57 protein-coding genes, 1 tRNA gene and 1 pseudogene (1 of these 59 cut by a window edge) are annotated in these 55,315 nt (G+C 74.9%); 28 read left to right on the top strand and 31 right to left on the bottom strand.

What is annotated here, in order from left to right:
• Window positions 1-451, bottom strand: the 5' portion of a protein-coding gene (locus ACFO3M_RS02700) for a MarR family winged helix-turn-helix transcriptional regulator (RefSeq protein ID WP_387986018.1). Its footprint begins 56 nt before the window's first position; the window shows 451 of its 507 coding nt (coding positions 1-451); the start codon lies at window positions 449-451; its stop codon lies beyond the left edge, outside the window.
• Between the two features lie 90 nt (window positions 452-541).
• On the opposite strand from ACFO3M_RS02700, the gene ACFO3M_RS02695 reads away from it, so the two are divergent.
• The 5 genes from ACFO3M_RS02695 (at window position 542) to ACFO3M_RS02675 (ending at window position 5,504) form a co-directional block, all read left to right on the top strand.
• Complete coding sequence (locus tag ACFO3M_RS02695; RefSeq protein WP_387986016.1) at window positions 542-1,105, top strand: YceI family protein; 564 nt, start codon at window positions 542-544, stop codon at window positions 1,103-1,105.
• A 176-nt stretch (window positions 1,106-1,281) separates the two neighbouring features.
• Window positions 1,282-1,635: a hypothetical protein gene (locus ACFO3M_RS02690; RefSeq protein WP_387986013.1), complete on the top strand. Its 354-nt coding sequence runs from the start codon at window positions 1,282-1,284 to the stop codon at window positions 1,633-1,635.
• A gap of 107 nt (window positions 1,636-1,742) precedes the next feature.
• A complete protein-coding gene (typA, locus tag ACFO3M_RS02685; RefSeq protein ID WP_387986011.1) occupies window positions 1,743-3,632 on the top strand; it encodes a translational GTPase TypA in 1,890 nt (629 codons plus the stop codon).
• Between the two features lie 204 nt (window positions 3,633-3,836).
• On the top strand, window positions 3,837-4,388 hold the full coding sequence (locus tag ACFO3M_RS02680; RefSeq protein ID WP_387986009.1) for a DUF5994 family protein: 552 nt from the start codon (window positions 3,837-3,839) through the stop codon (window positions 4,386-4,388).
• A 138-nt stretch (window positions 4,389-4,526) separates the two neighbouring features.
• Window positions 4,527-5,504, top strand: coding sequence for an NAD-dependent epimerase/dehydratase family protein (locus ACFO3M_RS02675; RefSeq protein ID WP_387986006.1), 978 nt, complete (start codon window positions 4,527-4,529; stop codon window positions 5,502-5,504).
• A gap of 57 nt (window positions 5,505-5,561) precedes the next feature.
• Here the strand turns inward: ACFO3M_RS02675 and ACFO3M_RS02670 are convergent, their stop codons facing one another.
• The 4 genes from ACFO3M_RS02670 to ACFO3M_RS02655 form a co-directional block, all read right to left on the bottom strand.
• The gene (locus ACFO3M_RS02670; protein WP_387986004.1) at window positions 5,562-6,566 is read right to left on the bottom strand and encodes a sulfite exporter TauE/SafE family protein; all 1,005 of its coding nucleotides are present in this window, start codon (window positions 6,564-6,566) and stop codon (window positions 5,562-5,564) included.
• Window positions 6,567-6,868: 302 nt separating this feature from the next.
• The gene (locus tag ACFO3M_RS02665; protein WP_387986002.1) at window positions 6,869-7,870 is read right to left on the bottom strand and encodes an inorganic phosphate transporter; all 1,002 of its coding nucleotides are present in this window, start codon (window positions 7,868-7,870) and stop codon (window positions 6,869-6,871) included.
• Between the two features lie 6 nt (window positions 7,871-7,876).
• Window positions 7,877-8,494: a DUF47 domain-containing protein gene (locus tag ACFO3M_RS02660; RefSeq protein ID WP_387985999.1), complete on the bottom strand. Its 618-nt coding sequence runs from the start codon at window positions 8,492-8,494 to the stop codon at window positions 7,877-7,879.
• A 107-nt stretch (window positions 8,495-8,601) separates the two neighbouring features.
• On the bottom strand, window positions 8,602-9,159 hold the full coding sequence (locus ACFO3M_RS02655; protein WP_387985996.1) for a sigma-70 family RNA polymerase sigma factor: 558 nt from the start codon (window positions 9,157-9,159) through the stop codon (window positions 8,602-8,604).
• Window positions 9,160-9,227: 68 nt separating this feature from the next.
• Between ACFO3M_RS02655 and ACFO3M_RS02650 the strand changes: the two genes are divergently transcribed.
• Genes ACFO3M_RS02650 through ACFO3M_RS02630 form a run of 5 tightly spaced genes read left to right on the top strand, consistent with a single transcriptional unit; the run spans window position 9,228 to window position 14,214 of the window.
• Entirely contained in the window at window positions 9,228-9,872 is a 645-nt protein-coding gene (locus ACFO3M_RS02650; RefSeq protein WP_387985993.1) for a zf-HC2 domain-containing protein, read from the top strand.
• Window positions 9,869-11,674 (top strand): copper resistance CopC/CopD family protein, encoded by a 1,806-nt coding sequence (locus tag ACFO3M_RS02645; RefSeq protein ID WP_387985991.1) that lies wholly within the window; start codon window positions 9,869-9,871, stop codon window positions 11,672-11,674. The genes ACFO3M_RS02650 and ACFO3M_RS02645 overlap by 4 nt, the downstream gene beginning before the upstream one ends.
• A gap of 31 nt (window positions 11,675-11,705) precedes the next feature.
• The gene (locus ACFO3M_RS02640) at window positions 11,706-12,440 is read left to right on the top strand and encodes a YcnI family protein (RefSeq protein ID WP_387985988.1); all 735 of its coding nucleotides are present in this window, start codon (window positions 11,706-11,708) and stop codon (window positions 12,438-12,440) included.
• A complete protein-coding gene (locus ACFO3M_RS02635; RefSeq protein WP_387985985.1) occupies window positions 12,437-13,120 on the top strand; it encodes an SCO family protein in 684 nt (227 codons plus the stop codon). The genes ACFO3M_RS02640 and ACFO3M_RS02635 overlap by 4 nt, the downstream gene beginning before the upstream one ends.
• Window positions 13,117-14,214 carry a hypothetical protein gene (locus ACFO3M_RS02630; protein WP_387985983.1) on the top strand — a complete coding sequence of 366 codons (1,098 nt, stop codon included), beginning with the start codon at window positions 13,117-13,119 and terminating at the stop codon, window positions 14,212-14,214. Before ACFO3M_RS02635 ends, ACFO3M_RS02630 begins: the two co-directional genes overlap by 4 nt.
• Before the next feature lie 27 nt (window positions 14,215-14,241).
• Here the strand turns inward: ACFO3M_RS02630 and ACFO3M_RS02625 are convergent, their stop codons facing one another.
• Genes ACFO3M_RS02625 through ACFO3M_RS02610 form a run of 4 tightly spaced genes read right to left on the bottom strand, consistent with a single transcriptional unit; the run spans window position 14,242 to window position 18,500 of the window.
• Complete coding sequence (locus ACFO3M_RS02625) at window positions 14,242-15,060, bottom strand: phosphocholine cytidylyltransferase family protein (protein WP_387985980.1); 819 nt, start codon at window positions 15,058-15,060, stop codon at window positions 14,242-14,244.
• Window positions 15,047-16,174: a CDP-glycerol glycerophosphotransferase family protein gene (locus ACFO3M_RS02620; RefSeq protein ID WP_387985977.1), complete on the bottom strand. Its 1,128-nt coding sequence runs from the start codon at window positions 16,172-16,174 to the stop codon at window positions 15,047-15,049. Before ACFO3M_RS02620 ends, ACFO3M_RS02625 begins: the two co-directional genes overlap by 14 nt.
• Window positions 16,171-16,950, bottom strand: coding sequence for an HAD family hydrolase (locus tag ACFO3M_RS02615; protein WP_387985974.1), 780 nt, complete (start codon window positions 16,948-16,950; stop codon window positions 16,171-16,173). Before ACFO3M_RS02615 ends, ACFO3M_RS02620 begins: the two co-directional genes overlap by 4 nt.
• Window positions 16,947-18,500, bottom strand: coding sequence for a mannitol dehydrogenase family protein (locus tag ACFO3M_RS02610; RefSeq protein WP_387985971.1), 1,554 nt, complete (start codon window positions 18,498-18,500; stop codon window positions 16,947-16,949). The genes ACFO3M_RS02615 and ACFO3M_RS02610 overlap by 4 nt, the downstream gene beginning before the upstream one ends.
• A 504-nt stretch (window positions 18,501-19,004) precedes the next feature.
• Between ACFO3M_RS02610 and ACFO3M_RS02605 the strand changes: the two genes are divergently transcribed.
• Together ACFO3M_RS02605 and ACFO3M_RS02600 are read left to right on the top strand one after the other, a co-directional pair.
• On the top strand, window positions 19,005-19,925 hold the full coding sequence (locus ACFO3M_RS02605; RefSeq protein ID WP_387985968.1) for a M23 family metallopeptidase: 921 nt from the start codon (window positions 19,005-19,007) through the stop codon (window positions 19,923-19,925).
• Window positions 19,926-20,019: 94 nt separating this feature from the next.
• Window positions 20,020-20,092: transfer RNA gene (locus tag ACFO3M_RS02600), tRNA-Ala, on the top strand.
• 149 nt (window positions 20,093-20,241) lie between these two features.
• On the opposite strand, the pseudogene ACFO3M_RS02595 reads toward ACFO3M_RS02600, so the two are convergent.
• From ACFO3M_RS02595 to ACFO3M_RS02580, 4 genes and pseudogenes are all read right to left on the bottom strand, one after another.
• Window positions 20,242-21,315: pseudogene (locus ACFO3M_RS02595) on the bottom strand (tyrosine-type recombinase/integrase); the annotation flags it as partial.
• Window positions 21,316-21,388: 73 nt separating this feature from the next.
• Window positions 21,389-21,691 (bottom strand): helix-turn-helix domain-containing protein, encoded by a 303-nt coding sequence (locus ACFO3M_RS02590; RefSeq protein ID WP_387985965.1) that lies wholly within the window; start codon window positions 21,689-21,691, stop codon window positions 21,389-21,391.
• 1,893 nt (window positions 21,692-23,584) lie between these two features.
• On the bottom strand, window positions 23,585-23,734 hold the full coding sequence (locus tag ACFO3M_RS02585; protein WP_387985962.1) for a hypothetical protein: 150 nt from the start codon (window positions 23,732-23,734) through the stop codon (window positions 23,585-23,587).
• Between the two features lie 321 nt (window positions 23,735-24,055).
• Entirely contained in the window at window positions 24,056-24,712 is a 657-nt protein-coding gene (locus tag ACFO3M_RS02580) for a hypothetical protein (protein ID WP_387985960.1), read from the bottom strand.
• A 457-nt stretch (window positions 24,713-25,169) separates the two neighbouring features.
• On the opposite strand from ACFO3M_RS02580, the gene ACFO3M_RS02575 reads away from it, so the two are divergent.
• A complete protein-coding gene (locus ACFO3M_RS02575; protein WP_387985958.1) occupies window positions 25,170-26,057 on the top strand; it encodes a tyrosine-type recombinase/integrase in 888 nt (295 codons plus the stop codon).
• 241 nt (window positions 26,058-26,298) lie between these two features.
• Here the strand turns inward: ACFO3M_RS02575 and ACFO3M_RS02570 are convergent, their stop codons facing one another.
• Window positions 26,299-26,673, bottom strand: a complete 375-nt coding sequence (locus ACFO3M_RS02570) for a DUF1304 domain-containing protein (RefSeq protein WP_387985955.1) — start codon at window positions 26,671-26,673, stop codon at window positions 26,299-26,301.
• 997 nt (window positions 26,674-27,670) lie between these two features.
• Between ACFO3M_RS02570 and ACFO3M_RS02565 the strand changes: the two genes are divergently transcribed.
• Together ACFO3M_RS02565 and ACFO3M_RS02560 are read left to right on the top strand one after the other, a co-directional pair.
• The gene (locus tag ACFO3M_RS02565; protein WP_387986566.1) at window positions 27,671-28,273 is read left to right on the top strand and encodes a GAF domain-containing protein; all 603 of its coding nucleotides are present in this window, start codon (window positions 27,671-27,673) and stop codon (window positions 28,271-28,273) included.
• Window positions 28,180-28,521: an ANTAR domain-containing protein gene (locus tag ACFO3M_RS02560; RefSeq protein ID WP_387986553.1), complete on the top strand. Its 342-nt coding sequence runs from the start codon at window positions 28,180-28,182 to the stop codon at window positions 28,519-28,521. The genes ACFO3M_RS02565 and ACFO3M_RS02560 overlap by 94 nt, the downstream gene beginning before the upstream one ends.
• A 317-nt stretch (window positions 28,522-28,838) precedes the next feature.
• Here ACFO3M_RS02560 and ACFO3M_RS02555 read toward each other — a convergent pair whose 3' ends face one another.
• Window positions 28,839-29,534 (bottom strand): ANTAR domain-containing protein, encoded by a 696-nt coding sequence (locus ACFO3M_RS02555; protein ID WP_387985953.1) that lies wholly within the window; start codon window positions 29,532-29,534, stop codon window positions 28,839-28,841.
• 445 nt (window positions 29,535-29,979) lie between these two features.
• Here ACFO3M_RS02555 and ACFO3M_RS02550 point away from each other — a divergent pair, with 445 nt between their 5' ends.
• The gene (locus tag ACFO3M_RS02550) at window positions 29,980-31,251 is read left to right on the top strand and encodes a PP2C family protein-serine/threonine phosphatase (protein ID WP_387985950.1); all 1,272 of its coding nucleotides are present in this window, start codon (window positions 29,980-29,982) and stop codon (window positions 31,249-31,251) included.
• Window positions 31,252-31,266: 15 nt separating this feature from the next.
• On the opposite strand, the gene ACFO3M_RS02545 is transcribed toward ACFO3M_RS02550, so the two are convergent.
• The gene (locus tag ACFO3M_RS02545) at window positions 31,267-31,698 is read right to left on the bottom strand and encodes an ATP-binding protein (protein ID WP_387985948.1); all 432 of its coding nucleotides are present in this window, start codon (window positions 31,696-31,698) and stop codon (window positions 31,267-31,269) included.
• A 102-nt stretch (window positions 31,699-31,800) separates the two neighbouring features.
• Window positions 31,801-32,118, bottom strand: coding sequence for a hypothetical protein (locus ACFO3M_RS02540; protein ID WP_387985945.1), 318 nt, complete (start codon window positions 32,116-32,118; stop codon window positions 31,801-31,803).
• 286 nt (window positions 32,119-32,404) lie between these two features.
• Between ACFO3M_RS02540 and ACFO3M_RS02535 the strand changes: the two genes are divergently transcribed.
• Window positions 32,405-33,955 carry a phospholipase D-like domain-containing protein gene (locus ACFO3M_RS02535; RefSeq protein WP_387985942.1) on the top strand — a complete coding sequence of 517 codons (1,551 nt, stop codon included), beginning with the start codon at window positions 32,405-32,407 and terminating at the stop codon, window positions 33,953-33,955.
• An 11-nt stretch (window positions 33,956-33,966) separates the two neighbouring features.
• Here ACFO3M_RS02535 and ACFO3M_RS02530 read toward each other — a convergent pair whose 3' ends face one another.
• From ACFO3M_RS02530 to ACFO3M_RS02520, 3 genes are read right to left on the bottom strand one after another with little or no spacing between them, the layout of a single operon-like run.
• Window positions 33,967-35,268: a hypothetical protein gene (locus tag ACFO3M_RS02530; protein WP_387985939.1), complete on the bottom strand. Its 1,302-nt coding sequence runs from the start codon at window positions 35,266-35,268 to the stop codon at window positions 33,967-33,969.
• Window positions 35,265-35,678, bottom strand: a complete 414-nt coding sequence (locus tag ACFO3M_RS02525; RefSeq protein ID WP_387985936.1) for a cupredoxin domain-containing protein — start codon at window positions 35,676-35,678, stop codon at window positions 35,265-35,267. The genes ACFO3M_RS02530 and ACFO3M_RS02525 overlap by 4 nt, the downstream gene beginning before the upstream one ends.
• On the bottom strand, window positions 35,675-37,561 hold the full coding sequence (locus tag ACFO3M_RS02520; RefSeq protein ID WP_387985933.1) for a hypothetical protein: 1,887 nt from the start codon (window positions 37,559-37,561) through the stop codon (window positions 35,675-35,677). The genes ACFO3M_RS02525 and ACFO3M_RS02520 overlap by 4 nt, the downstream gene beginning before the upstream one ends.
• Before the next feature lie 72 nt (window positions 37,562-37,633).
• On the opposite strand from ACFO3M_RS02520, the gene ACFO3M_RS02515 reads away from it, so the two are divergent.
• Window positions 37,634-38,398, top strand: a complete 765-nt coding sequence (locus ACFO3M_RS02515) for a MerR family transcriptional regulator (RefSeq protein WP_387985931.1) — start codon at window positions 37,634-37,636, stop codon at window positions 38,396-38,398.
• A gap of 10 nt (window positions 38,399-38,408) precedes the next feature.
• Here the strand turns inward: ACFO3M_RS02515 and ACFO3M_RS02510 are convergent, their stop codons facing one another.
• Window positions 38,409-38,606 carry a hypothetical protein gene (locus tag ACFO3M_RS02510; RefSeq protein ID WP_387985928.1) on the bottom strand — a complete coding sequence of 66 codons (198 nt, stop codon included), beginning with the start codon at window positions 38,604-38,606 and terminating at the stop codon, window positions 38,409-38,411.
• Window positions 38,607-38,683: 77 nt separating this feature from the next.
• On the opposite strand from ACFO3M_RS02510, the gene ACFO3M_RS02505 reads away from it, so the two are divergent.
• The 5 genes from ACFO3M_RS02505 (at window position 38,684) to ACFO3M_RS02485 (ending at window position 42,951) form a co-directional block, all read left to right on the top strand.
• Window positions 38,684-39,574, top strand: a complete 891-nt coding sequence (locus ACFO3M_RS02505; protein WP_387985925.1) for an arginase family protein — start codon at window positions 38,684-38,686, stop codon at window positions 39,572-39,574.
• Window positions 39,575-39,614: 40 nt separating this feature from the next.
• On the top strand, window positions 39,615-40,391 hold the full coding sequence (gene budC, locus ACFO3M_RS02500) for a meso-2,3-butanediol dehydrogenase (protein WP_387985923.1): 777 nt from the start codon (window positions 39,615-39,617) through the stop codon (window positions 40,389-40,391).
• Between the two features lie 12 nt (window positions 40,392-40,403).
• Window positions 40,404-40,931, top strand: coding sequence for a methyltransferase domain-containing protein (locus ACFO3M_RS02495; RefSeq protein WP_387985920.1), 528 nt, complete (start codon window positions 40,404-40,406; stop codon window positions 40,929-40,931).
• A 33-nt stretch (window positions 40,932-40,964) separates the two neighbouring features.
• On the top strand, window positions 40,965-42,140 hold the full coding sequence (locus ACFO3M_RS02490; RefSeq protein ID WP_387985917.1) for an acyl-CoA dehydrogenase family protein: 1,176 nt from the start codon (window positions 40,965-40,967) through the stop codon (window positions 42,138-42,140).
• A gap of 115 nt (window positions 42,141-42,255) precedes the next feature.
• Complete coding sequence (locus tag ACFO3M_RS02485; RefSeq protein WP_387985915.1) at window positions 42,256-42,951, top strand: response regulator; 696 nt, start codon at window positions 42,256-42,258, stop codon at window positions 42,949-42,951.
• On the opposite strand, the gene ACFO3M_RS02480 is transcribed toward ACFO3M_RS02485, so the two are convergent.
• The 5 genes from ACFO3M_RS02480 to ACFO3M_RS02460 form a co-directional block, all read right to left on the bottom strand.
• Window positions 42,933-43,154 carry a hypothetical protein gene (locus ACFO3M_RS02480; protein ID WP_387985912.1) on the bottom strand — a complete coding sequence of 74 codons (222 nt, stop codon included), beginning with the start codon at window positions 43,152-43,154 and terminating at the stop codon, window positions 42,933-42,935. The genes ACFO3M_RS02485 and ACFO3M_RS02480 overlap by 19 nt on opposite strands.
• 72 nt (window positions 43,155-43,226) lie before the next feature.
• A complete protein-coding gene (locus ACFO3M_RS02475; protein ID WP_387985910.1) occupies window positions 43,227-44,405 on the bottom strand; it encodes a sensor histidine kinase in 1,179 nt (392 codons plus the stop codon).
• A 188-nt stretch (window positions 44,406-44,593) separates the two neighbouring features.
• Entirely contained in the window at window positions 44,594-45,322 is a 729-nt protein-coding gene (locus ACFO3M_RS02470) for a DUF3618 domain-containing protein (RefSeq protein WP_387985907.1), read from the bottom strand.
• Window positions 45,323-45,373: 51 nt separating this feature from the next.
• Entirely contained in the window at window positions 45,374-45,961 is a 588-nt protein-coding gene (locus tag ACFO3M_RS02465; RefSeq protein ID WP_387985905.1) for a phage holin family protein, read from the bottom strand.
• A gap of 2 nt (window positions 45,962-45,963) precedes the next feature.
• Entirely contained in the window at window positions 45,964-46,818 is an 855-nt protein-coding gene (locus tag ACFO3M_RS02460; protein ID WP_387985903.1) for an ATP synthase subunit B family protein, read from the bottom strand.
• A gap of 301 nt (window positions 46,819-47,119) precedes the next feature.
• On the opposite strand from ACFO3M_RS02460, the gene ACFO3M_RS02455 reads away from it, so the two are divergent.
• Window positions 47,120-47,962 (top strand): siderophore-interacting protein, encoded by an 843-nt coding sequence (locus ACFO3M_RS02455; RefSeq protein ID WP_387985900.1) that lies wholly within the window; start codon window positions 47,120-47,122, stop codon window positions 47,960-47,962.
• A 6-nt stretch (window positions 47,963-47,968) separates the two neighbouring features.
• Here ACFO3M_RS02455 and ACFO3M_RS02450 read toward each other — a convergent pair whose 3' ends face one another.
• From ACFO3M_RS02450 to ACFO3M_RS02440, 3 genes are all read right to left on the bottom strand, one after another.
• The gene (locus tag ACFO3M_RS02450; protein ID WP_387985898.1) at window positions 47,969-48,763 is read right to left on the bottom strand and encodes an enoyl-CoA hydratase/isomerase family protein; all 795 of its coding nucleotides are present in this window, start codon (window positions 48,761-48,763) and stop codon (window positions 47,969-47,971) included.
• Between the two features lie 4 nt (window positions 48,764-48,767).
• Window positions 48,768-49,691 (bottom strand): KPN_02809 family neutral zinc metallopeptidase, encoded by a 924-nt coding sequence (ypfJ, locus tag ACFO3M_RS02445; RefSeq protein WP_387985895.1) that lies wholly within the window; start codon window positions 49,689-49,691, stop codon window positions 48,768-48,770.
• 96 nt (window positions 49,692-49,787) lie between these two features.
• On the bottom strand, window positions 49,788-50,633 hold the full coding sequence (locus tag ACFO3M_RS02440; RefSeq protein WP_387985892.1) for a formate/nitrite transporter family protein: 846 nt from the start codon (window positions 50,631-50,633) through the stop codon (window positions 49,788-49,790).
• A gap of 126 nt (window positions 50,634-50,759) precedes the next feature.
• Here ACFO3M_RS02440 and ACFO3M_RS02435 point away from each other — a divergent pair, with 126 nt between their 5' ends.
• The gene (locus ACFO3M_RS02435) at window positions 50,760-51,140 is read left to right on the top strand and encodes a hypothetical protein (protein WP_387985890.1); all 381 of its coding nucleotides are present in this window, start codon (window positions 50,760-50,762) and stop codon (window positions 51,138-51,140) included.
• On the top strand, window positions 51,141-52,364 hold the full coding sequence (locus ACFO3M_RS02430) for a glutathionylspermidine synthase family protein (protein WP_387985888.1): 1,224 nt from the start codon (window positions 51,141-51,143) through the stop codon (window positions 52,362-52,364). It begins immediately after the preceding gene.
• Here ACFO3M_RS02430 and ACFO3M_RS02425 read toward each other — a convergent pair.
• A complete protein-coding gene (locus tag ACFO3M_RS02425; RefSeq protein WP_387985886.1) occupies window positions 52,315-52,905 on the bottom strand; it encodes a dihydrofolate reductase family protein in 591 nt (196 codons plus the stop codon). The genes ACFO3M_RS02430 and ACFO3M_RS02425 overlap by 50 nt on opposite strands.
• Window positions 52,906-52,955: 50 nt before the next feature.
• On the opposite strand from ACFO3M_RS02425, the gene ACFO3M_RS02420 reads away from it, so the two are divergent.
• Both ACFO3M_RS02420 and ACFO3M_RS02415 read left to right on the top strand, forming a co-directional pair.
• Window positions 52,956-53,402 carry a nitroreductase family deazaflavin-dependent oxidoreductase gene (locus ACFO3M_RS02420; RefSeq protein ID WP_387985884.1) on the top strand — a complete coding sequence of 149 codons (447 nt, stop codon included), beginning with the start codon at window positions 52,956-52,958 and terminating at the stop codon, window positions 53,400-53,402.
• A gap of 79 nt (window positions 53,403-53,481) precedes the next feature.
• Window positions 53,482-54,453, top strand: coding sequence for an ABC transporter substrate-binding protein (locus ACFO3M_RS02415; protein ID WP_387985881.1), 972 nt, complete (start codon window positions 53,482-53,484; stop codon window positions 54,451-54,453).
• On the opposite strand, the gene ACFO3M_RS02410 is transcribed toward ACFO3M_RS02415, so the two are convergent.
• Window positions 54,450-55,315 (bottom strand): FUSC family protein (locus ACFO3M_RS02410; protein ID WP_387985878.1); only part of this gene is annotated, 866 nt, incomplete at its 5' end. The genes ACFO3M_RS02415 and ACFO3M_RS02410 overlap by 4 nt on opposite strands.

The raw sequence follows: 55,315 nt of genomic DNA, 5'->3' as shown, positions 1-55,315 counted from the left end.
CCTGCTCGGGGGTGAGCTGGTCGAACAGGTGGGTGCGCACGCCCTCGACGTGGATCGGCGCGGCGCCCTCCAGGGCGGCGAAGCCCTCGTCGGTGAGGACGGCGAGCAGCCCGCGCCCGTCCTCGGCGCAGACCTGACGGCGCACCCAGCCGCGCTCCTCGAGCCGGGACACCGCGTGCGACAGCCGGCTGCGGGAGGACAGGCAGCGGTCGGCCAGCTCGCTCATCCGCATCTGCCGGCCGGGCGTCTCCGACAGCTGCACGAGGATCTCGTAGTAGGTGTGCGGGATGCCGGTGGCCCGCGTGAGCTCGCGGTCGAGCCGGTCGTTGAGCAGCTGGGTGCTGTAGAGCCAGGCCCGCCAGGCCTTCTGCTCCTCGGCGTCGAGCCAGCGTGGCTCCCCGGCGGGCGGGCCGGCGGCAGCCCCCGCTCCGGGTGACACCTGCGTCGTCATGTCCCTCAGGGTACTGGCGGAATAGTCAAGCGCTCAACTACGCTGTGGACCGCGGAAGCTCAAACGCTCAACCACCGAGAGGTCCCTCCCATGACCAGCACCACCGCCGTCCAGATCCCCGGCTACGTCGCCGGCACCTGGGACATCGACGCCACCCACTCCACCGTCGGCTTCTCCGTCCGCCACATGATGGTGAGCAAGGTCCGCGGCTACTTCACGGAGTTCTCCGGCGAGATCGTCACCGCCGAGGACCCGGCCGCCTCCTCGGTGACCGCCACCATCGACATGGACTCGATCGACACCCGCCAGGAGCAGCGCGACGCGCACATCCGCTCCGCCGACTTCTTCGACGTGGGCAACCACACCGTCATGACCTTCCGCTCGACCGGCGTCGTCGCCGACGGCGAGGACTGGACCGTCCAGGGCGACCTGACCATCAAGGGCATCACCAAGCCGGTCACGCTGGCCCTCGAGCTCAACGGCTTCGGTCCCGACGCCTACGGCGGCTACCGCGCCGGCTTCAGCGCCAAGACCTCCATCTCCCGCAAGGCCTTCGGCGTCGACATCGACATGCCGATGGACGGCGGCGGCGTCGTCGTCGGCGACAAGATCGACGTCGAGCTCGAGATCGAGGCCGTGCTCCGCACCGCCTGATCCGCTCCCGAGGGCCCCGGACGCGCAGCGCGCGTCCGGGGCCCTCGCGCGTCCGGACCCACCTCCGCGCGTCCTGGCTCACCTCCGCGCGTCCTGGCTCACCTCCCACGGTCGGCCAGGACGCCGCACGATCAGCCCACCTGATCGTGCGGTGCCCCTCCGGGGACACTGGGGGCATGACGACGTCCGTGCTGACCCGCGCCCGCACCCGGCTGTCCTCCGCCGTCCTCGTCGCCGTCGGGCTGGCGGCCGGATTCGGCGTCGCGCAGGGCACCGGCGTCCGGGCACTGGGCGGGGCGGTGTTCCTCGCCGGCGGGCTCGGCGCGGCCTGGCTGTGGGTGCAGCGCCGCGGCGTGGCGGTCGCCCTCGGGCTCGGCGCGCTCTACGTCGGCGCGTTCGTCCTGGCGCACGTGCTGGCCCTCGGCGCCGGGTTGCCGGCCTGGCTGGCGGTGAGTCTGGTCACGATCGCCGCCGCAGGGGTGACGTACGCGGTGGCGGACCGGCCGCAGGCGGAGGTCCCCGGGCGCTGAGCCCCTAAGCTGGGTGGGAAGGTCGCGACCCCGGCGGCCGTTGTACGGAGCACCGCGAGCGCTGCCGCCGCGGGATCCCCCTGACTCTCCCCGAGGTGCCCTTCCGCATGCCCACCCGCGACGACCTGCGCAACGTGGCGATCATCGCCCACGTCGACCACGGCAAGACCACCCTGGTCGACGCCCTCCTCCGCCAGGCCGGTGCGCTCGGCCGCGCCAAGGGCGAGGGGACCGACGCCGACACGACGCAGGACCGCGTCATGGACTCGATGGACCTCGAGCGCGAGCGCGGCATCACCATCCTGGCCAAGAACACCGCCATCCGCCTGGCCGACGAGAACGGCAACCCGGTGACGGTGAACATCGTCGACACCCCCGGCCACGCCGACTTCGGCGGCGAGGTCGAGCGCGGCCTGTCGATGGTCGACGGCGTCGTGCTGCTCGTGGACTCCTCCGAGGGCCCGCTGCCGCAGACCCGCTTCGTGCTCCGCAAGGCGCTCGGCAAGGGGATGCCGGTGATCCTGGTGGTCAACAAGACCGACCGGTCCGACGCGCGCATCGCCGAGGTCGTCGACGAGACCTACGAGCTGTTCATGGAGCTGCTCGAGGACAACGGCCTGGACACCGACGCCCTCGAGTTCCCGATCGTCTACTGCAACGGCAAGGAGGGGCGGGCGTCGCTCACCCGGCCCGCCGACGGCACCAGCCCCGACAGCCCCGACCTCGCGCCGCTGGTCACGACGCTGCTGGAGACCATCCCGGCGCCGACCTACGACGCCGAGGAGCCGCTGCGCGCGCAGGTCACCAACCTCGACGCCTCGCCCTACCTCGGCCGGCTGGCGCTGCTGCGCATCCACTCCGGCACGATGAAGAACGGCCAGACCGTCGCCTGGTGCCGCACCGACGGCAGTGTCAAGAACGTCAAGATCACCGAGCTGCTGGTCACCGAGGGCCTCACCCGCACCCCGGCCGACAGCGCCGGCCCCGGCGACCTCGTCGCCATCGCCGGCATCGAGGACGTCATGATCGGCGACACCCTCGCCGACCCGAACGACCCGCGGCCGCTGCCGCCCCTCACCGTCGACGAGCCGTCGATCTCGATCACCATCGGCATCAACACCTCGCCGATCTCGGGCAGGAGCGGCAAGAAGCTCACCGCCCGGCTGATCAAGAACCGCCTCGACCAGGAGCTGGTCGGCAACGTCTCGGTGCGCATGCTGCCCACCGAGCGCCCCGACACCTGGGAGATGCAGGGCCGCGGCGAGCTGGCGCTGGCCATCCTCGTCGAGCAGCTGCGCCGCGAGGAGTTCGAGCTCACCGTCGGCCGCCCGCAGGTGGTCACCAAGGAGATCGACGGCAAACTCCACGAGCCGGTCGAGCGGGTCACCATCGACACCCCGGGCGAGTACGTCGGGACGCTGACCCAGGCGCTGGCCTCCCGTCGCGGGCGCATGGAGAACCTGGTGCACCACGACACCGGCTGGGCGCGGATGGAGTACGTCGTCCCCTCGCGCGGCCTCATCGGGTTCCGCACCGAGTTCCTCACCGAGACCCGCGGCACCGGCGTCCTCAACCACAACCTCGAGGGCTACGAGCCGTGGATGGGTGACATGCGCGCCCGCCCGACCGGCTCGCTGGTGGCCGACCGGCAGGGCGTGGCGACGTCGTACGCGATGTTCTCGCTGCAGGAGCGCGGCCAGATGATGGTCACCCCGGGCACCGAGGTGTACGAGGGCATGATCGTCGGGGAGAACTCCCGGCCCGACGACATGGACGTCAACATCACCAAGGAGAAGAAGCTCACCAACATGCGGTCCTCGACCGCGGAGGAGCTCGAGCGCCTGGTGCCGCCGAAGGTCCTCAACCTCGAGCAGGCGCTGGAGTTCTGTGCCGAGGACGAGTGCGTCGAGGTGACGCCGGCCGCCGTCCGCGTGCGGAAGGTCATCCTCGACCAGAACGAGCGCGGCAAGGCGAAGAACCGCAAGCCCAAGGCGTGAGCCACCCGTGCACTCCCGCGGGGGTGCACGCCTCGCCGAGCCCCCGTCCGGTCCGCCGGACGGGGGCTCCTGCGCGTCTGCGCGGAAGTGCCCGCGGGCTGCCGTCACCGGATCGTGACCGGCGGTGATGACCGGCCGTCCGGGCGCGACAGGCCCGGCCGCGGCGCGCGGGGATCCCGCGGCGCGCCGACCTACCGTCGCCCGGTGGGCCCGGACGCGGGCCTGCAGCACGCTGAGCGGGAGGCGGGACTGCTGATGACGACGACGGAGGCGACGGGGACCACGGGGGGCTTCCGTGGCGGCATCGACGTCCGCGTGAGCCTGCGGGCCGACGCCGGGTCGGGGGAGAACGCCTTCGACGGGGCCTGGTTCCCGCGCGGTCGCGACCTCGCCGTCGAGGTGCCCGAGCTGATCGCCGCGCTCGACCGCCGCGGCGTGCGGGTCGAGCGGTTCACCTACGCGCTGGACTCGTGGCTGCCGGCGCCGCGCAAGGTCGTCGTCGACGGCCGGGTGGTGCGCACCGGCGGGTTCCGCAGCATGGACCCCGGCGTCGTGTGCCTGAGCTGGGCCGGCGGCAACCGGCGCGCGGACCTGCTGGTCGTCCCGCCGGAGACCGACGTCATCACCGGCGTGCGCGCGCTGCGGCTGTGCACCCGGCGGGGCCTGCCGCGGTCGCCGCAGATGGTGCTCGCCGCGGCCCGCTCCCAGCCGCTGCCGCAGGTGCCCGACCTCCCGGTGGTCACCCGGGCGGTCTAGGAGGGCCCCGTCCTCCCCGCCCTCCGCACGCTCGGGGCGGGACCCGGGACGGGGCCGTCCGAGTCGAGGACGCCCGGGTCCTTGCGCCGTCCGCGAACCGGGTGGACGGCGGGGGAGCGGCTCCGCTGGGGTGGGCCCGTGCGACTCCTCGTCCTCGGCGGCACCCACTTCCTCGGCCGGCACGTGGCGACGGCGGCCCTCGACCGCGGCCACGAGGTCGCCGCGTTCAGCCGCGGCGTCACCGGCGCGCCGCCCGACGGCGTCCGCCCGCTGCGCGGCGACCGCGACGACCCCGCCGCCCTCCCGCGCGCCCTGGACGGCTGGACGCCGGAGGTCGTCGTCGACACCTCCTGCCAGACCCGCCCGGCCGCCGACCACGCCGCGGCCGCCCTGGCCGGCGTGCGGGCGTACGCGTTCGTCAGCAGCCTCAACGCCTACTCGACCTGGCCGCCGGGCCCGGTCCGCGGCGAGGACGGCCCCACCTGGGACACCCCCGACGACGACTACGGCCCGAACAAGGCGTACGCGGAACGGGTGCTGGGCGCGGCGCTGCCCGGGCGGTTCCTCACCGCCCGCGCGGGCCTGATCCTCGGTCCGCACGACAACGTCCGCCGGCTGCCGTGGTGGCTGCAGCGGATCGCCCGCGGCGGCCGCGTCGTCGTCCCCGACGCGCTGGAGCAGCCGATCGCGCTGGTCGACGTCCGCGACCTGGCCGGCTGGCTGGTCGAGATGGCCGCGCGCGGGCAGGCCGGTCCCGTCAACGCCACCGGCCCGGCCGGGATGACGACCCTGGGCGGGCTGCTGGAGACGTGCCGGGAGGTCACCGGCAGCGACGCGGAGCTCGTCCCGGTGCCGGAGGAGGACCTGCTGGCCGCCGGCGTGGAGCCCTGGCTGCACCTGCCGTTCTGGCTGCCCCGGGAGACGGCGGCGACGGCGTGGGACGTCGACACGGCCCGCGCGCGGGCGCTGGGGCTGCCCAGCCGGCCGGTCCGCGACACCGTCGCCGACACCTGGGCCTGGCTGCGGCAGGACCCCGAGCGGCTGCCCACGCCGCACGGCCTGCCCGAGCCCGGCCTCCCCGGGGAGCTCGAGGCGACGCTGCTGGCCGGCCGCTGAGACGACGGGAGGCCCCCGCCCGGCGGTTGCCGGACGGGGCCTCCTGCACGGCGTTGCCTAGTCCCGCGGGTCGGCGGGGCGGCCGGCGCGGAGGCTGCGCTCGAGGTCCGCGACGTCCGCCGCGTCCGGGGAGTGCAGGTGCTCGTCCTCGGCCAGGCGGGCGGCCTCGGCGGCGAGGGCGTCGGCCGACTCCTGCGCGCGGTCCTTGCGGTACTGGAGGAAGGAGTGCGCGACGGCGGCGGCCCAGACCAGGTAGATGACCGCGTAGACCGAGTAGCGGACCGGGTCGGAGGCGTCGATCCAGTCGCTGCGCAGCAGCGTGCGGGTGTTGGTCAGGACGATCATGCCGCCGACCAGGGAGCCGAGCAGCCGCGGCGGCACGTGACGCACCAGCCACGCGGCGATCGGCGCGGCCACCAGGCCGCCGGCGAGCAGGCCCAGGGCCCACACGAAGTCGATGCCCTGCGACCCGAGTGCGAGGAGGAAGCCCAGGCTGGCGGCCAGCGCGACGAGGAACTCGGAGGTGTCGATCGAGCCGATGACCTTCCGCGGCTCCATGCGGCCGCTGGCGAGTAGCGCCGGCGTCCCGACCGGGCCCCAGCCGCCGCCGCCGGTGGCGTCGACGAAGCCGGCCACCAGGCCGAGCGGGGCCAGGAAGCGCTTGCGCACCGGCCTGCCGATGTTGCGGCGGTCGACGCCCCGCAGGGTGAAGCGGACGAGCAGGTAGACGCCGAGCGCCAGCAGGATGAGCGACATCACCGGGGCGGCGACCTCGGTGGAGAGGCTGGAGAGGACGTGTGCGCCGGCGAAGGCACCGACGGCGCCGGGGACGCCGACCTTGGCCACGACCTTCCAGTCGACGTTGCCGAACTTCCAGTGGGCGACGCCCGACATCAGGCTGGTGCCGATCTCGGCGAAGTGCACGGTCGCCGAGGCGGCGGCGGGGTTGGTGCCGAAGGCCAGCAGCAACGTCGTCGAGGTGACGCCGTAGGCCATGCCCAGGCTGCCGTCGACGAGCTGGGCGCCCAGCCCGGCGAGGGCGAGCACGATGAGGGTCTTCACGGGGGTGGGGGCTCCTGTCCGGCTGGGAGGCGGGCCGCGGGCGCGCGTCAGGGCGCGACTCGGCGCGGGTCGTGCGAGGGGGAGGGGCGCCCCGCAGGGCGCGGGCGTCAGCGGCCCGGACAGGTGGCCGTGCAGACGCGCAGCAGGTCGACGTGGATCCGCCCCACCAGGAGCACCGCCGTCGCTGCCACGGGGTCTATGTCTACCAGATCGATCGGGATATGCCAGCGGGGGGTCGGCGAGACGGAGGTCACCCCGCGAGCGCCCCGCGGGGTGACCCTTCGATCAGGGGAGCGGCGGCGTCAGCCGACGACGAGGCCGGTGAGGAGGTACGCCAGCGCGGCCACCGCCCCGGCGGCCGGCAGGGTGACGATCCACGCGACGACGATGTTGCCGGCCACGCCCCAGCGGACCGCCGACAGCCGCCGCGTCGACCCGACGCCCATGATCGACGTCGTCGTGATGTGCGTGGTCGAGACCGGCACGGCGAAGACCGTCGCCGTCGTCACCATGACGCCGGAGGCCACGGTCTGGGCGGCGAAGCCGCCGGCCGGGGTGAGCTGGATGATCCGCCGGCCCAGGGTGCGCATGATGCGGAAGCCGCCCGCGTAGGTGCCCGCGCTGATGGCGAGTGCCGCGGCGAGCACGACCCACAGCGGCACCTCGAAGTCGTCGATCTCGCCGGCGGTGAACAGCGCCAGCGTGATGATCCCCATCGTCTTCTGGGCGTCCTGCAGGCCGTGGCCGAGGGCCATGGTGGCGGAGCTGACGATCTGCGCGTAGCGGAAGCCGCGGTTGGCGCGGGTGACGTTGGCCCGCCGGAAGGTCCACAGGATGGCGAGCATGAACAGGTAGCCGAGGCCGAAGCCGACCAGCGGCGACACGACCATCGGGATGACGACCTTGTCGACGACGCCCAGCCACTGGACGTCGTGGGCCGCGGCGATCGCGGCGCCCACCAGGCCGCCGATCAGCGCGTGCGAGGACGACGAGGGCAACCCGAAGTACCAGGTGACGAGGTTCCACACGATCGCGCCGACCAGCGCGGCGAAGACGATCTCCAGCCCGCCGGTCCCGGTCGGTGCCTCGATGATCCCGGCGCCGACGGTCTTGGCGACCTCGGTGGACAGCAGGGCGCCGACCAGGTTCATCACCGCCGCCAGCGCCAGCGCCACCCGCGGCGTCAGCGCCTTGGTGGAGACGGCGACGGCGATGGCGTTGGCGGCGTCGTGGAACCCGTTGGTGTAGTCGAACGCCAGGGCGACGACGACGATGACGACCAGCGCGACGAAGGCCGCGTCCATCGACGCTCAGGACTCCTTGACCGCGATGGACTCGACGACGTTGGCCACCTTCTCGAACGCGTCGGCGGCCTCCTCGAGCTGGTCGGCCACCTCCTTGAGCCGGAGGACCTCCAGCGCCTCGAACTCGCCGCTGTAGAGCCGGGACAGCAGCCGCCGGTACAGCTTGTCGGCCTCGTTCTCGATGCGGTTGACCTCGATCCAGTAGTCGGGGAGGCCCTTCATCGTCTGCAGCCGCGGCATCGCCTCGGCGGTGGTCTCCGCGGCGCGCTGCAGCAGCGCCGTCTGCTGGCTCATCTCCGCCGGCAGGGTGCCCAGCCCGGTGAGGACGACGAGGTCGGCGGCGGCCTCCACGTAGTCCATGACGTCGTCGAGGTGGCTGGCCAGGCTGTAGATGTCCTCGCGGTCGAACGGCGTCACGAAGCTGGAGTTCAGCTGCCGGAAGATCGCGTGCGTCGACTGGTCACCGGCGTGCTCGAGGTCACGCAGCCGGTCGGCGAGCTCCCTGCGGCGGGCGTGGTCGTGGATGAACTCGCCCAGGACGTCGGTGGCCGCCACCAGGTTCTGCGCGGAGTCGCTGAACAGGGTGTAGAAGCTCTGGTCCTTGGGGGTCAGGCTGAAGGGCACGAAGGGGCTCCGGATCGGCGGGGTTCGGGAGGGCGCCCGCCGCGGATGAGCGGTCGCACGGCCGTCGGGCAGCATAGGTACCCGTTCACGCGCGGTTCAGCGCAGGTTCACCCGCGGGCCGCGTCCGGCCCCTCCAGCGCGCCCCCGCCGAGCGCCTCGACCAGGTCGGCGCGGGCCCGGGCGACCCGCGAGCGGATCGTGCCCACCGGGCAACCGGCCACCTCGGCGGCCTCGGCGTAGGAGAGCCCGAGCAGCTGGGTCAGCGCGAAGGCCTCCCGGCGGTCGGGGTCCAGCCGGGCCAGCAGGTCGGTGACGGCGGCGCCCTCGCCCACCCGGTCGGCGTCGTCGCCGCGGCCGAGGGCCTCCAGGTCGGTGTCGTCGCGGACCAGGGTCAGCCGACGGCGGCGCCGCGAGCGGACGGCGTCGGCGCAGACCCGCCGGGCGATCGCCAGCAGCCACGTCCGCAGCGAGGAGCGGCCCTCGAAGCGGTGCAGCGTGGCGAAGGCGCGGGCGTAGGTCTCCTGGGTCAGGTCGTCGGCGGAGTCCCGGTCGCCGAGCGCGGCGCACAGCCGCCAGACGTCGGACTGGGTGGACCGCACGAGGGTGGCCGCGGCGAGGGGGTCGCCGTCGACGGCGGCCGCCGCGACCCGCTCGAGCTCGTCCACGTGTTCCCTCCGTCACATCCGGGCCGGTCCCGGGAACCGGACGGGCCCTCCGTGACGACTACGACGACATGCAGTGTGCCCCCTTCCGCGAGGCGGTCTCCGCGCGACTCGACGGCGAGCCGCTCGGCGTGCCCGCCGCCGACCTCGACCGCCACCTCGCCGCGTGCCCCGCGTGCGCCGGGTGGGCCGACGCAGCGGAGGCGGTGACCCGCCGGGCGCGGCTGGCCCCCGCGCCACCGGTGCCCGACCTCACCGCCGCCGTCGTGGGCGAGGTGGCGCGGCAGCTGTTCGGCACCGCGGCCGCCGCGCGCGCCCGGCTGGTGCGGTCGGCGCTGCGGCTGGACCTGCTGGCCGTGGGCGTGGCGCAGGCCGGCCTGGCGTGGCCGGCGCTGTCCGGCGGCACCGCGGCGATGAGCGCGCCGGTGCACGTGGCGCACGAGACCGGCGCGTGGAACCTCGCCGTCGCGGCCGCCTTCCTCGCCGTCGCCGCCGCGCCCCGGCTGGCCGCGGGTGCGCTGCCGTTCCTCGCCACCTTCACCGTCCTGCTGACCGTCACCACGGTGCGCGACCTGCAGGCCGGGCACGTGCACGCCGACCGCGCCGCCGCGCACCTGCTGCTGCTCGCCGGCGTCGTGCTCATCGCCGTGGTCGCCTGGCGGCAGCGGCCGCGACGGGCGGCCGCGCCCGCGGCGGCCCGGCGGGTGGTCGCGTGAGCACCGCCGTCCCGGCACGCCGCTCGCCGCGGCCGGCCCTGCTGCTGCTCGTGCTGCTCGCCGGCTGGCTCGGCCTCGGCGTGGCCACCGCCGGCCCCGCCGCCGCGCACGCCGAGCTGGTCTCCACCGACCCGGGGGAGGGTGCCCGCCTCGACGCGGCGCCCGGCCAGGTCACCCTGCGCTTCACCGAGGGCGTGTCCCTCGGGGCCGGCTACGCCCGCGTCCTCGGCGACGACGGCGAGCGCGTGGACACCGGCGCCGCGTCGGTGCAGGACGACACTGTCACCGTCCCGCTGCGCGGCGACCTGCCCGACGCCAGCTACGTCGTCACCTACCGGGTGATCTCCGCGGACTCGCACCCGGTCAGCGGGGCCTACGCCTTCGTCGTCGGCGACGGCGAGCTCGCCGACGCCGGGGCGGTCGCCACCGACCCCGACGCCGACCCGTTCGTCGCCACCGCGCTGCCGGCCGCGCGCGCCCTCGGGTTCGCCGGGGAGGCCGTGGGCCTGGGCGTCCCGGCGTTCCTGCTGCTGTGCTGGCCGGCCGGCTGGGCCTCGCGGCGGATGCGGCGGCTGACCACGGCCGGGCTGGCGACGGTCGCCGGGGCCGCGGTGCTCACCTTCCTGCTGCAGGGCCCGTACGCGGGCGGGGTGGGGCTCGGGTCGCTGCTCGACCCGGCGCTGCTGTCCACCACCGGCTCCTCGGCCTACGGACTGACCACGCTCGGCCGCGGCGCGCTCGCGCTGCTGCTCGCCGCGCTGCTGGTGCCGCTGTGGCGCCGCGCGGCCGCGCCGCAGCCGCCGGAGACGGTGGGCGTGGCCGTCCTCGGCGCCGGCGTCGTCCTCACCACCGCGGCGGTCGGGCACCCGGTGGCCGGCAGCGTCCCGGTGCTCGCCACCGCCGTCACCGCGGTGCACGTCGCGGCCATGGCCCTGTGGCTGGGCGGGCTGGCCGCGCTGCTGGCCGGCCTGGTGCGGCCCGGCGTCGAGGCCGGGGAGCTGGCCGCGGCGCTGCCGCGCTGGTCGCGGATCGCCTCCGGCTCGGTGGCCGCGCTGGTGGTCACCGGCGTCGTCCAGTCGGTGCGCGAGGTCGGCTCGCCGGCCGCGCTGGTCTCCACCACCTACGGCTGGATCCTGCTGGCCAAGCTCGCGCTGGTCCTGCTGCTGCTGGCCGCCGCCGGCGTCTCGCGGGTGTGGGTGCAGCAGCACCTCGGCCTCACCCGCCCGCGGCCGGGCTGCCGCCGCCGGGTGACCGCGCACGCCGTCGCCGCCACCGGCGCCGGCGCCGAGGAGCCGGCCGTCGCCGAGGCCGCCCGCGCCCGCGCCGCGGTGCAGGCCCGCGGCGCCGTCGAGGACGTCGCGCCGCTGCGCCGCACGGTCCTGGTCGAGGCCGCCGTCGCCGCCGCCGTGCTGGTGCTGTCCGCGATGCTGGTGGGCACCCCGCCGGCCCGCGCGACGGCCGCCCAGCCGGTCGACGTCACCCTGCCGCTGCAGTCGTCGGCGGGGGAGTCCGGCAGCGTCCAGCTGTCGATCGACCCGGCCCGTCCGGGCGCCAACACGCTGCACCTCTACCTGTTCGACGACGACGGCCGGCTGGCCCAGCCGGCCGACCTGCGCGTGACGCTCACCGAGCCCGAGCAGGAGATCGGCCCGCTCGACGTCGACCTCGAGCCCGCCGGCCCCGGCCACTGGGTGGCCGACGGGATGTCGATCCCGGGCGCCGGCACCTGGACCGTCGCCGTCAGCGTCCGGCTCGGCGAGTTCACCGCCACCACCGCGAGCACCGAGTTCCCGGTGCGCTGAGACCCCTCCCCGGATCGACAGAAGGAGAACCGTGTCCCTCATCCTGCGACCGCTGGCCCGTGCCGGTGTCGTCCTGGCCGCCGTGCTGACCGCCCTGGTCGCGTCCGTCGTGGTCGCCGCCACCGCGTCGGCGCACGTGACGGTCTCGTCGGCCGACGCCGCCGCCGGCGGCTACGGGAAGCTGACCTTCCGGGTGCCCAACGAGAGCGACACCGCGAGCACCGTCTCGGTGCGCATCTCGATCCCGGAGGACGAGGCGCTGGCCTCGCTGCGGACGATGCCGGTGCCGGGCTGGTCGGTCGTCACGACCTCCGCCGAGCTCTCCTCGCCGGCCGACGACCACGGGACGGAGATCACCAGCTACGTGTCGGTGGTCGAGTTCCGCGCCGACGCCGGCGGCGGGATCGCGCCCGGCCAGTTCCAGGAGTTCTCGCTGTCCGGCGGCCCGTTCCCGGACGCCGACACGCTGTCGTTCCCCACGGTGCAGACCTACAGCGACGGCACCGAGTCGGCGTGGATCGAGCCGACCGTCGAGGGCCAGGAGGAGCCGGCGAACCCGGCGCCGACCCTGACGCTGACCGCCGCCTCGTCCGGGGACGGCGCGGCCACCGACACCGCGGCCGCCACGGACGAGCACGCCCACGACGCCGAGGTGAGCAACGCGCCGGCCGGGCTGGCGCTGTTCCTCGCCATCCTGGCGCTGGCCGTCGGGGTCGCGGGCGTCGCCCTCGGGTACCGCGCCGGCCGACGTACCGTGTCCTCGTGACCGCTTTCGGACGCGGCCGGAGCGCCGCGCTGCTCCTCGCCGCCGGCCTGGCGCTGTCCGCCTGCGGCTCCGACGACGGGGACCAGGCGGCGGCCGCCGAGGGCCACTCCCACGCCGACGGGGACCACTCCGGCGGCTCCCTCGCCACGGTGGAGGGGCCCGACGACACCTACGCCGGCCTCGACCTGCCCGACCCCTACCAGCGGCCCGCGTTCACCCTGACCGACCAGACCGGCGCGTCCTACGACTTCGCGTCCGTCACGGCGGGGCGCCCGACGCTGCTGTTCTTCGGCTACACGAACTGCCCCGACATCTGCCCGACGACGATGGCCGACGTCGCCCTCGCCCTGCGCGACACCGACCCGGCGCTGGCCGAGCAGGTGCAGGTGGTGTTCGTGACCACCGACCCGGCCACCGACACCCCGCAGGTGCTGGGGGAGTACCTGGACCGGTTCGACGCCGACCTGTCCACGCAGTTCGTCGGGCTGACCGGCGACCAGGACGCGATCGACCAGGCGCAGCTGTCGGCCGGCGTGCCGCTGGCCGAGGAGGACGGCCGGCTGCACAGCTCGCTGCTGCTGCTCTACGGCGCCGACGACCAGGCGCACGTCGCGTTCGACGCCGGCAACACCGCGCGGGACATCGCCGGCGACCTGGCCCTGGTCGCCGACGGCGCGTGAGCGGCGCCGTGCAGCGGGGCCGGGCCGCCGGCGCGCGGCTGCTGGTCGTCCTGGTCGGCGTGCTGGCCACGCTGGCCCTCGCCGGGCCGGCGCAGGCGCACGTCGGCGGGGAGGTCGCCGGCAGCGACTTCGACGGCCGGGTCACCTCGGTGCAGCCGCCGGTGCCCGGGGTGAGCGTCCGGGTGCTGGAGTTCGGGGACTCCCTGGAGCTGGTGAACACCACCGGCACCGAGGTGGCCGTGCCGGGCTACTCCGACGAGCCCTACCTGCGGATCGGTCCGGACGGCGTCTGGCGCAACGCGCACAGCCCGGCCACCTACATCAACCTCGACCGCTTCGGCCGGGTCACCCTGCCCGCGGACGCCGACCCGCGGGCCGAGCCGGAGTGGGTGCGCGTCTCCACCGAGCCTCAGTACACCTGGCACGACCACCGCACGCACTGGATGACCGAGGGACAGCTGCCGCCGGCGGTCGCGGCCGACCCCGACCAGGCGCAGACGGTGTTCGCCTGGACCGTCCCGATGCGGCACGGCGACACCGCGCTGACCGTGCGCGGGGTGCTCACCTGGAGCCCGCCGCCGCCGACGGCGCTCACCTGGGGGCTGCACCTCGCGCTGGCCGCCGCCGTCGCGGCCGCCGGCCTGCTGGCCCGGTCGCCGCGGCCGCTGGGCTGGGCGCTGGCCCCGGCCGGCGCCGCCGCGCTCTGGCACGCGGCGAGCACGCCCGAGCCCCCGGTGACGGTGTCCTCGCACGCGGCGGCGGTGGTGTCCGCGCTGCTGCCGGCGGTCACCGCGGCGCTGGTGGCGGTGCTCGGCCGGGTCGCCGCCCGGCGCGGCCGCGGGGTCGTGGCCGGGCTGTGCGCGGTCGTGCTCGGCTGGCTGCTGCTGGTGCAGGGCCTGCCCGACGTCGACGTGCTGTGGAGCGCGCACGTCGCCACCGGCGGCCCGGAGCTGCTGGCCCGGGTGGCGGTCGCCGTGCTCGTGGCCGGTGGTGCCGGTCTCGTCGTCGGCGGGCTGGCCGCCGCCCGGCGCTTCCGCGACCCGGAGCGGGCCCGCCCGCAGGACCCCGCCCCGCAGCCCCAGCCGGTCGCCTGACCGGCCGGGGCCCGGGGGCCGTTCCGGCTAGGCGGTCCCGTCCGGCACCGGGTGCAGGTGCGGGCGCGCACCGGAGAGCATCTCGTTGGCCCGGTCCAGGTCGGCCTCGAAGTCGACCTCGACGGCGGCCCACCGCGAGATGTCCACCGGCCGGAAGCGCACGCCGGCCTCGATGATCGCCGTCTCCATGCCGCGCTCGAAGTAGTCCTGGTCGCCGCAGCCGTCGAGGTGCTCGACCAGCACGGCCTTGTCGGCCGAGGAGACGTAGTTGATGCCCACGGCCTCGCCCAGGCCGCCCTTCACCGTCTTGGACAGCTCGGCGATGTAACCCTCCCCGTCGAGGGTGTACTTGACCTCCTCGTCGGCGACGGTGGAGGTGTCGACGCACACGAAGCTCTCGTCGGCCTGCAGCGCGGGCAGCACTGCCTCCAGCACGGCGGCGTCGAAGACGACGTCGCCGTTGAGCCACAGCACGCCGCCCTCGCGGGTGGTGCGCAGGCCGCGCAGCAGGCTCTTGGAGGTGTTGGTCCGCGCGAAGTGCGGGTTGTAGGCGAAGCGCAGGTCGGGCGCGGCCTGCATGAGCAGCTCGCACTGGAACCCGACGACGGCGGTGACGTCGACGGCGGGGCCGAAGACCTGCGCGAGCGTGTCCAGCTGGCGGTGCAGGATGCTGCGGCCGTCCACCAGCGGGGTCAGCGGCTTGGGCAGCGGGCGCCCCAGCCGGGTGCCCATCCCGGCGGCCAGGATGACCACCTGCGGCGGGAAGGGCTGCGTGCGGGCGGCCGGCCGGACTGCTCCGGTCCTGCGGCCGGGCACTCGGGTCTGCACGAGGTCAGCGATGCGCACTGTCGTCCCCTCCTCGGGTCGGGTCAGCCGCGCCGGCGGGGCCGCCGGGCGGGAAGAACAGGTCGAGGACGCGCCCGGTGGCGTTGCCGTCCTCCAGGGCGGTGTAGGTCTCGCGGAAGGACCGGTAGCGGTCGGCGTGCTCCGCGGTGACGGCGTCCAGGTCGGCGAGCGCGTCGACCAGCTCACCGCTGGTCGTCACGATCGGCCCCGGCGCGACCTCCTCGAGGTCCACGTAGAAGCCGCGCAGCCGGTCGCGGTACTCGTCGAGGTCGTAGGGGAACAGCAGGATCGGCTTCCCGGTGACCGCGAAGTCGAACATCGTCGACGAGTAGTCGGTGACCAGCACGTCGGCGGCCAGGTACAGGTCGCGGATGTCCGGATACGACGACACGTCCTGCACCGGCATCCCGTCGATCGACTCGAGCCGGTCGGAGACCATGTTGTGCAGCCGCAGCAGCAGCACGTGGTCCTTGCCGAGCCGGTCGGTGAAGTCCGCGAGGTCGACCGGGAAGTCGAAGTCGCGCTCCCCGGTGCCCTCGAAGACCAGGTCGTCGCGCCAGGTGGGCGTGTAGAGGACGACGCGGGCGTCGTCGTCGATCCCGAGCCCGGCCCGCACCCGCGCGCGCACCGCGTCCCGCTCGGGGCTGGAGAGCAGGTCGTTGCGGGGGTAGCCGGTCTCGTGCACCGGCCCGCGGAAGCCGAAGGCCTGGCGGAACCGGCCGGTGCTGTAGGGGTTGGGGGAGAGCATCGCGTCCCAGCGGGCGATGTCGTGCTCCAGGTAGGCCAGCCGGCCCTCCGGCGCCCAGAGGACGTCGTTGTGGATCCGCTTGAGCGGGGTGCCGTGCCAGGTCTGCAGGTAGAAGGCGTCCGGGCGCTTCTCCCAGTCCAGCGGCACGTGGTCGTTGGACACGACGACGTCGGCGGCCTCGAGCGCGGCGATGCTCTCCGGGCTGCCGAACGGGACGGTCTCGACGTCGGCCGGGAAGGCGGACTCGGCGACCGGCGCGGTCAGCCACGTGTGCGTGACGTCGTCGCCGCGCGCCACCAGCGCCTCGTAGACGGCGCGCGGGCTGTCGGAGAACAGGCCGCGGAAGCTGGTGTAGACGATCCTCATCGACCACCTCCGGTCAGGACGGGCAGCAGCAGGTCGGCGAGCTCCTGCCAGGACGAGACGACGGCGAGCACGCCGGCCTCCCACAGCGCGGCCTCGCGCTCGGCGCGCTCGGCGGGCTGGACGAACAGCAGGTTCCCCACCGTGGGACAACCCGCGCGGACCGCGGAGAGTGCCCCCGGGACGGAGTCCTCCACGGCGAGGCCCTGCCCGGGGGCGATCCCCAGGCGCTCGCAGGCGTACAGGTACACCGCCGGGTCGGGCTTGCTCGTGGGCACCGGCAGCGAGTCCTCGGCGCTGAACCGGGCCGACGGCGGGATCAGCGCGTCCAGGTCCGTGGCGGTGAAGCAGGCGGCGAGCCGGGCCAGCGCGCTGGAGCTCACCGCGGCCAGTCGCAGGTGCGGGGCGAGCGCGGTGAGGGCGGCGTTCGTCGGCCCGTGCGGGCGCAGGTGCTCGCCCAGGTAGGCGGTGACCGCGCGCTTCTCCTCGGCCACCCACGGCTCGACGTCGACCTCGGGGCGGCCGGCCTCGGCGGCCAGCCGGCGCGACGTCGTCCGGAAGTTCATCCCGGTGGTGGCCAGGCGCAGCTCCTCCGGGGTGTACCGGCGCGCGTCGCCGAGCTCGGCGAGGAAGCGGTTGGTGACCTCGGCGGAGGCGACGAAGGCCGGCTCCTCGGAGGGGAACAGGTTGCCGTCGGCGTCGCACAGCAGCGCGGTCAGGCCCGCGACGACGTCGCGGGGGAGGACCGCGGCCGCCCCGCCGGTGCGGGGCGCGCTCACCGGGCGCTCGCGGCGGTGGCGGCGGCGACGGTCTCGCGGACGCCGTCGCACCGGAGCCGGCGCACGGCGTCGGCGAGTTCGTCGGGGAACCCGGGGACCGAGCCGAGGTCGCCGAAGACCGGCTCGTCGGTCAGCAGCAGGCGCGGGTCGTCGCCGCCGGCGCGGGCCAGGGCCTGCAGGTGCGGCCCGCGGTCGTCCTCGATCGGCAGCGACCGGCCGTGTTCGTCGACCTGCTGCAGGTAGCGGACCCAGCCGGCGAGGGCCAGGGTCAGCAGCGCGTGCGGGCGGTCCTCGGCCAGGGCCTGGCGCAGAGACGGCAGCAGGTGGTGCGGCAGCTTGGTGGACCCGCGGCGGCACAGCCGGGACAGCCGGTCGGCGATGGCCGGGTTGGCGAAGCGCTGCAGCAGCGTGGCCTTGTACTCGTCGAGGTCGATGCCCTCCGGCACGGGGATCAGCGGGGTGACCTCGTCGTCCATGAGCCGGGCGGCGTACGCGGCGAACACCGGGTCGCCCATGAGCACGTCGATCCGCTCGTGCCCGGCCAGCGTGCCGAGGTAGCCGAGCGCGGAGTGGCTGGCGTTGAGCAGCCGGGTCTTCATCAGCTCGTGGTCGGTGACGTCGCGGACGAACCGGACGCCGACCGCGTCCAGCGGCGGGCGGCCGTTGCAGAAGGAGTCCTCGATCACCCACTGGGAGAACGGCTCGGTGACGACCGGCCAGCGGTCGTCGATCCCGTGCCGGCGGGCGAGCGCCTCGCGCTCCTCGGGCGTCGTCTGCGGGGTGATCCGGTCGACCATGCTGCTGGGGAAGGCGACGCGGTCGGTGATCCACCGGGCGAGGACCTCGTCGCGCAGCGCGGCGAACCCGGTGACGGCGGTGCGGGTGGCGTCGCCGTTGCGGTGCAGGTTGTCGCAGGAGACGACGGTGAACGGCGCCGTGCCGGCCCGGCGGCGGCGGTCGAGGGCCTCGACGAGGAAGCCGAAGACGGTGCGCGGGGCGCCGGGGTGCGCGAGGTCGTGCCGGACGTCGTCGTCGGGGGCGAAGACGCCGGTGGTGGGGTCGAGCAGGTACCCGGCGCCGGTGATCGTCATGGTGACCACGCGGGTGCGCGGGTCGCTGAGCCGGTCGAGGACCGCGTCCGGGGCGTCGGGGGCGAACAGGTAGTCGGTGAGGACGCCGACCACCCGGGCGCGCTCGCCGTCGGGGCTGCGCTCGACCACGGTGTAGAGGTTGTCCTGCGGCGCGAGGGCCTCCCGCAGCCGCCGGGCGCGCAGGCCGACGCCCACGACGCCCCACTCCGCGGAGATCCGCTGCTGGGCGACCTCGTCGAAGTAGATGAGCTGGTGGGCGCGGGAGAACCCGCCGACGCTCAGGTGCACGACCGACGGGATCAGCGCCGCCCGGTCGTAGGTGGGGACGGTGAGCCGGGCCCCGTGCTGCTCGAGCGTCGCCGCGGTCAGCGGCCGGACGCGGCCGACGGGGAGTGCCGTCGGCTGCGCGGCCGTGCCGGCCCGCGGGAGGTGCCGCGGGAAGCGCTCGGGCTGTGCCATCGAGGCATCGGTCCTTCCTGTCGGTGCTCGGCCGGCGCACGACCGGCCGCCCCCGCGCGCGGCACGGGACGATCATGGGACCACGCCGGCCGATCCGGGTGCACCTCCAGGGGCGGAGGGTCGCGGTGAAGCCGTCGTGCGGTGCGTCGCGCCGGTGGGTCGCGACACTGCCCGCGGAGTGTGCTCACGCGGGCACCTGGCGTGGGGGCGTCGGCCCGGCGGTCTCGTCGGACCGGCGCGGGCTGCTCCACGCCGGATGAGGTCATGTCCCCCGGAGGACCACGGCGTAAACACAGCAGCCGCGCGTGACACAGCGCACACGGCGTGTCACGCGCGGACACGCCGCACTCGGGGTCACGGCGAGGTCACGGTGTGTTTGTATCGACACGACTCGATCGGGCCCGCACGGGCCGCTTCCCACGAGCGAGCGGGGTACGCGCCTTGGCCAGTCACCGGAGTGATGCGGGTCTGCTGACCCGTCCCGTCAGCGGCTCCCTCGCGGCGGTGCCCGGTCCCCGGACCGGCGACTCCTGGACCGCGGCGGACCACCCGGTGTCCCCGCTGCGCGGCTTTCCACCGGTCCGCCCCGCCGGCGTCCCCGTCCCGCGGTCCGCCGCCGAGGCCGCCGACGACGTCCCCGCGCCGGCCACCACCGCCCTGCCCGCCCCCGCCGCGGCCGCCGGACCGGCCACCACCGCGCTCGCCCCCGCTGCGCTCGCCGCCCCGCGCGCCCGCCGTCGCGGCCTGCGCGACCGCCGTCCCCAGCTGCTGCTCGCCGCGCTCGTGGCCGGCGCGATCGGCGCCGGGGTCGTCGGGGTGCCCGGCGGGTCCGGGGCGGAGGCCGGGTCCACGGCGGTGCTCGGCGCGCAGATGGAGCTGGCCACCGGCGAGGAGTCCCTCGAGGTCATGCCGATGGCCTCGATCACCGAGGCGGAGGCGCAGGCGCGCCTGCAGGAGGTCGCGGCCAGCCGCGCGGAGCGGGCCGCGGCCGAGGCCGCCGCCGCGGAGGCCGCCCGCGAGGCGGCACGGCCCAAGGCCGTGCTGCCGGTCGACGGTGCGCGGTTCACCAGCGGCTACGGCTCGCGGTGGGGCACCTTCCACTACGGCATCGACCTGGCCGCCCCCATCGGGACGCCGGAGTACGCGGCCGTGGACGGCGTCGTCGTCCGGGCCGGTGCGGCCAGCGGTTTCGGCCTGGCCGTCTACGTCCTCCACGAGAACGGCGACGTCACCGTCTACGGCCACATGGAGGAGATCCTCGTCGAGCCCGGCCAGTACGTGGAGGCCGGCGAGACCATCGCGCTGCTGGGCAACCGCGGCCAGTCGACCGGGCCGCACCTGCACTTCGAGGTGCACCAGGGCGGGATGGACGGTCGCAGGATCGACCCGGTGCCGTGGCTGGCCGAGCGCGGGGTCGAGGTCTGACCCGCGACGCGCGGGACGACCCCCGCCGCAGGGGGCCGTGCCGGACGTCGTATAGTTCTCCGTGGCCCGAGCGAGACCGGGCGGGCCGAGGAACGGGGCTGTGGCGCAGCTGGTAGCGCACCACACTGGCAGTGTGGGGGTCAGGGGTTCGAGTCCCCTCAGCTCCACCCGTGTGACCAGGCCGTTCTCCCTCGGGAGGACGGCCTGAGTCGTCTCTGGTTGCAGTTGTGGTTGCAGTTGACGCCGGCGTCACGAGCAGCACCGCGCCCATGCAGTCGGCGGCCTCGCGGGCGAGTGCCGGCATGACGTGGCTGTAGATGTCCATCGTCGTGCGCATCTGGCTGTGGCCGAGCAGCTCCATGACCACCCGTGGGTGGACGTTCTCGCTGAGCAGCAGGGTCGCGGCGGTGTGCCGCCCGTCGTGCAGGCGAACATGGCGGACGCCGGCGGACTGCAGCAGCCGCGTCCAGTCGTCGTAGTCGGTCTTCTTGTCGATCGGCCGGCCGTTCGGCTGGGCGAAGACCAGGTCCTCGTCGTGCCACTCCGAGCCGGCGAGCATCCGCTCACCGAGCTGGGCGGCCTTGTGCCGGTGCAGCTCGGCGACCAGCGGCAGCGGCAGGGCCAGGGTGCGGTGGCTGCGCTTGCTCTTGGGCTCCTCGTAGACCAGCCCGCCACCCCGGACGCGGTGGATGCTGCGCCGGACGGTGAGGGTGTTGTCGAGCAGGTCGACGTCCTTCCACTGCAGCGCCAGCGCCTCGGACTGACGCAGCCCGAGGGCCAGGGCGACGGTCCAGCGGGCGGAGTTGCGGACGCGCGCCGCCGCCTCGAGCACCGCGCGGGCCTCGGCCAGGTCCAGAGCGGTGGCGACGTCGCTCGGGCGCTGGGCGGGCGGGTCGACGAGGGCGGCGACGTTGCGCGGGACGTGGCCGCGCTGGACGGCGACCGTGAGGGCCCGGGACAGGATCCGGTGGTGGCGCAGCACCGTGGCGGGGGAGTAGCCGGCGTCGAGCAGCGCCGTGTAGAGCTGGTCGAGGTGTTCGGGCCGCAACCGGTCGAGACGGTGCCGGCCGATGCCGGGAACGAGGTGCCTGCGGACGGCGGACTCGTAGCTCTCCAGCGTCCGCCGGCGCACCCGGCGCGGCGCGATGGTGGTCAGCCAGTGTTCGAGCCACCAGGCGATGGTGGGGGTGGAGGTCTCGCCGACCGTCCCGGTGTCGCGCCTGCGCTCGAGTTCGCGGACCTTCGCGACGACGACGCCGCGGGTCTTGCTGCTGACGTGCCGTCGGTCGGGTCTGCCGTCGAGCGTGAAGCCGACAGAGACGTAGCCGTGCCAGCGCCCGTCGGCGCCCTTGTAGATCGTCGACTCGCCGTTCGACGCGCGTCCCGCCATCGGCTACCCCTGGGTCGTGGGCCAGGAGCTCAGTCTGGCCGAGCGTTCGGACACGGACGGGCTCGCTGTGGACTCACGCCGCATCGGGCGACGTCGCATCGAGCTCGGGGAGTTCTTGCTGGTCCGCGGCACTCCGGCCGCGCGCCGGCTGACGAGCGGGCATGGTGCGGGGAGCCTCCAGACCGCGGACGTAGCGCTCGAGCTCTGCCCGCGAGAGGCGGCAGCTCCGGCCGATGTGGACGGGCCGCAGCTCGCCGGCTTTCATCAGCGCGTAGAGCGTCGTCCGGCCGATTCGCAGCACCTGCGCGGCTTCCTCGGGCGTCAGGAGGATCGGGTCGGCCGGCAGCACGTCCCGGAGCAGCTGGGGATCGGCCATGTCGTCCACCTCCATGCTGTTGCCCAGACCCCGCGCCTGTGTGACGGCCTGCTAGGCGACGGTGGGGGAGCGGCCTCCCGTCGTTCTCCAGTCCTCCTGTCAGGGACGCGGACCCGAGGTGACCCCCGGCGTGCTGGAGCTCGCAGCCTCTCCTCCCGTACTGGAGATCTCCCGGAGGTCGTCCTCAGCGCAGGTCTGGGGCGCCGGTCCGATGCGCACGCTGCCGATATGCCTGCAGCACGGGCTCGAGCGCCCGGGCTAGGCCGGGCACGTCGCGGTCGTAGACGCGACCGTCGTTCAGTTGATCGGCGAGCTGGTCGAGCAGCCGCGGCCAGTCCCGGCGGGTCGGCGCGATGGGGACGCGGACCTCGACGCGCCGCTCGACGACCTCGACCGCAGAGCGGCTGGAGGCGGCGGCTCTGGCCTGCTCCCAGGCGCGGTGCCGGCAGGTGGCCGAACACCACTTCGGGATCGGCCCCCGGCTCCGTGGGGTGATCGGCCGACCGCACCAGCCGCAATTCGTCGCCGCGGCCCGCCGTCGCGATCCGTCCACATCGGCCTCCGCTGACTTTGAGCGAGTCCTCTCGGTCGGTGCCCGCTGGGTCTGCTGGCGCCGTTGACGTTCGCGCTCTCGACGGCGCGCGCGGTCGTTGGCTCTGTCCCTTCCCGCCATGCCATCAGCCTCTGCAGCGGTCTCCAGTAACCCGTCACAACGGGTTGTGGAACCTAGGAGTGCATGAGGTGTGTGGCACTTGATCTTGCGCCTTCTCCGGTAGGAGAAGCGCCGCACGGCGCGGTGCTGTTCGGCGTAGGACCAGGCGGCAGCACCTCGTCCGCGGTCGCGTTCAGTGCCGTTCCGGGTGCCGTTGCCAGGGGGCCGAGGTCGGCCCCCACGTCGACCGATCAGCACCCGGCGGGCAGGCGGGATCACGAGGGGGCCGGCCGGCTGTGCCTGCGCCGCCCACTCTGGACCGGCTGGGTGTTCGGCTGGCTGTCCGACGTCCGGGGGTCTCTTCCCGTCAGCGCACTCATCACAACGAATGGCAAGGGCCGAGATGCAAGACGTGTGTCCCTCTTGATCTTGTGAGCCTCTGGTGACGATGGTCTGGTCCTGGGCGGCGCTCCAAAGCGGCTCAGCGACGCGCCTTGGCGGGTGCGTGAGGCGACCGCGATGCCCGGGCAGGTGTCTCTGAAGGCGGCCTACGGGACACCTGCCGAGCCGCGGCTGTCTGCCCTCAGCCCAGTATCGGGAAGCCCCTCGATTGATGAACCTGGTGGCAGTCCACCCGATGCTTCCCTTACGACGCTCGCCGCAATGACGACAAAGCGGGGCGCGTTCCGCTCTACCGAATCCGTCGTGTGCCCGCGAGGAACAATGCCGCCCTGGATATGAAGTGCAGTGCGCCCACCTAGCGAGCTCCCAGGACTGACGCCTACACCACCGCCGAGAACGTCACCCGGGGAAGACCCACGGCGCCCACCCGAAGGGGGCGCCCGTGCGCTTCCCGCACCGCCGGCAGATCTTGTCGTCCGGACCCGAGGGCGCCTCACCGTCCGGGTGTCGCTGGACGTAGGAGTGCAACCCGAACCGGCACCGCAGTGACTTTCGAGTCATGGAGCGACGCTAGGAGTCGCCGATCCCGCCGGGAAGGGGCGTACGGCCCGGCGCGCCGGGGCCTCCTCCTGGTCGCCCATAGTGGGCCGCTTGGGGACAGCCACCGCCTCGCCTCAAGGGCGGCCTATGGGTCACCGGACGCGGCTTGCCGCCAGCTGCTATGGCAGGCGCCACACCTGCTGGCTTCTGCCGGCGCTTCGCCGAAAGCGGGTCGTCCGGAGTCGAACCGGATCGTGTGGCTCGGTGCTCTGCCGTTGAGCTACCACCCTCTTCCCTCGTCAGAGGGTGCGGTTGACTTCGACCGCCTTTCGCAACGCAATCAGCTCACGATGGACCTTTCCGGTTCCAAGTTGAACCGCGAGTGCGATGATGCCGACCTGCAGGGCCAGACCGATGAGGAGCAGGATGAGGAATCCGCCTGTGTTCACGTCTTCTGTTCTCCCTGAGTAACGGCGAGGGCGACTGTCCTGGGTCACTTCGGTCGGCCGACGTCATCACTCAAGTCGAGAGACAGGGTCAGCTTCGGTCTGATCGACGTGCGTACCCCCGGGGGGCTTGGCCCCGGGGCGCTGACGTCCTTGGCCGCCTCCTCGACCTTCAGACGGCACATCCTCGGCCCTAGCCGTCCGCCCGGTGTGTCCCAATGTGGGCCGCTGAGAGACACCCGCGGAGTCGGCCGTGAAGGCGGCTTCCGGGACGCCCGATGCCCTGACGTCCGATGGCGGCAGCTCACCGGATGGCCGCGGGGCCTACCGGCGAGCGGGCCGGTTCTCTGTGACCAGCCACCCCACCTTGCCAGCCTGAATGGCTCTGATCATGTCAAGGTTGAACTGATAGATGAGTATTGCAACCGCATCGAGCTCAGACCCCAAGTCGCGAAACCCGTCTCGCGGTAACGGCGCGCGTTTGGTTCGGATGTCTTCGAGCTGTCTTCCGATGCGGACGAGTCGATCTCCGATCTCGTAATCGAAGGTGTCGCGCATCCCTACTCCAAAATACTGCTGAACGAGGGCCAGGTTGCGGTTGATGCTGTCGTTCCATTCGCATACGACGCTTCGGTACTCTTCCCAAGGCACGTCGGAGGTGGGCAGTTCACTGCTCCCGTCCCGGCGCGCCATGGGCCAATAGATGAGGCGCGTCCGATACAGTCGCTTGTCGAGTAACCTGCTGACTTCCTCGAACACTCGGACGGCTCTCTCTCGTTCCTGCTCTTCTCGCATCACGGCGTGTTGGTGTGCCCAGGCCCTGCGCTGGAAGTAAGAGCCGAGGCCCCCGCCGAGCACAGTCGTCAGAAAGAACCCAACGATTAGCGGGATGAGCTGCTCTCCAAGCATCGTCACCGCCTCGCCCTGGTCGCGTTCAGAAGTGCAGTGGGGGGACTGCTCCGTCGTTGCGTCCGCGGCCACGGGCTCGACAGTGTCCCCGAGTGAGCCCCTCACGGACACCGGTTCGGGCGCCCATGCGTTGCTTGCGTGCGCATCCTGGACCGTCGGCGTGGGTGCGTCCGCTCCTGCGGGAATGCCCCTCCTGTGGCTACGACTGGCGCGAGCATCCCAGCGCGCCAGCGATTGACGCCTTGGAGCAGCGAGCGCGCCTATGAGCTAGAGCAGGAGGAGCGGCCGGAGGATGGCGGCCCACCAGTCAGTGAACGCGCACCTGCGCCGTCCGTAGGGCCGTGACGCACGCGCTATCCCTGAGTGGGCCGCTCAGTCGCACCTCGGTCCGGCCGGGCGGTCGACGCAGGGCTCTCACCCCGATGGGCGACAGCTGATCCCCCGTTCGCGTCTGCTTGCGCGAGGCCGCGGCGCGATCGGGGCCGGTCCTCGGCTGTGGCACGTCCGGTCGCGCATGACCCCCGTGATCTTGCCGTCCTCCGGAAACGCGGCCTGGGATGAGCTGGCCGCCTGGTGGCTGTCCCGCTACAAGCCATCCACCCAGCAGACCTACGCCACCTACCTGCCTCGCTGGAGCAGGTGGTGCGCCGACCGCCGCATCGATCCGTTGGCCGCCCGCCGCGCCGACGTCGAGCTGTGGCTGCGCGCCGTCGCCGACTCCGGGCTCTCCCGCGCCTCGGTGGCCGCGCACTACGACGCCGTCGCCAGCCTCTACCGCCTCGCCTACGAGGAGGAGCTGGTCGCGGCCAATCCCTGCGCCCGCGTCACCCGGCCGAAGATCCAGCGCGAGCTGCAGCGCCGCGAGGTGCTCACCGTGCTGGAGTACGCGGCGTTCCTCACCACCGCCCGCACCCTGGGTCCCAGCCACCACGCCATCGCCGTGCTCGGCGGCATGATGGGCCTGCGCGCCACCGAGATGGCCACCCTGACCGTGCCGTCCTTCGGCACCGTCCGCGGCTACGCCACCCTCACCGTCCTGGGCAAGGGCGACAAGCCCGCCCGCGTGCCGGTGCCCATCCCCGCCCTCGGCGCCGTCCAAGCCGCCATCGACGGCCGCACCGCCGGGCCGCTGCTACGCACCCGGAGCGGTGCCGGCATGGACCGGCGCACCGTGTATCGCTACGTCGCCGCGACCGCCAGGGCGGCGGGCATCACCCGGCCCATCGGCCCGCACGCTCTGCGCCGCACCGTGGGCACCGTCGGGCTCAACCAGGGCATCCCGCTGCGCGATGTGCAGCGACTGCTCCGCCACGCCCGCCCGGAGACCACCCTGGGCAGCTACGACATCACCGGCGAAGCCCTCGAACGCCACGCCTCCCACCAGGTCGCCGGCTTCCTCGCAGGCTGGGCCGGCTGAGTCATGTCCTTGAGCGGCCCACCTGGGGACACCGGACCGATCCGTCCGACGGTCCGTGCGAGCGCGCCTCGACGCTCCCAGCGAGCCGGCTCACGACACCGCCGACGATGCGGTCCACCCCGCGTCGAGGAACGCCAGCAACGCTTCCACGACGACCGAAGCGCCGGGCGGCCCCACGGACCTCGAAGCCACACCGCTTGAGGAGCGCCCCGGAACCGGGGTGCTAGGCCGAGCGGCGCGGCTACATGAGCGCCGCAATGAGGGCCACCAGTGGTGGTCCGCTCTGACCGATCATGCCGCGCCACAGCCGTCGATCGGAGACGAACAGGATGACCCCGCACCCCGTCATGAACGCGCAGCCGTAGATCACCAGTGCACGACCTGCACTCTGCTGTCCGAGGTGGTACGCGACGACCCCGGCCACCGGACCCGCGGCGAGGAAGAGGTTGTAGAAGCCCTGGTTGAACGCCCACATCCGGACGCCTGCCGCCGGTTCCGGCCTGCCGAGGAGGAAGATCTGCACGCTCCGCCGCCCGAACAGGAAGCTCTCCAGGACGAACGCCGTGACGCCGCACAGAGCCGCGATGATCGCGAAGGTCTGCGCCACAGCGTTCACGGCGCCCAGTATGAGCGAGAGCGGGCCGGCCGCGGGGCGGGACTGGAACACGGGGAATGGGTTCTCCCAGACCCGGCGAAGGTCCGGCGACGGCCGTAGGCCTAGTGCCCCAAAAGGACTGCGTCGATGACGTCGTTCAACGCCGCGTGCTCGCGCGCGGTGGCGACATGCGGCTCGCGACACGAGCGTCGTTCCGGCCGGGTGTCGGAGCGGATCGGCATCGGGCCCGGACAGGGGTGGCGGGGCGGGCAACTCTGCTCCCTGTCCCTGAAGCCGCCTTTAGAGACACAGGACGTGGCAAGGCACGGCGAGGTGGTGCCTGCGTCGGGCGCGGCTCCGCATGCCTGGTTGCAGTTGTGGTTGCAGTTGGCCTCGTTCGTGCCAGTGCACCGTCGTCCGCCGTCTCGTGGATCTGCACGTCAGTCGACTTGCAGAACGGCGGTGAATCGCCACGAACGCGATCATGACGGCCTGGCAGTGTGGGGGTCAGGGGTTCGAGTCCCCTCAGCTCCACCCGTGTGACCAGGCCGTCCTCCCTCGGGAGGACGGCCTGAGTCGTCTCTGGTCGCAGTCGTGGTCGCCGTTTGATTCCACGAGCAGCGCGGCGCCCGTGCGGTCGGCGGCCTCACGGGCCGGTGCCGGCACGACGTGCACCGTCCAGGCGTCGTGGTCCGTCCTCGCGTCGATCGGCCGGCCGTTCGGGCGTGCTCGCTCCTGGGCTCCTGGTGGACGAGCCCGCCGCCCCGGACGCGGTGCACGGCGTGCCGGACGGTGAGGGTGTCGTCGAGCAGGTCGTCGTCCTCCGACGCCGGCGGCGACGCCCCATCCGCTCGGGGACGGGACCCCGACGGGCGAGTACGTTGCCAGCGGCGCCGCATCAGCGGCCCCTGACAGGTCATGCAGGTGGCCCAGCGGATCACGGGCCACCCGCCACGGGCGACTCACTCCGGGGTCGAGGACCTCCGTCGACCAGCCGGACCTGACAGAGCGGACCGCGATGAGCCCCGACGACGATCAGCGGCCGTCCGAGCCTCTGGACGTCCACGACGCCTTCGCCGAACTCGGGCAGCTGTCCTTCAGCGACACCTCCCTGGACGCGATGCTGCAGACGATCGCCGACCTGGCCAAGCAGGTCATCCCCGGCGTCGCGGAGGCCTCGGTCAGCCTGGTGGAGAACGACAAGGCCACCACCGCCGCCTTCACCGGCAAGCTGGCGCTCGACCTCGACGAGTCGCAGTACGGTCGCGGCTACGGTCCCTGCCTGGAGGCGGCGGTCGGTGAGGAGATCCGCGAGATCACCGACGCGCGCGAGGAGAGGCGCTGGCCGGACTACGCCCAGGTGTGCGTCGAACGCGGCTCCCCGAGCTCCGTGTCGGTCCCGTACCGGTACGACAGACCGTCCACGGTGCACTGGACCTCTACGCGGTCGAGGCTGCCGCGTTCGACGACGAGGCCAGAGACGTCGCTCGAGCGTTCGCCTCCTACGTCGCCGTGGCGGTGCACAACATGCACCTCTACGAGAGCACCCGCGAGCTCGCCGAGAACCTGGACCGGGCGATGCAGACGCGCGCTGTCATCGAACAGGCCAAGGGCATCCTGATGAGCCAGCGACGCTGCAACGCGGCCGAGGCCTTCCAGTTGCTCGCGACCGCCTCGCGGCGGTCCAACCGCAAGCTCCGCGACATCGCCCAGGCCGTCGTCGACGGTGCGAGCCGCACCCGAGCAGCGAGGCCTAGCCGGCTCGACGACGTCCCGGACGTGTCCCCGGCAGGTCGGGCTCGGAGGTGCCGCTCGCGGACAGGCGGAACCCCCGGGGGAGCAGGACCGTGTGCGTCGCCGTGCTCGTGAAGGCGTGCGAGACGCGTGCAGGCGAGCCGGCCGGTGGCGCTCCGTCAGGAGGGTCGGAGCTGCGGCGTCCGGTCTGATCCACCTGGTCCGTTCCCCGTCGGCGAAGTCGCCGGCCGTCTTCGGCGCGTGAGTCGGCGAAACGGGCGCAGCTGCATCGTCCGTCGGCCGGTCCCGTCGCTCGCGTCGGAGGCAGGCCACCGCGCCGGCGCCTCGGGTGTGCGGAGGGCGGCCCCGCCACCCCGGGTCTGGAGTGGCGGGGCCTGACCGCGGCACGCCCCCCGGGTGGCCGCCGCGGCTGCTCGGGGTGCAAGCAGACGCTATGCGTCTCGCCGGTGCACCGCCTGCCCAGTGGATCGTGGGGGCCGGGCTGGGACGAGCGGCAGTTCGCCGGTGAGGACGAGGCGCTCGGCGATCTCGCGGACCTTGACGTTCCTCCTCATGGACACCGTGGCGAGGGCTTCGAAGGCCTGATCGGGGGTCAGCCTGTGGCGCTCGATCAGGATGCCCTTGGCCTGCTCGATGACCGCTCGGGACTCGAGCGCGATCCGGAGGTCGTCGGCCGTCTGCCGGGCCCTGCGGTACGCCTGGACGGTTCCGGCGGCGACCGCCGCGTAGGGGGCGAACCCGGTGGCCACCGCTCGGCTGGCCTCGTCGAAGGCCTCCGGCCTCCGGGCGTAGACGTTCAGCGATCCCGCGACCTGCTCCTCCCCGGCGAGGACCAGGGGCACGGCCAGCAGACTGAGGACGCCGTGCTCGGCGACGTAGCGGCCGTAGTCGGGCCACCGGCTGTCCACGCGGGTGTCGCTGATCTCGACCAGGACGCCGTCGTGGGCGGTGTGCAGGCACGGCCCGTCCCCGCGGCGGTACTGGGCCTCGTCGAGGCCGAGGGCCAGTGGCCCGGTGTCGACGACCGTTCGCGGCTCGTCCCCGATCAGCAGCGTGACCGATGCCTCCGGGTCACCGGGCATGACCCTCTTGGTGAGGTCCGCCATCGACTGCAGCAGGCTCTCCATGGAGAGTTCCTGCAAGGACCTCTGGCCCAGGTGCTCCAGGGCCTCCGCTGCTCTCGTGGACCGTTGCTTCCCGCTGTGGGCCACCGCAGGCCTCCGGTCTGATCGATACCGGGGCACGACCTCGGCGGCGAACCCCACGGTGGGCTCCGCATCTGGGCTACGCCGCTGCCTGACGCAACATCGACGCCCGACGCCGGGCGCTGGAGGTGACCCTATCCGACTGCCTGGCCGGCACAGTGGCGGTCTCGGACGTCGTCGGGCGTCCTCGAACCGCCTCGGTGACGTCGGGAGACGGCAGGGCCTCAGCCGGGCGCGGGTCCGCCGACGTGGCCGCAGTCGTGGTTGCAGCTGGGTCGGACCTGCGGCGACACAGGTCGGACCCTCGTCGTCGTACGGGGTCGGCGCGGCCGCACGGCAGCCGGGGACTCCTCCCTAGAGTTGCCCCATGTCGATGCGGCCGGTCTCCGGCCTCGACGTCGGCGTCCTGCTCGAGCGGGTCGAGGGGACGGCGCCGATCGGGGCCCTGCAGGCCGCGGCGGAGGCGCTCGCGGAGATGCTCGGGGCGCGGGACCTGACCTTCCTCATCGCCGACTTCAGCGGCCGCGCCGTCGTGCGTCTCACCACGGGGATCGCCGGAGCCGAGGGCGGTCGCTCGCAGGCGGGCGCGCACGCGGAGACCCTGCCGCTGTCCGGCACCGTCTACGACCGCGTGCTGCGGACCCAGGAGGTCGACGTGCGACCGCTCGACGACGGGGCCCTGGTGGTCGCCCTGGTCAGCGACCGGGGGGACGCGATCGGGCTGCTGGAGCTGGTCCTGCCGGCGCACCCGGACCCGGCGGTGGTCGCCGACGTCGCCGCCGCCGCGCACGCCCTGGCCTACGTGGTCATCGCCGCCCGCCGGTACACCGACGTGTTCGAGTGGGGTCAGCGCACGACCCCGTTCTCCCTGGCCGCGGAGATCCAGCGCCGGCTGCTCCCGGCGTCCTACACCTGCGAGGCCGGGCAGTTCACCCTCGCCGGCTGGCTCGAGCCGGCCGCCTCGGTGGGCGGGGACACCTTCGACTACACCCTCAACCAGGACTCGCTGCACGTGTCCGTCACCGACGCCGTCGGTCACGAGGTCCGGGCCGCCCTGCTGGCCACGCTGCTCGTGGGCGCCCTGCGCAACGCCCGCCGGAAGGGCCTGGACCTCGCCGGGCAGGCCCGCTACGCCAACGACGCCCTCGCCGACGACGCCGCGGCCGGGCAGTTCGTCACCGGGCAGCTCCTGCGCGTGGACCTGTCGTCCGGGACGGCCGTGGTCGTGAACGCCGGTCACCCGCTGCCGCTGCGGCTGCGGGACCGCAGGGTGCAGGAGATCGGCCTGGACGTCGAGCCGCCGTTCGGTGTCGTGCCCCGCGCGTCCTTCCGGCCCCAGGAGCTCCGGCTGGTACCGGGGGACCGCGTGGTCCTCCTCACCGACGGGATGCAGGAGCGCAACGCCGCCGTCCTGGACGTCGCGGCGGCCCTCCGCGACACCGCGGACCTCCACCCCCGGCAGGTCGTCCAGGAACTGGGGGCCGCGGTCCTGCGCGCGACCGGCGGCGACCTCCGCGACGACGCCACGGTGGTGTGCCTGGACTGGTACGGAGGTCCCCCGCGCCGGCGGGACAGCGCGCACGGCGCCGACGCCGGCCGCGCCTCGTCGGCGCGGTCGCCCCGCCGCCCGGACGCCTGACCGCGGGCGCGGACCTCACCCGGCGCCGAAGCGGGCCCAGACGTGCTTGCGGTCGTCGGCGACGGTCCACCCGCGGTCGACGCTGAGGTGGGCGACCATGCGCAGGCCCATGCCGCCGAAGGCGGGATCCCGGTCGGCCGCGGGCTCGGGTGCGGTGCGCGGATCGCCGTCACTGACGTCGAGCAGCACTCCCCGCCCCGTGCGGACGGCGAGGACCCGCACGGGTGCACGGCCGTGCCGGAGGCCGTTGGACGCCAGTTCGTCGACGGCCACCACGAGGTCGTCGACGACCGCTCCGTCCGCGTCGGACCCCTCGGCCCCGCCCGCCGCCCAGACCCGCAGCTGCGCCCGTACGGTGCGCAGGTCCGCGGCGTGGGAGATCTCGCACTCGTAGCGGGGTCCCGTGGTCTCGGGACACGGCCGCCGCGGCCAGGGCTCCAGGTCCATGGGCTCGTTCCGGTCCGGGGATGTCCCGGCAGCAGTGCCCCGTCGCCGGCGTTCCGAACCCGTCCGGGTCGTCGCGCGACCGTCCGTGCCCGTCGTCGGGTCTCAGGACGGCCGGTCCGCCCCGCGCTCGGCGGCGCGGTCGCGCTCCCGCGACGCGAACTCGCGGGCCTCGCGGGCCTCGCGGCGGAGCCGCTCGCCGTCCTCCGGGCGGGTCTCGGCGAGCTGGTCGAGGGTCTCGGCGAGCCGCGTCTCGGTGTCGGCGATGGTGCGGGAGGTCCGGGCGAGCGCGTCGGCCAGTGCCTCCTTGCGGAGCAGGAGGTCCTCGGCACGGCGCCGCACGGCCTCGGCCCGCCGGGCGAGGTGCCGGGTCCGGTCGACCTCGCCGGCGGGGGGCGCTCCGCCGTCCCCCCGGGGCTCCACGGCGGACAGCGTGACGCACCGGCGTGCGCCGCGGCACCGTCCGCTGCGTCCCGCGGCGACGATGTGGGCGTGCGCCGCCGCCGAGCAGACCGCCGAGGTGCAGCGGCTGGTGGGCCTCGGCGCCGAGCGCGTGGACGGGACGCCCACCCCGACGATCCCGACCCCGTCGTCCTCGCCGACCCCGAGCGCGACCGGTTCCGCGTGGTCGACCGGGCGCACGGCTGACCCCACCCCGGACGGGGGAGGGTGCGGCGCGGCCGCTTGCGCAGGTCGGCAGACTGCCGGGGTGATCGAGAGCGCCGACGCCGCCGGGACGACCGCACGCATCCCCTCCCTCCCGGCCGCCCGGACCGCTCCGGTCCCCGCCCCGTCCGACGACACGCTGCTCGTCCCCGGGGAGACCTGCTGGCGGATCGAGCGCGCCGACCGCCACGCCGTCTTCGTCGACGCCGCCGACTACTTCGCCACCCTCAAGCGCGCGGTGCTGCGCGCCGAGCGCCGGGTGCTGTTCATCGGCTGGGACTTCGACCCGCGCATCCGGATGGACCCGCGCACGCCCGGCCGCGCCCGCGACGACCGCCTGGGCCGCGTGCTCGAGCACGCCGTCCGCGCCAACCCGCGGCTGGAGATCGGCGTCCTGCAGTGGGACCTCGGCATGGTGGTGGCGCTCACCCGCCGCATGGCCCCCATCGTGCTGCTCGACCGGCGCACCCCCGACCGGCTGCGGTTCACCGTCGACACGCACCACCCGCTCGGCGGTGCGCACCACCAGAAGATCGTCGTCATCGACGACTGCTTGGCCTTCGCCGGCGGCATCGACGTCACCGCCGACCGCTGGGACACCTCCGAGCACCGCGACCGCCACCCGCTGCGGCACCGGCCGCACACCACCCGCCTGCGCGGGCCCTGGCACGACGTCACCAGCCTGGTCTCCGGCCCGGCCGCCCGCGCGATCGGCGACCTCGCCCGCGAGCGCTGGGAGAGCGGCACCGGGGAGCACCTGGAGCCGGTGACCGACGTCGAGGCCTGCTGGCCCGAGGAGGTCGAGACCTTCCTCACCGACGTCGACGTCGCGGTCTCGCGCACCCGCCCCGAGTACGGCGGCGCCGAGCTGGTGCACGAGATCGAGCTGCTGTGGCTGGCCGTGGTCGCGGCCGCCCGGCGCACCGTCTACGTCGAGACGCAGTACTTCGCCAACCGCCGGGTCGCCGAGGCGATCGCCGAGCGGCTGCAGGAGCCCGACGGGCCGGAGTTCGTCGTCGTCCTGCCGCGGTCGGCCGACGGCTGGCTGGAGAGCAAGGCCATGGACACCGCCCGGGTGAAGCTGTTCGACCTGGTCACCCGCGCCGACCGGTACGACCGGTTCCGGCTGCTCGTGCCGGTCACCGAGGAGCGCCGGCCGATCTACGTGCACGCCAAGGTGACCTGCCTCGACGACCGGCTGCTGCGGATCGGCTCGGCCAACCTCAACAACCGCTCGATGGGCCTGGACACCGAGTGCGACCTGTCGATCGAGGCCCGCACCGGCGACCCGCGCCACGACGAGCTGGCCGCGGCGGTCCTGGGCATGCGCCACCGCCTGCTCGGGGAGCACCTCGGGGTCGCGCCGGAGGAGGTCGCGGCCGCGGTGGAGGAGCACGGCGGGTCGCTGGTCCGCGCCGTCGACGCGCTGATGCGGCCGGCCGGGCGCTCGCTGGTCGCCTTCGAGGCGCCGGAGCTCGACCCGGTGGAGCGGCTGCTCGCCGAGACCGAGCTGCTCGACGCCGAGCACACCCCGAACCGCTGGCGCCGGGTGAAGCGGGCCTTCGCCGGCCGCCGGCGCCGCCAGCGCGGCTGAGCGCGGGCGGGTCAGAAGCCGAACAGCAGGCCCAGGCCCGCGACGGTGAACAGCACCATCACCAGCACCAGCGGCAGCTGGTCCGACGCCGGGGCCCGCGGCGCCACGCGCAGCGCCTTCTCGTGGGCCAGCAGCACGCCGACGACGTGGCCCAGCACCACCGCGCCGACCTGCACCCAGGCGATGACGTCGGGGCTCACCGCGCGCAGGTCCACCACGTCGGCCGCCGTGCCGAACAGGTCGGCGCCGGTTCCGAACGGGTCGCTGGCGAGGATCCACGTCGTCTGCCCGTCGAGGGCGAGCAGCGAGAAGTAGTGCGCCACGGTGTAGCCGACCGCGATCGGCACCACCGACGCCGCGTACAGCCGGGGCTGCGGGCCCAGCGGGAGGCGGCCGAGGCGGCCCGAGAGCCGGGTGCCCAGCAGGTACAGGACCGCGACCAGCGCGGTGCACGCGACCAGTCCGACGGTGCCCGAGGCGGTGTCGCCGGCCGCCCCCGGGCCGGTCTGCCACCACGCGGTGCGGGAGAGCCCGTCGAAGCCGGTGGAGCCGAGCAGCACCACCACGACGGCGGCCAGTCCCGGGGAGTCCGGGCCGGCCATCGCGTTGGTCAGCGGCGAGCGGACGACGACCACGCCGTCGTCGCGCCGGCCGACGACCGACAGCCGGCCGAGGACGGCCGAGTACACCTCGAAGCCGTCGCCGCGGGCGAACCACCCCTCGCCGAACCAGGCCGCCGCGGCCAGGTGCACGACCGCGTGGGCGGCGAGGAAGACCGCGACCGCGACCGGCTCCGACCGGCCCGGGTACACCAGCTCCAGCCAGACGAAGGCCAGCAGCGAGCCGGCCGCCGGCCACAGCCCCAGCGCCGGCAGCCGGTCGGCGCCGCGCGGCGGTCCCGTGAGCACCCGCAGGCCGCGGGCGAGCAGCCGCAGCGGGTTGAGCACCCGCCACACCGGCCCGAGCAGCAGGCTCACCGGCACCAGCCCCACCCAGAAGGTCACGTAGAGGACCCAGGGCGCGAGGTTGTCCGCCGTGTCGTCGGGGCCGGCCAGCGCCACCGCCAGGACGAGCACGGCGACGGCGAGCGCGACCGCCTGCAGGCCCCGGCGCAGCGGAGCGCTGTCCGCGGCGCGCTGCACCCAGGCCGGCAGCGGGTGCCCGGAGGCGGCGTCGCCGAGCCTCGGCCGGCGCCAGAACAGCAGTAGGACGGTGAAGCTGACCAGGATCGCCGCGCCCGCGCCGTAGAGCGCCAGGCCGAGGGGGAGCGGCAGGTCGGTGCGCGACCCGACGCCGTGCGCGAGGACGGTCACCCGACCTGCAGCGACAGCAGCACCGTGCCCGTCCCGTGCAGCTCCACCTCGAACACCCCGGGGATGTCCGCGGTGAACCGCACCGTCGCGGGCGTGCCCGGGGCGAGCGCGGCCTCCAGGTCGTAGCCGTGCACGTGCACCTCGTCGGCGGCGTCACCGGTCACGGTGAGGGTCACCTGCTCCCCGAGGGGGACGGGGACGCGGCCGGTGTCGCCGGTGGCCCGCCCGCCGGCGACCTGCACCGCGAGCGCGCGGCCGGCCGGGGTGGGTGCGGCCGAGGACGGGGCCGGGGGCGGGGCCGAGGACGGAGCCGCCGTCGCCGACGGCGCGCCCGCGTCGGACGGTGCGGTCCCGGCACAGCCGCTCAGGGCCACGACCGCGAGAGCGGCCAGGGCCAGGCGGCGGGTCACCGGCCGGCCCCGCTCGGCGCCGGGGCCGTGCTGCCCACCGGCCGGTCGGGGGACCGCTCGCCGGCGCTGCCGCGGCGCGAGCAGCGGGCCACGCCCCAGGAGATGGCCGCGACGATCGCGATCGTGCAGGCCAGGACCACGAGGTTGGCCACGGTCCACAGCCCGCCGCCGGCGTCCTTCAGCTCCCGCTGCAGCAGGTCGACCTCCGGGACCGCCGCGCGGGTGACCCCGTCGGTGGCGGCGATCTCGCCGGCCGGGATGGCCGGGTCCTCGGGCAGGTAGACCGGCACCGCGGTGAGCACGCGGCCGTCGTGGATGCGCAGCATCGTCTTCCAGTCGTCGTGCACCGGCACCGGCTCGGTGGTCCGGTACTCACCCGGCCCGGTGCGCTCGAGGTCGGTGACGACCAGCCCCTGGCCCTGCCACGCGGTGATCTGCACCCACGCCGGGTCGTCGAGGGCGTCGGCGGGGTCCAGCCGCACGGTGACGTGCGCCGTCCGCGGGTCGGTGGTGACGTCCTCGATCGCGAGGGTGGCCTCGAGGTCGCCGGGCACGGTCGCGACCAGCCCGTTGGCCACGCCGCCGGCGAGGGCCAGCAGGCCCAGGACGAGCACGCCGCGCGCCACGGCGGGGCGCGGCAGCCGGCGGCGCAGGCCGAGCGCGAGCAGCGCGCCGATCAGCCCGCCCGCGACGCCCCCGACGACGGCCATGAGGGTGCCCTCGACCAGGACGTCGCCGTTCCACTCGAGCACCTGGGTGACCCGGGTCCACAGGCCCTCGACCGCCGTGCCGACGGTCCCGACCAGCACGCCGGCGACGGCGCCGAAGGCCAGCGGGCGGCGGGCGAGCGGCCAGGCCAGCGCGAGCAGTTCCACCAGCAGCGCGGAGCCGAGGTAGAGCGGGAACTGCGGCGTGATCTCGCCGAGGACCGGGCCGACGACGACGGCGATCGTGCCGCGGACGACGAGGAAGAACCCGGCGGCGGCCAGCGCCCCGCCCCGGCCCATCCAGAGCCGGGCGGCGACCAGCGCGGCCCCCGCGGCGCCGGCGATCATGAACGGCTCGAGCACCAGGCGGAACTGCGGGACGTCGAAGTCGAACTCGCCCTGGAACACCGACAGGCCCAGCAGCAGGCCGCCCATGGCCGAGGCCCGGCGGAGGAACCGGGCGCGGTCGCCCCCCTCGCGGCCGCCGTGCACCCGGCCACCGTGCACCCGGCCACCGTGCACCCGGTCGCCGTGCACCCGGTCGCTGTGGCCCTCCGTCTCCAGCACCAGCAGCCCGACGATCGACAGGCCGGCGCCGCCGATGAGCATGAGGTGGGTGGGGCCCCACAGCGTGACGTCCTGGCCGAACAGGCGGTGCCAGACGTCGTCGAGGGGGAAGCCGAGCAGGGCGTAGAAGCCCGCGGCGGTGAGCAGCACGCCGCCGACCGGGACGTCCCAGCCGCGGACGAACCGGACGGCGGCCGGGCCGGGGCGCTCGTCCAGCGGCATGGAGCAGGCCAGCACGCCACCGGCGAAGACCCCGAACAGGCCGAACAGGATGAGGTAGTGCGCGGGGTTGGCCAGCGGGCCCTCGTCGCGGCCGACGCCGACGTGCAGCGCGATGTCCCACATCATCCCGAGCAGCGCGACCAGCAGCGACGCCGTCGTCAGCACGGTCGGGAGGGCGACCCAGCCGGGGACGTGGGTGGCCCGGCCGAGGGCGCTCCCGGCGCGGGCGAGCACCGTCGTCCGGCGGGTGCGGTGGGCCCACACCAGGCCGAGCAGGACGGCGGTGAGGGCGAACCCGATGGCGGAGGCGAGCACGACCTCGCCGACGGCGGCACCGCCGGCGGGACGGTCCTCCACGGCGAGCAGCACTGGTCCCAGGGACGTCACGCCGCTATAGAACACTGATCGACGTCACATGGCAAAGTGGCACATCACCTACACCGTTACGATCGGGTCCTGATGGAGGCTGAGGAGCGGGCTGCCGAGCACGACGGCGAGCGGGAGATGACGGTCGACGAGCTCGCCGCGCGGGTGGGCATCACCGTGCGCAACGTGCGGGCGTACGCGGCCCGCGGGCTGCTGCCCCCGCCCCGGCTGGTGGGGCGCACCGGCTACTACGGCCCCGAGCACGTCGCCCGGCTGCTGCTGGTGCGCGAGATGCTCGCCGAGGGCTACTCCCTCGCCGTCATCGAGCGGACGCTGGCCACCGCCCCCGCCGTCGGCGGCTCGGCCACCCTCGCGCTGCACCGCGCGCTGCTCGCGCCCTGGCTGCCGCCGGAGCCGGAGGAGACCACCGCCGAGGAGCTCGCCGCCCGGGCGGGCGTGCCGGTGGACCCGGCCACCGTCGACGAGATGGTCCGGCTCGGCCTGGTCGAGCGGCTCGACGACGGCCGGCTGCGGGTCACCGACCCGCCGCTGCTGACCGCGGGCCTGCAGGTCGTCCGGCTCGGCGTGCCGCCGTCGGCGCTCATCGCCGCCCAGGCCCGGGTCATCGAGCTGGTGCGGGAGATCGCGGCCACCTACGTCGGCATGTACGTCGAGACCGGGTGGCGCGCGCTGTTCGCGGAGGGCTCGCCGCCGGACCAGCTCGACCGGGTGCGGGCCGTGGTGGACCGGCTGCAGCCGGCCGCCGCGCAGGCGCTGCTGGCGAGCTTCCGCACCGAGATGGCCGCCGCGGTCGGCGCCGCGGTCGAGGCCGAGCTCGGCGCGCTCGCCGAGGAGTGAGCCGGGTCGCCTACCCGTCGCGGCCGGCCGACGGCTCGTCGATGGGCTCGTGGGAGCCGTCGAGCCCGTCGCGCTCGCGGGCGGCCAGCCGCCGGTCGCGCACCACCACGGCGACGACGACCGCGACCAGGACCGCCGCCGGCACGGAGAACCCGGCGGTGGCGATCAGGCTCAGCCCGTCGGTCGCCAGGACGCTCGTGCCGGACACGTCCTCCATGTGACACCGATCGGTGTCACGGTGTCAAACCGGCGCACCCTGTCGGCACCCGGCGGTAGGACACCGCCATGAGCCCGCGCCGCCCGCTCGACCTGCTGGCCGCCCCCTCCAGCGCCGCGGCGCACTGGCCCGGGCAGGAGCGCGCCTGGGCGGCCCTCACCGCGGCGGGCCTGGCCGGAGAGCTCGGACGGGCCCGGGAGGTCGCCGTCCGGGAGCTGTTCCCGCCGGTCCGGTGGGCCGCCGGCCCGGCCCCGGCGGGGCGGGTGCGCGACGCCGCCCGCGTCGTCGCCGGCCTGGCCGCGGTGCGGGACGCGGTCGCCACGACGCTGGACGCCGGCCGGACGCCGGTCGTGGTCGGCGGCGAGTGCACGACGACGGTGGGGCTGGTCGCCGGTGCCCGCGCCACCGGCCGGTCCCCGGGGCTGGTGTACCTCGACGGCGGAGTCGACCTGCGCACGCCGGCCGACAACCCGACCGGCGTCGCGGACTCGATGGCGCTGGCCCACGTGCTGGCGCTGCCCGGGTGCGATCCCGACCTGCTCGCGGTCGGCCCGGTCCGGCCGCTGCTGGCGGTGGACGACGTCGTGGCGGTGGGCGCCCGGGACGCCGAGCCGGACGCGACGACGGCGCGCCGGATCGGCCTCGCCGCCGTCCCGGCCGACGAGGTGGCGGCCGACCCCGACGGCGCCGCCGCGGGGGCCGCCGCGGCGGTGGACGGGCCCGACGGCTTCCTCGTGCACCTCGACGTCGACGTCGTCGAGTTCCTCGACCTGCCGCTGGCCAACGTGCCGGACCACGGGCGGGGGCTGCCGCTCGAGGTCGTCGCCGCGGTGCTGCGCCGGCTGTGCGCCGAGGACGGCTTCCGCGGCCTGTGCCTCACGGAGGTCAACCCCGACCACGCGCCGGACCCGGGGGAGGTCGCCCGGCTGGTGGCGGTCCTCACCGCCGCGCTGGCCTGAGCCACGGTTCCGCGCGGGCGCCGCGGGGGAGGAGCAGGGCATGAGCGGTTCTGCGACCTTCGACTTCACCGGCTCCGTCGTCCTCGTCACCGGCGGCGGGACCGGCATCGGCCTGGCGATCACCCGGGCCTTCCTCGACGCCGGCGCCACCGTCGCGATCACCGGCCGCCGGCGGGACCGGCTCGAGTCCGCCCTCGAGGGCGTGCCCGCCGAGCGCGGCGCGGCGCTGCCAGCGGACGTCTCCGACCCGGCCCAGGTGCGGCGGCTGGTCGCCGACGTCGTCGACCGGTTCGGCCGGCTCGACGTCGTGGTCAGCAACGCGGCCGGCTACGAGAGCGGGGAGGTCACCGACCTCGCCGACGAGGCGTGGGAGCAGATGCGCGCCACCAACGTCGACGCGTTCTTCCACCTCGCCAAGGCCGCGCTGCCGCGGCTGGCGGAGTCCGGCGGCAACCTGGTCGCCGTCTCCTCGGTGTCGGGGCTGCGCGGCGACTGGGGGCAGGCCGGCTACAACGCCACCAAGGCGGCGCTGACCAACTTCGTGCGGTCGCTGGCGCTCGACTGGGGCCCGCGCGGCGTGCGGCTCAACGCCGTCGCCCCCGCGTTCACGTTCACCGAGCTCAACGCCGACGCCCCCCGCGACGACGAGTCGCTCGCGCCCTTCCGCAACCGCATCGCCCTGGGACGGCCCGGGGAGCCGGAGGACATCGCGCCGTCGGTGCTGTTCCTCGCCTCCGAGGGTGCGCGGTACGTCACCGGCGCGGTGCTGGCCGTCGACGGCGGCACCAGCGCCTCCACCGGCCAGGCCCACGTCTGAGAGGGCGCACGGGTGACCGCCCGCGCCGCCTCCGACCGGCTGGCGTTCGTCGCCGGCGTCGTCGCGGCGGCGCCGGGGGAGCGGGTGCTCGAGGTCGGCTGCGGCGCCGGCGTGCTGGTCACGGAGCTCGCGGCCGCGGTCGGCGACGGGCGGGTGGTCGCGGTGGACCGGTCGGCGCGGATGGCCGCCGCGGCCGCCCGCCGCAACCGGGAGGCGGTCGACGCCGGCCGGGTGCGGGTCCTCGCCGCGCCGCTGCTCGACGCCGACCTGGCCGGCGAGCGCTTCGACGCCGTCGTCGCCGTCGACGTCCGGGCGTTCTGGACGCCCCCGGCGCCGGAGTGGGACGTCGTCGCGCGGGTGCTCGACCCCGGCGGCCGCGTGGTCCTCGGGTTCTCGGTCATGCGCTTGGACGACCGGGACCGGGTGCGGGCGGCCGTGGCGCGGGTGGCGGGGGAGCGCGGGTTCGCGGTGACCGCGGCCGCGGAGGCGGCCACCGCGCCGTTCCCGACCGCCGCGGTCGAGGTGCGCCGTCCCGGGTAGGGGAGGGGCCACCCACCGACGGAGGACCCTGCGATGACCGACGAGCTGCCCGGCGACCTCTACGGCTACGAGACGCTGCTGGACGACGACGAGCGCAAGGAGCTGGCGGGCATCCGGCGCTTCCTGGCCGAGGAGGTCCGGCCCCGGGTCAACGACGCCTGGGCCGCGGCGGAGTTCCCGATGGACCTGGTGCCGCGCTTCGCCGAGGAGGGCATGGTCGGGCGCAGCTACGACCTGGAGCACCGGCCGCGCGCCTCCCGGCTGTTCACCGGGTTCATCGCGCTGGAGGCCGCGCGGGTCGACCCGTCGATGGCCACGTTCCTCGGCGTGCACAACGGCCTGTCGATGGGCTCGATCGTGCTGCTGGGCTCCGACGAGCAGCGCGCCCGGTGGGTGCCGGACATGGTCGCGCTGGACAAGGTCGGCGCGTTCGCGCTCACCGAGCCGCACGGCGGCTCCGACGTCGCCCGCGGCCTGGAGACCACCGCCCGCCGCGACGGCGACGAGTGGGTCATCGACGGCGCCAAGCGGTGGATCGGCAACGGCACCATCGCCGACGTCGTCGTGGTGTTCGCCCGCGACGTCGCCGACGACGCGGTCAAGACCTTCGTCGTCGAGAAGGGCACGCCCGGGTTCACGCCCACGAAGATGGAGGGCAAGTACGCCCTGCGCACCGTGCAGAACGCCGACATCGTCTTCGACGGCTGCCGCGTGCCGGCGGGGAACAAGCTCGAGCACGGCAACTCCTTCACGGACGTCAACCGGGTGCTCAAGCTGACCCGCGGCGGCGTCGCGTGGTCCGCGGTCGGCTGCCAGATGGGCGCCTTCGAGGCGGCGGTCGCCTACGCGAAGGAGCGCGAGCAGTTCGGCCGCCCGATCGGCGGCTTCCAGCTGATCCAGGACCTGCTCGCCCGGATGGCCGGCAACGTGACCGCGAGCCTCGGCATGGCGGTGCGGGTGTCGCAGCTGCAGGAGGAGGGCGTCTTCCGGGACGAGCAGGCCGCGCTGGCCAAGGCGTTCGTCACCGGCCGCGCCCGCGAGACGGTGGCGCTGGCCCGCGAGCTGTTCGGCGGCAACGGGATCCTGCTGGAGAACGACGTCGTGCGGTACTTCGCCGACGCCGAGGCCCTCTACTCCTACGAGGGCACGCGGGAGATCAACAGCCTGATCGTCGGGCGGGCGCTGACCGGGATGAGCGCCTTCGTCTGAGGAGGGCCCCTCGCGAGGGGGAGGCCGCCCCGCGCCCGGCTGCACGCCGCGGCGCGGGGCGCCGATGCCCTCCAGCAGACGGGCGGGACCGCCGCCCGCGGGCCGGGGAGGTGCGGTGGGCGCGCAGTCGGTGCTCGTCGTGGAGGACACCGAGGAGATCCGCGAGCTGGTGGCCACGGTGCTGGAGCGGGCCGGGCTCGACGTCCGCGCCGTCGGCTCGGGCGCGGAGTGCCTGGCCGAGGTGCGCCGGTCGGCGCCCGACCTCGTCGTCCTCGACCTCGGGCTGCCCGACGGCGACGGCACCGAGGTGTGCCGGCAGCTGCGCGCCGAGAGCGGCTGCTACGTCCTCATGCTCACCGCCCGCGCCGAGGAGGTCGACCTGCTCGTCGGCCTCGCCGTCGGCGCCGACGGGTACATGGCCAAGCCGTTCTCCCCGCGGGAGCTGGTCGCGCGGGTGCAGGCGATGCTGCGCCGCCCGCGCACGGTCGTCGCCGTGCCGGAGCCCGACGACGCCGTCGTCCGGCTGGCCGACCTCGAGGTCGACGAGGACACCCGCGAGGTGCGCGTCGACGGCGTCGTGGTCGACCTGACCCGCACCGAGTTCGACCTGCTCGCCGCGCTCGCGTCGCGGCCGGGCCGGGTGCTGCAGCGCGAGACGCTGCTGCGCGAGGTGTGGCGCACCGACTGGGCCGGCAGCCTGCGCCTGGTGGAGGCGCACATGTCCAACCTGCGCCGCAAGCTGACCGCCGCGGGGCTGCGGGCGGCGCAGATCCGCACCGTCCGCGGGGTGGGCTACCGGTTGGTGGCCTGACCCCGCCGGGGCTCGGGGACCCGGCTGCCGGCGCAGCAGGTGGCCCGGGCGCGCAGCCGCCGCACCAGGACCGGGTCGGCCGCGGGGGACTGCGGGGCGGCGGGCGCCGCGGCGGAGCCGGCGAGGAAGGCCAGCAGCCGGGCCGGCAGCTCGCCGCCCGGGCCCGGGGTCGTCCGCACCGTGTCACCGTCCTGCGTGCTCACGACGGGGAGCCTGCCACCGGCCGCGCAGCCGGTCCGCGGGACCCCCGCGCGATCCGCGCGCGACCGGTGTGCTCAGCGCGGCAGCACCAGGGTCGCGGTGGTGCCGCGGCCCTCGGTGCCGGCGAGCTCCAGCCGCCCGCCGTGCGCCGCCGCGATGGCGTGCGTGATCGACAGGCCGAGCCCCACGCCCGGCACGCCGGCCCGCACGGCGGTGGTGGCGCGGGTGAAGCGGGTGCCCAGGCCCGCCCGCTCCGCGCCGGGGATGCCGACGCCCGTGTCGCGGACCTCGATGCGCACCTCGCCGTCGTCGGCGGTGCCGAGGCCCAGCTCGACGCGCCCGCCGCGGGGCGTGAACTTCACGGCGTTGGACAGCAGGTTGTCGACCGCCTGGCCCAGCCGCAGCGCGTCGCCGGGCACGACCGGCCCCGCCGAGGGCGCGGTCACCGCCAGCGCCACCCCGGCGGCGTCCGCGGTGACCCGTGCCGACTCCCCGGCGGCGCGCACGAGCGCGGCCAGGTCGACCTCGCCCGGCGTCAGCGCGAACCGGCCGGCCTCCACCTGCGCGGTGAACAGCAGGTCGCCGACGAGCCGCTCGAGGCGGGAGGCGTTGCGCTGGACGGTGGTCAGGTACCGGCGGTGGCCGGCGCCCAGCGCCGGGTCGTCGAGCACCAGCTCCAGGTAGCCGAGCACCGACGACAGCGGGGTGCGCAGCTCGTGGCTGACCAGGGCGACGAACTGGTCCTTGAGCCGCTCGGCCGCGCGCGCCTCGGTCGTGTCGGTGCCGACGAAGGTCCAGCCGGCGGGGCCGCCGTCGTCGTCGGCGCGGGGGGTGACCGCCACCGAGACGGTGCGCCGGGTGCCGTCGGCGGCCACGTACGTCCAGTCCCGGACGTCGCTGCCGCGCGCGGAGGCGACGGACACCAGCGCGTCCAGGCCGCGGCCGGCCAGCTCGGCGGGGTCGTGGAAGTCGGTGATCCGGCGACGGCGGACGACGTCGGCGCGGGGGAGCCCGAGCAGCCGCTCGGCGCCGGGGTTCCACACGCGGACGACGCCGTCGCGGTCGGTGCCGACGACGGACTGCTCGGTGATCGCGTCGACGACGCTGGTCATCGTGGCGGCGCGGGCGCGCAGCACGCGGGCGGCGACGGCGAGGTCCTCGCCGCGGGCGTCGACCAGCGCGGTGAGCGTGGCCCGCTCGGCCTGCAGCGCGGCGACCTGCGCGCGCAGCTCCGCGACCTCGGCGTCCGTCACACCGGCAGCGTCGGCCGCGGCCGGGCGCGGCTGCAGCGGGGGCCGGACCGGGTCACCCGGCGAGGGGAGACGCGGCAGCGCCCCGCCCGGACGGACCCGGCGGGGCGCTGCGCTGGTGAGGTGCGGGAACGGCCCCTCTGCGGGGTCCCGCCGCGAGCGTGCGAGCGGTGGGGCAGAGGGGTCCTTCCTCAGCTGCTGCTGGAGGCCTGGCTCTGCACGGACTCGCGGGACTGCTGGGCCTGGCCCTGCACGTCCTGCGCGGCCGACTGGCCCTCCTGCTTGACGGTCTGCGCCGCGTCCTGCGCGGTCGACCGGACCTCCTCGACGGCCTGCTGGGCGGCCGGCTTGAGCTGCTCGCCGACCTCCTGCGCCGCCTGCTTGGCCGGGGCGAGCAGCTCGTCCTTGTGCTCGCGGACCGCGCTCTCGGCCTGCTCGGCCAGCTGCCGCTCCTTCTCGGTGGCGGGCAGCAGGCTGGACACCAGCCAGCCGACGCCGAAGGCGATCAGCCCGGCCGCGAGGGGGTTGCCCTGCGTCTGGCGGATCACCGCGTCGGGGGCCTGCTGGACGGCGTGCGCCGCCTGGGAGGCGGCGTCCTGCACGGTGCCGGCCGCGGAGGACGCCGCGCCCTGCACGGTGCCGGCGGCGTTGGACGCCGCGCCCTGCACCGAGCCCACGGCGTGCTGCGCCATGCCGCGGGCGTCCTGAGCGGTGCCGCGCGCCGAGGACCGGGTGTCGTGGGCCGAGCCCATGACCTTGTCCTTGACGTTGGCGAAGCGGCCCTTCGCCGAGGCCATGCGCCGGTCGATGACGCGGGCGGGGTTGACCTTCTCGTTGAGGGCGTCGACGTCGTAGCTCAGCTCGCGACGCGTCTCCTCGATCTGCCGCCGGATGACGTCCGGGTCACTGCTGCTGGTCATGTCTGCTCCAGGGGGTGTGGTGGCCTGACCGGTCGGGTCGCGGGCCGAGGGTCAGTGGGGCTTGAGGGCGCCGGGGACCTGCTGGAGGGTGTCCACGGTCCGTTCGGGCTTCGGGTTCACCTGCCGGAACTTCTTGCGTCCCATGGCGTAGGCGACGGCCCCGATGACGCCCCAGATGACCGCCACGATCAGTGCGGCCAGGCCGGCGTCCATCACGTTCTCCAGCGCCCACCACAGGGCGAAGGAGAGGAACAGCACCGTCATGTAGCCGGCGAAGCCCGCGGCGCCGAACATGCCCGCGCCCTGGCCGGCCTTCTTGGCCTCGACCTTGAGCTCGGCCTTGGCCAGCTCGAGCTCCTGGCGCATGAGCACCGAGAGGTCCGTGGTGACCTCGCTGATGAGCTCGCCGACGGAGGTGCCGCCGACGTCGGGGCGGCCGGCCTCGGTCATCGGGGTGCCGCGCTCACCGGCGTGCGCCCCGTAGGACTGGGTCGGGTACTCCTGCTGGCCCGCGTAGTCCTGCTGGCCGGCGTAGCCCTGCTCGTAGCCGGGGGTCACGGCGTAGTTCGCCTGCGGCGGCTCCGGGGGGTAGCCCTCCTGGCCGCCCACCGGCGTGGCGCCGGAGTAGGGGGAGCTCATGGTCAGACCCCCTGGCCCGGGCGGCGGGTCGGGTCGTCCCACCCGGCGGGCGCCGACGGGGGCACCACGCTGCCGGCCGGCGGGACCGTGCCGTACGGCGGGGGCGGCACCGGGGTGCCGGGGGTGGCGGCGTGCTCGCCGTAGGAGCCCGTCGTCGTCTCGTAGCCGCCGGTCGTCCCGTAGCCGGTGGTCGACTCGTAGCCCGAGTAGGTCGGGGCCGGGTCGACGTAGGTGCCGGTGGTGGAGGACGACGGCGTCGAGGCGAACTGCTGCGAGCCGGACGAGGAGCCGTTGCTGTGCGCGGCCTTGACGCCGCTGGTCAGCCGCCCGGCGAGGACGCCGGCGACGGCGGCGCCGAGCAGGAAGGTGCCGGGCCGACGGCGGGCGAAGGAGCGGACCTCCTCGAGCAGGTCGGCCGGCTCGCGGTTCTGCAGCATGTCCGCGAACTCCTGGACCTTGCCGGCGCCCTGCTGGATCAGGTCGCGGGCGGGGCCGGGGGCCGGGGCGTTGCCGTCGACCATGCCGCGCAGCTGCTCGGCCAGGCTCGACAGGCTCTGGCCGGCCTTCTGCTGCTGCGACACGACCTGCTGGCGGGCCTGGGTGCGGCCCTGCTCGACCAGGCTCTGCGCCTGCTGCTTGGTCTCGGCGACGACGTTCCTGGCCTGGTCCGCGGCGGTCGAGGCGACCTGCGAGCCGGCCTCCTTCGCGGTCTGGCCGACGTTGCGGGCCTCGTCCTTGGCGACGTCGGTGGTCGACGGCGAGCCCGAGCTGGTGGTCGAGGTCGTACTCGTCTCCCCGTAGCCGGTGGCGCCCGAGGAGGGCGGCGGCGGGAGGGGGGCGTCGATGGAGTGGGTCATCGTTCCTCCTGAGTGGATCTCGGTCGAGGCTGGCGCTACCCAGAAATGGATCACTCACACACGTCCCGGCGACGGCCGTCGCCGGGACGGATGCGGGTGGAGCAGGGCCGGCGATGCGTGGCGCCGGCCCGGTGAGCCGTGGGGAAGACGCGGTCGGGGAGCCGGCCGGCCCGGGCGTCCGTGCCCGGCGGCGTCGCCGTTCCCGCAGGCCACGGGCTACCCGGACGCACGGGTCCGAAACGGCGGCCGGGCTCTCGGGCGGCGCAGGTAAGGTGAGCCTTCCCTGATCCGAGGAGAGCTCATGGCCGACCAGTCCCCGCGCCGCAGGCGGACGCCCCGCACCGGCACCGTCGTGCGCACCAGCCGCGTGACGCCGCACGTCGTCCGCGTCGTCCTCGGCGGGGAGGGGCTGTCCGGCTTCGCGCCCGAGCACACCGACTCCTACGTCAAGCTGCTCTTCCCGCCGGCCGGTGCGCCCTACGCCGCCCCGTTCGACCTCGACGACGTGCAGGCCCGCCTGCCGCGCGAGCAGTGGCCCGCCACGCGCACCTACACGGTCCGCTCCTGGGACGCCGCGGCCGGGGAGCTGACCGTCGACTTCGTCGTCCACGGCGACCAGGGCGTGGCCGGCCCCTGGGCCCTGGCCGCCCGGCCCGGCGACACGCTGCAGCTGTTCGGCCCCGGCGGCGCCTACAGCCCGGCCGCCGACGCCGCCTGGCACCTCATGGCCGGTGACGAGACCGCGCTGCCGGCGATCGCCGCCGCGCTGGAGGCCCTGCCCGCCGGGGCGCGGGCGGAGGTCTTCGTCGAGGTGGCCGGGCCCGAGGAGGAGCAGGACCTCGCCACCGGCCCGGGTGTGCGGGTGACCTGGGTGCACCGCGGCGCGGCCCCCGGGGTGGCGCTGGTCGCGGCCGTCGTCGCGGCGGACCTCCCCGACGGCGACGTGCACGTGTTCGTGCACGGCGAGGCCGGCGCCGTCCGCGAGCTGCGCCGGTTCGTGCGCACCGGGCTCGGCGCCCCGCGCGAGCGGCTGTCGGTCTCCGGCTACTGGCGGGTCGGGAGCACCGAGGACCGCTGGCAGGCGGAGAAGCGCGAGTGGAACGCCGCCGTCGAGGCGGAGGAGCAGGGGCTCGGCGTCGCCTAGCGCCCCTCAGGGCGTCCAGGGGAAGCGCGGGGTGCGCCGCTCGGTGAAGGCGGCCACGCCCTCGGCGAGCTCGCCGGCGGCGATGGTCTCCCGGTACCAGCGGCGGGCCACCTCCTCGCCGTCGCCGCCCGCGGCCAGCGCGGCGGTGACCTCCTTGGCCGCGTGCTGGGTCAGCGCCGAGCGGCCGGCCAGCACCCCGGCGAACCGGCGCACCTCGCCGGCCAGGTCGCCGGCCGGCAGCAGCCGGTCGACCAGGCCGGTGCGCAGCGCGGTCTCGGCGTCGACCAGCTCCCCGGAGTACAGGAGGTAGCGGGTCGTCGCCGGGCCCACGAGCTGCATCAGCTGGCGGGTCGACGTCGGCGTGTACACGATGCCGACCTTGGCCGGGGTGACCCCGAAGACGCCGGTCGGGTCGGTGAACCGCAGGTCGCAGCAGGTGGCCAGCTCGACGCCGCCGCCGATGCAGTGGCCGCGGATCATCGCGATCGTCGGCCGCGGGAAGTCCCGCAGCGCCGCCTGCGCGGCGAGGTTGTCGCGGCGCAGGTGCGCCATGGGGTCGTCGGTGTCGGGCCCGCCGAGCAGGTCGGAGATGTCGGCGCCGGCGCAGAAGGTGGTCCCGGCGCCGGTGAGCACGAGCACCCGCACGGAGGGGTCCTCGGCCAGCCCGGCCAGCACGCGGGGGAGCGCTGCCCACATGCCGGCGGTGAGCGCGTTGCGCTTGTCCGCGCGGTCGATGGTCAGCACGGCGACGGCGCCGTCGCGGCCGACGCGCAGGTGGTCGGCGGGGTCGTTCGAGGTCACGCGCTCAGCCCAGGTCGTCCGTCGAGAAGGTGTCGCACTGCCGCGGGTCGCCGGTCTCGTACCCGGTCAGGAACCAGCGCCGGCGCTGCTCGGAGGAGCCGTGGGTGAAGGTGTCCTGGTCCACGGTGCCACCGCCGAGGTTCTCCTGGATGAAGTCGTCGCCGATGCGGCCGGCGGTGTCCAGTGCCCGGTCGACGTCGTCCTGGGTGATCTCGGCGATCAGGGGTGCGCCGGACTCGTCGGGGACCGTCTCGGCGTGGTTGGCCCACACGCCGGCGTAGCAGTCGGCCTGCAGCTCCAGCCGCACGGTGCCGCTGGCCGGGCCGGTCTCGCCCGGGGTCACCTGCCGGTTGGCGCCGAGCAGGTTCTGCACGTGGTGGCCGTACTCGTGGGCGAGCACGTAGGCGTTGGGGAAGGCCCCGCCCTCGGCGCCGAACTGGCTGCGCAGCGTGTCGAAGAAGGTCAGGTCGATGTAGACCAGCTGGTCGGCCGGGCAGTAGAACGGCCCGGAGCCGCTGGTGGCGCCGCCGCACTGCGTCTGCACCTGACCGGAGAAGAACACGGTGTCGGTGGGGACGTAGTCCGCGCCGAGCGCCTGCGACCAGTAGTCCTGGATCGAGTCGACGTCGGCGACGACGGCGCACTCGACGGAGGTGTTGGCGTCGCCGCTGTCGTCGCAGGACTGCTCGAGGGCGCTGTTGTCGGCCGTCTCGCCCTCGCCCAGGCCGCCGGACAGCGCGCCCAGCCCGGCCCCGGCGGTGCCCCCGCCGCCGCCGAGGACCTGGAACAGCACGACGACCAGGAGCCCGACGAGGCCGATCCCGCCGCCGCCGACCGCGAGCCCCCGGCCCCCGCCCAGGCCCCCGCCGCGCCCGCGCCGGTCCTGGATCGACGACGTGTCGAGGTCGCCGCCCTCCCTGTACCTCATCCGCTGCTGTCCTCCCGGTGCCTGGCCGTCGTCCGACCGTGCCACCGGCCCCCGCGCTCCGCGACCGGAGCGTCGGCCGCGGAGGGGAGGGGTGGGTCAGGCGCGCTCGGCGGGCTCCGCGCCGGTGCGCGGGGCGGCGTCGCGGTCCTCGCGCAGGAACAGGTACCAGTACGACGTCCCGACGAAGACGACCGCGCCGACGAGGTTGCCCGCACCGGCCAGCAGCCAGTTGGTCAGGGTGTCGCCCCAGTTCGCGCCCTCGACGCCGGCGAACACCGCCGCCGGCAGGAAGAACATGTTGGCGACGACGTGGTCGAACCCCATCGCGACGAACGCCATGACCGGGAAGAACACCGCCAGGATCTTGCCCGCGACGCTCGAGGACGCCAGCGACATCCACACCGCCAGGCAGACCAGCCAGTTGCACCCGACGCCCCGCAGGAAGGTCTCCCACGCGGTGTGGTGGGTCTTGCCGTCGGCGATCTCCGCGAGCCGGGTGAAGGTCAGCTGCGCGCTGCCGGTGCTGTCCGGGTCGCCGATCACGCCGGTGGAGACGGCGAGGAAGTAGGCGACGAACAGGGCGCCGAGCAGGTTGCCGAACAGCACCAGCGTCAGGTTCCGGAGGACCTCGCCGGCGGTGATCTTGCCGTTCATCGCGCCCAGCGGGACCAGCATCATGTTGCCGGTCGCGAGGTCGGAGCCCGCGATGAGCACCAGCACCAGGCCGAGGGTGAAGGCCGCGCCCATGAACAGCGTCGGCAGCGTGCCCCACGTCTCGGCGGACAGGCCCGAGGAGACGGTGATCGCCACGAGCGCGCCGAAGGAGATGTAGGCGCCGGCGAGGAAGGCGCTCACCAGCACCCGGTCCCAGCTGCGGTGCACCTTCTTGGCGCCGGTCGCGCTGGCGACCCTGGCGACCTCGGCGGGTTCCTTCGCGGTCATCGCGCCTCCCGGGACGGCGGGCTCGTCCCGGGACGCTAGTGGAACAGCTCCGTCCGCGCCGCCCGGGGACGCCGACGCCGCAGGTCGGGCCTAGGGTCGGGCCGACGATCTCACGGGGAGGAGCCCATGGCGTTCGGCAACCGGGTGCGCAGCGCCCTGACCACCACGGTGCTGGCCACCGCCGCCACCGGCTTCCTCGCCGGCTGCGGGTCCGACGACGAGCAGGAGCAGGTCGCCTACTGCACCAACGAGGACGGCGAGATCGTCGACGACGACTACTGCGACGACGACTACCGCGGGGGCGGCGGCCTGTTCTTCCTCTACCTGGGCGCCTTCCGCCCCGGCCTGCCGGTCGGCACGGTGCTGCCCGCCGGCGGCACCCGCGTCAACCCCACCGACACCGCGGCCCGCCAGCGCTACGGGCTGCCCGCCACCGGCAAGGTGTCCGCCGGCCAGCGGGTGACCGGCGGCATCGGCTCGGGCGTCGGCGGCGGGTCGGGCTCCTGAGTGCGGCGCGTCGAGGGCGGCGTCGTCCGGCCCGGCTGGGAGGCCGAGGTCGAGGCGCAGGGGCTGGTCTACAACCGGACGACGACGCCGGGCGGTGAGGTCCGCAGCTACTGGCGCGAGGGCCCGTTCTACGACTTCACCGCCGCGGAGGTCGAGCGGCTCGAGAGCGCCGTCGCGCAGCTGTTCGAGATGTGCGTCGCCGCCGGCGACCACGTCATCGAGCACGACCTGTTCGACCGGATGGGCATCCCGCTGATCGCCCGGTCCGGCATCCGCGCCTCGTGGGAGGCCGAGCCGCCGAGCGTGTACGGCCGCTTCGACCTGCGCTACGACGGCGAGGGCCCGCCGAAGCTGCTGGAGTTCAACGCCGACACCCCGACCGGCCTGGTCGAGGCGGCGGTGACCCAGTGGAACTGGCACCTGTTCACCGGGCAGGGCCGCGACCAGTGGAACGCGCTGCACGAGAGGCTGGTCGCCGCCTGGCAGCGCAACCTCACCCGCTGGGAGCGGCGCACCGGGGTGCGGCCGCGGGTGCACCTGGCGTGGACCAGCGCGGAGACCTCCGGCGAGGACCGGATGACCGTCGCGTACCTCATGGACACCGTCGTCCAGGCCGGCTACGAGGCGGTCGAGGTCCTGGTCGAGGACATCGCGCTGGACTCCGGCGACGGCCGCTTCTACGACCCCGCCGGCCGCCACCTCGACGTCGTCTTCAAGCTCTACCCCTGGGAGTGGCTGGTCGACGACGAGTTCGGCGCGGCCGTCCTCGCCGACGCCGCCCGGCCGGGCGGTACCACGTGGGTCGAGCCGGTCTACAAGATGCTGTGGAGCACCAAGGCGCTGCTGCCGGTGCTGTGGCAGCTGTTCGGCAGCGACCCGGTGCTCGGGCAGTACCTGCTGCCGGCCTACTTCGCCGACGAGATGCCCTCGTCGTGGCGGGACTACGTGCGCAAGCCGCTGTGGGGCCGCGAGGGCGCCAACGTGCAGGTCGTCCGCGGCGGGCAGGTGGTCACCGCGATGCCCGGCCGGTACGGCACCGAGGGGTTCGTCGTCCAGGAGTTCGCGCCGCTGCCGGACTTCGCCGGCGTCGACGGGCCGCACCACCCGGTGCTCGGCGCCTGGGTGGTCGACGGGGAGCCCGCGGGCCTGGGCATCCGCGAGAGCGACGGGCTGATCACCGACAACCTGAGCTTCTTCGTCCCGCACACCGTGGACGCCCGCTGACCGTCACGCCGGCCGGTGGGTGAGCAGCGTGACCCCGCCGGCGAAGGTGCGGGCGCCGGTCGCGGCCGAGGACGCGGGGGTGGACGAACAGCCGGTACTCGTCGGGCAGCCCGGCGCCGATCAGCGCGTGGCACAGCGTGATGCTGCCGGTCACCCCGACCTCGCCGTCCCGGCCGGCCACCAGCCGGCGGACCTCCTCGACCGGGTCCCCGGACAGCACCGTGGTGTTCGCCCGGCCCGGGTCGGTGAGGGTGCGCGAGACGACGGCCTTCTCCACCGCGTCGAGGTGGGCGGTGATGCCGGTGGTGTCGCCGGCCTGGTGCGGCCGGTACGACCGCATGTCCTCGAACGTGCGCCGGCCGAGCAGGAGCACCGACTCGCCGGCCATGTGCTCCCGGACGACGTCGAGCTGGTCGGAGGCGTCGACACCGTCGTCCTGCGGCGCGAACCAGTCGTCGACGGCCGCCACCACACCGTCGACGGTGACGTTCTGCGTGACCACCAGCCGTGCCGTCCCGGTCTCCTCCCGTCGGGTCTCCACGAGGGACGACCGGCCGGGCGGCCCGGACTCGTCGGACCTACGGTCGGGACATGCCGCTGGAGGGTGAGTACGAGCCGAGCACGCAGCAGTGGGTCCGCGACCAGGTCGAGCGCTACGAGGCGACCGGCGGGCGCGAGGCCAACACGCTGCGCGACACCGGCCTGCCGGTCGTCGTCTTCTCGACCCGCGGGGCGACGACCGGGAAGGTCCGCAAGCAGCCGCTCATGCGGGTGGAGAAGGACGGCGTCTACGCGATGGTCGGCTCCCAGGGCGGGGCGCCGAAGGACCCGGCCTGGGTGGCCAACCTGCGCAAGCACCCCGACCAGGTGACCGTGCAGGACGGCCCGGAGCCCTGGGACGGCGTCGCCCGCGAGATCACCGGCGAGGAGAGGGCCGAGTGGTGGGAGCGCGCGGTGGCCGCCTACCCGCCCTACGCCGACTACCAGCGGAAGACCGACCGCCAGATCCCCGTCTTCCTGGTCGAGCGGAAGGGCTGACCCGCCCGCTCGACTGAGGGAAGGCTGCCCTAAGTTCACTCCCGGCGCCGGGTGGTCCGGCGCCGGGAGGAGGGCGACGGTGCTCTTGGTGAGGACGGGCCGGCGGATCGCCGGGACGACGGCGGGCGGGCTGCTGGCGGCGGCGCTGCTGACCGGGTGCGGGGACACCGACCCCGTGGCCGAGGCGGCGCCCGCGGAGGAGACGCGCACGGTCGAGCACGCGATGGGGGAGACCGAGGTCGCCGGCACCCCGGAGCGGGTCGTCGTCCTCGACACCGGTGAGCTCGACGCCGCCCTCGCCCTCGGCGTGACCCCGGTGGGCGCGGTCCGCACCGACGTCAGCGACGAGCTGCCCGGGTTCGTGGCGGAGGCCGGCGTCGACCCCGCCGACATCGCCGCCGTCGGCACGATCGCCGAGCCCGACCTGGAGGCGATCGCGGCGCTGCAGCCGGACCTCATCCTGTCCAACTCCGTGCGGCACGCCGACGTCTACGGGCAGCTGGCGCAGATCGCCCCCACGGTGTTCGCCGAGGCCATCGGGGAGAGCTGGCAGGAGAACCTGCTGCTCGCCGGCGAGGCGCTCGGCCGCCAGGAGCGGGCGCAGGACCTGCTCGACGAGTTCGCGGCGCGGGCCGAGGAGGTCGGCGACCTCTACGGCGACCCGGCGCAGACCGAGGTCAGCGTCGCCCGCTTCCTCGACGGCACGGTCATCCGCCTCTACGGCGAGGGCTCGTTCATCGGGTCGGTGCTGGCCGACGTCGGCTTCGCCCGGCCGGAGCTGCAGCGGACGGCGGAGACCTTCGTCGAGGTCTCGCCCGAGCAGGTGACCCAGGCCGACGGCGACCTGCTCTTCCACGGCGCCTACGGGGCCGACGGCGCGACGGCGGCCGACCAGGTCACCGCCGGGCCGCTGTGGCAGTCGATCCCCGCGGTCGCCGAGGGGCGCGCGGTCGCGGTGGACGACGACCGCTGGTTCCTCGGCCTCGGGCCGCTGGGCGCCGGGCTGGTGCTCGACGATCTCGAGGAGCTCGCGCCCCGGCTGGCCGGCTAGGACGCGGCGAGCCGGCGGCCGAGGTCGGCGGCCACGGCGTCGTCGCCGCGGGCGCGGGCGCCGAGCAGGCCCCAGCCCAGGTCGGCCACGACCCGCGCGGCGTGCACCCGGGCGGTGAGCGCCGGCGTGGGCAGCAGCTCGGCCCGGGCGGCGGCCGACACCTCGGCCAGGTGGTCGAGTGCGGCGTGCAGCCGCCGGTCGTCGCCCGCGGCCGCCGCGGCGGTCACCTCCCGCACCGCCGCGGGCAGCCGCCGGCTCGACGCGCGCGGCAGCAGCGACAGCCCGACCGCCAGCGCGACGGCGACGCCGACGCCGGTCTCGGCCAGCCGCTCGACCACCAGGTGCCCGGCGGTGGGCGTCGGGTTGCCCAGGTGCACCAGCAGCAGCGCCAGCGGGGTGATGCAGGAGACGGCGAGCACGTACTGCGCGGCGACGAGCAGCTCGACGGCCAGCTGCAGCACCCCGGCCAGCGCGATCGCGACGCCGACCGGCGGGTCCAGCGCGACCAGCACCCCCGCGACCAGCACGCCCAGGGCCGTGCCGACCGCGCGTTGCAGTCCCCGGGTGCGGGTGGCGCGGGCGTCGGTGCCCAGCTGCACCGCGACCGCCGTCGTCACCGCCCAGTAGGGGCTGGACAGCCCGAGCGCGACGGCGGCCAGCCCCGCGGCGGCCGACCCGACGCCGAGGCGCAGCGCGGTCGCCGCCGCGGGGGCGTGCCACCACCGCGGCGGTGCCGGGTCGAGGGGCGGGGCGGTCGCGGGCGGGGGCGCGGCGGGCATGCCGACGAGGAACAGCCGCTCGGCGTCGTCGCGGCCGTGGTGCAGCCGGCCGACGCCGCGGCCGCCGCCGCCGCGGACTGCGA

Source organism: Geodermatophilus arenarius (genome assembly GCF_042654585.1).
Taxonomy (GTDB): domain Bacteria; phylum Actinomycetota; class Actinomycetes; order Mycobacteriales; family Geodermatophilaceae; genus Geodermatophilus; species Geodermatophilus arenarius.
This window is presented reverse-complemented; position numbering and strand designations above follow the sequence as displayed.

Coding starts and splice junctions, on each gene's coding strand:
- ACFO3M_RS02490 (WP_387985917.1), top strand. CDS start 40,965: ATGACCGACGAGCTGCCCGGCGACCTCTACGGCTACGAGACGCTGCTG.
- typA (WP_387986011.1), top strand. CDS start 1,743: ATGCCCACCCGCGACGACCTGCGCAACGTGGCGATCATCGCCCACGTC.
- ACFO3M_RS02695 (WP_387986016.1), top strand. CDS start 542: ATGACCAGCACCACCGCCGTCCAGATCCCCGGCTACGTCGCCGGCACC.
- ACFO3M_RS02690 (WP_387986013.1), top strand. CDS start 1,282: ATGACGACGTCCGTGCTGACCCGCGCCCGCACCCGGCTGTCCTCCGCC.
- ACFO3M_RS02435 (WP_387985890.1), top strand. CDS start 50,760: ATGGCGTTCGGCAACCGGGTGCGCAGCGCCCTGACCACCACGGTGCTG.
- ACFO3M_RS02620 (WP_387985977.1), bottom strand. CDS start 16,174: ATGAGGATCGTCTACACCAGCTTCCGCGGCCTGTTCTCCGACAGCCCG.
- ACFO3M_RS02560 (WP_387986553.1), top strand. CDS start 28,180: ATGCACCTCTACGAGAGCACCCGCGAGCTCGCCGAGAACCTGGACCGG.
- ACFO3M_RS02650 (WP_387985993.1), top strand. CDS start 9,228: ATGCAGTGTGCCCCCTTCCGCGAGGCGGTCTCCGCGCGACTCGACGGC.
- ACFO3M_RS02460 (WP_387985903.1), bottom strand. CDS start 46,818: ATGACCCACTCCATCGACGCCCCCCTCCCGCCGCCGCCCTCCTCGGGC.
- ACFO3M_RS02545 (WP_387985948.1), bottom strand. CDS start 31,698: ATGGACCTGGAGCCCTGGCCGCGGCGGCCGTGTCCCGAGACCACGGGA.
- ACFO3M_RS02565 (WP_387986566.1), top strand. CDS start 27,671: ATGAGCCCCGACGACGATCAGCGGCCGTCCGAGCCTCTGGACGTCCAC.
- ACFO3M_RS02590 (WP_387985965.1), bottom strand. CDS start 21,691: ATGGCCGATCCCCAGCTGCTCCGGGACGTGCTGCCGGCCGACCCGATC.
- ACFO3M_RS02515 (WP_387985931.1), top strand. CDS start 37,634: ATGGAGGCTGAGGAGCGGGCTGCCGAGCACGACGGCGAGCGGGAGATG.
- ACFO3M_RS02505 (WP_387985925.1), top strand. CDS start 38,684: ATGAGCCCGCGCCGCCCGCTCGACCTGCTGGCCGCCCCCTCCAGCGCC.
- ACFO3M_RS02665 (WP_387986002.1), bottom strand. CDS start 7,870: ATGGACGCGGCCTTCGTCGCGCTGGTCGTCATCGTCGTCGTCGCCCTG.
- ACFO3M_RS02555 (WP_387985953.1), bottom strand. CDS start 29,534: ATGGAGAGCCTGCTGCAGTCGATGGCGGACCTCACCAAGAGGGTCATG.
- ACFO3M_RS02465 (WP_387985905.1), bottom strand. CDS start 45,961: ATGAGCTCCCCCTACTCCGGCGCCACGCCGGTGGGCGGCCAGGAGGGC.
- ACFO3M_RS02610 (WP_387985971.1), bottom strand. CDS start 18,500: ATGGCACAGCCCGAGCGCTTCCCGCGGCACCTCCCGCGGGCCGGCACG.
- ACFO3M_RS02440 (WP_387985892.1), bottom strand. CDS start 50,633: ATGACCGCGAAGGAACCCGCCGAGGTCGCCAGGGTCGCCAGCGCGACC.
- budC (WP_387985923.1), top strand. CDS start 39,615: ATGAGCGGTTCTGCGACCTTCGACTTCACCGGCTCCGTCGTCCTCGTC.
- ACFO3M_RS02420 (WP_387985884.1), top strand. CDS start 52,956: ATGCCGCTGGAGGGTGAGTACGAGCCGAGCACGCAGCAGTGGGTCCGC.
- ACFO3M_RS02550 (WP_387985950.1), top strand. CDS start 29,980: ATGTCGATGCGGCCGGTCTCCGGCCTCGACGTCGGCGTCCTGCTCGAG.
- ypfJ (WP_387985895.1), bottom strand. CDS start 49,691: ATGAGGTACAGGGAGGGCGGCGACCTCGACACGTCGTCGATCCAGGAC.
- ACFO3M_RS02470 (WP_387985907.1), bottom strand. CDS start 45,322: ATGACCAGCAGCAGTGACCCGGACGTCATCCGGCGGCAGATCGAGGAG.
- ACFO3M_RS02455 (WP_387985900.1), top strand. CDS start 47,120: ATGGCCGACCAGTCCCCGCGCCGCAGGCGGACGCCCCGCACCGGCACC.